The sequence below is a fragment of the Peribacillus deserti genome, from assembly GCF_002863585.1.
GTDB lineage: Bacteria > Bacillota > Bacilli > Bacillales > DSM-1321 > Paraperibacillus > Paraperibacillus deserti_A.
On the sequence record NZ_PGUY01000038.1, the window covers coordinates 1 to 57,671 of the forward strand.

Genomic DNA, 57,671 nt, shown 5'->3' on the forward strand with positions numbered 1-57,671 from the left:
CCAGGATCAAACTCTCCGAAGAATGTTTGATATAGCTCTTAAAAGTTTAAAACTTGTTTTTGTATTTTCTCAGAGAGAAAATACCTGGCGTCTTGTTTCGTTCAGTTTTCAAAGAGCAACGTTAGTCGTAATGACGACCTAAATAATAATAACAGATTTAAAATAAAATGTCAACATCTTTTTATCAAAGCTGCAATAGCCATGATTGCTGCTGCCGACTTTTATTATTATATACAGGTTCAGTCATTAAATCAAGTCTGGATATGGCATTCGTAAAATTCTTTTATTTTACTGCCTTATCCATGCTTTAATTAAGGCTCTTTTCTAAAAGATTGTTGTTTTTTAATAGTTCGGTGAACCTACCCTATTGTTAAACAGGTTGATTGGAACGTAAGGTGCGAGACTCCTGCGGGAGCAGCGGGACAGGTGAGACCCCACAGGCGAAGCCGAGGAGGCTCAGCGCCCGCCCCGCGGAAAGCGAGCATCCTGTAGTGGAAATCAACCCCCTTGTTCAAAAACAACAAAGTTTGCGAAAACAGCCTTAATTAAAATGCTCTATCCCGTTTACAAGGATAGAGCAAAACGCTAATTCAGTACTTCGTCTATGTACCATTGCCTTTTTTGTTCTAAATTTACGATTTCACCTGAGTTTACGAACTGTACCAGTGGGCGTGTGGGCGTCTTCTGTTCAATAAATAAGACCTTTGCTATTGAACCGGTCGAAAGCTTGACCATATTTCCACTAAGATAAGTCGAGATTCCATTCAAAAGAGTTTGTACAACAGCAAGGTCAAATTTACCGAAATGATCCTGCCTGATCATTTCAAGCACTTTAAAAGGGGATTCTTTCTTTCTATATACCCGTTCAGAAGTCATTGCATGAAATACATCGGCAACAGCGACTATTTTTGAAAACGGGTGCAGCTTCTCTTCTTTATTCCGAACTGGATATCCGCTGCCATCTAACCGCTCATGGTGCTGGGCTATGGCAAATTTAACACCGTCCCGTAAAAAAGTGCTTTGCTGAACCATTTTCAAACCATAAGCTGGATGCTTCTTAATCTCTTCGAATTCAGAAGAAGTAAGGCTTGAATTTTTTTCTATGATTGAGGCTGGGATTTTTGCCATGCCACAGTCAATCAAACATCCCGCCAGAGCAATTTGTATGATCTCTCCATCATCATAATGAAGGGCCTTGGCAATATAGCCGCTGATCAATCCTGATGCAATCGCATGATGATATAAATAATCTTCTTTTGAGGAGTAGTGATGAAGGTTGAAGATTTCAGATTTGGACTTCAACATTCTTTCAAGCAATGGCAGAAAAAGTTCCCTTACCTTCATAACGTCAAAGCTTGCTCCTGCCTGCCAGGATTTGAACAATACTTTATAATTTTGCACCACTTTTAAATAATGCTGTGTGAAAGAGGACACATTACCCATATCCTCAAATTCTTCATCAATTCTCTCCATTGGCTCAAAAAGTCTTCCGTTAATCATCGTTTTTTCGATACTGGCTTCTTTGACCAGAAAAGCTTTTAAAATCTCCAGATGATTTTCATTCAAAACAGTCTTGCTTCTTATAATGGGCCGGCCCGTACGTCCTGTTATATCTCTTGCCAGTATACATCCTGTTAGTATTTCATCAACTTTTACTCGCAACGCTGCTCACCCCGCATACCAGCCTATTGGACTAGTTTTTAACTATATAGTAAAGGAAAAGCTGGCCAAAAACTAGAATATATTTCCTTTTTAAAAATAAACTCTGTTAAATTTGCCTGTTGATTGCAGCTAGCAGGCACTCGCTTTCCGCGGGGCGGTCCGGTAGCCTCCTCGGCGTTTACGCCTGTGGGGTCTCCCTTAATAGAAAAGCGGAGGACGGTGACTTTCAAAGTACTTCTTTTAAGAGACTGTGATGAACAAACTCCTTTAAAAAACTATTTTATTAAAGTCAGACACCTGACAGACATAAGCCAAGCGGCAGCGAAAGGCGCTTTTTGCCTTTTGAGGGCGATTGGCTTATGACCGAAGGTGTCAGTCCGGAGCTGGACAATAGCCGCTTTTCCCGCAGGAGTCTCGCACCTTACGCTCCAATCAGCTTAGTTCCAAAATCAACAATGAACTTTAACATAGCCTAAAAAAAAAGGAAGCGGTCAATAGCTCCGCTTCCCTCATATTTATTCAGATTCTTCTTCTGAGTCTTCTTTCGAAGCCTTTTCATCAATATCTTCCGATAGTGCTTCCTCATTCGGAACTTCCGACTCAGAACCTTCTCCGATTAGTTCTTCATCATCATCTTTTTCTTCTTCCCGTTCTACAATTGCAACCGTCGATACAAATTCTTCATCCGTACCATCCAGACGGATGAGTTTAACGCCTTGAGTGATGCGGCCAGTCTCAGAGATACTATCAATGGACATTCTGATCAGGACGCCTCCTGCTGTAATAAGCATTAAATCTTCCTCGCCGGTAACTGGCTTAACCGCAATGACGGGACCATTCCGGTCTGTGACATTACACGTTTTGATACCTTTTCCGCCTCGGCTCTGGACTCTATATTCATGTTCATCTGTTCGTTTACCATAGCCATATTTTGTGACTGTTAGGATCTTATTGTTTTCTTCAAGCAATTCCATGCCGATTACTTCATCATCTTCATCCAGGCTAATCCCTTTCACTCCAGTAGCATTACGTCCCATAGAACGTACATCTGTTTCTAGGAAGCGAATCAGCATTCCTTTACTTGTACCAATGATGATGTGTTTGGTTCCATCAGTCAGCTTTACAGAAATTAATTCATCATGTTCACGAAGGCCCAAAGCAATCAGCCCATTATTTCTAATATGTGCAAAAGAGGATAGTGGTGATCGTTTTGAAATACCATACTTTGTCGTAAAGAATAAAAACGAATCCTCTTCAAATTGCTCTACCGGAATAATGGCATTAATCCATTCTCCCTTTTCGATTCCAAGCAGGTTAATGATTGGCAGGCCTTTTGCCGTACGGCCGTACTCAGGAATCTCATAGCCCTTGGCACGGTATACTTTTCCTTTATTTGTGAAAAATAGGATCGTGTCATGAGTGGATGTTGTAAGCAGATGTTCAACAAAATCATTTTCATTTGTCCCCATCCCTTGAATACCCTTGCCGCCCCTGCGCTGGCTTCGGTAGGTATTGATCGGAAGACGCTTAATGTATCCGTTATGAGTCAGCGTAATTACGATATTCTCCTGTGGAATTAAATCTTCATCTTCAATATTTTCAAATCCTGCAGTCAGAATTTCAGTTCTTCGTTTATCGTTGAAACGCTCTTTGATCTCAAGCAGCTCTTCACGGATAATTTCAAGCACTTTTTCTTCATCAGCAAGGATTGCTCTTAGTTCGGCAATCAGGCGGACAAGCTCTTGATACTCATCTTCAATTTTCTCCCGCTCTAAACCGGTTAAACGCTGCAATCGCATATCCAGAATAGCCTGCGCCTGCTTCTCAGATAGAGAGAATCGTTCCATCAGGCCGTTTTTGGCTGCCTCAGTAGTTGGGGAGTTCCGAATCAGAGTAATGACTTCATCCAGATGATCAAGTGCAATTCGCAGACCCTCTAAAATATGAGCTCTGGCTTCTGCCTTTCTTAATTCGAATTCAGTTCTCCGGGTGATTACTACTTTCTGATGGTTCAGATAGTGAACCAAACACTGCTTCAGATTCAGAACCTTCGGCTGGCCCTCGGCAAGGGCAAGCAGATTGATTCCAAAGCTTGTTTGGAGAGCAGTCTGCTTGTAGAGGTTATTTAAGAGCACATTTGCATTTGCATCTCTTCGGACCTCTATGACAATTCTCATACCATTGCGGTCAGACTCATCTCTTAAGTCTGTAATGCCATCGATTTTTTTATCACGGACAAGCTCCGCAATTTTTTCAATGAGCCTCGCCTTATTTACCTGATATGGAAGCTCGTGGACAAGTATGACTTCCTTGCCGTTCGATTTTTGTTCGATTTCCACTTTCGCACGCAAAGTGATAGAACCTCTGCCGGTTTCATAAGCCTTTCGGATACCGCTTCTGCCGAGGATGAGTCCAGCTGTTGGAAAATCAGGACCAGGAATATACTCCATTAACTCCTGGATGGTAATATCCTGATTACGGCTCACTGCAAGAACTCCATCAATTACTTCACCTAATTGATGCGGCGGAATATTGGTAGCCATTCCTACAGCGATACCTGATGAACCGTTAACTAAAAGGTTCGGAAAGCGTGCAGGCAGAACGACCGGTTCTTTTTCGGAACCATCGTAGTTCTCTTTATAATCGATTGTATCTTTGTTAAGGTCACGGACTAATTCCATTGAAATCTTAGACATTCTGGCTTCCGTATAACGCATGGCTGCAGCTGAATCCCCGTCGACTGACCCGAAGTTCCCATGTCCATCTACGAGCATATAGCGATAGTTGAAATCCTGTGCCATACGTACCATTGTTTCATAAACAGCAGAGTCACCATGGGGATGGTACTTACCAATAACTTCCCCAACGATACGCGCTGATTTTTTATACGCTTTATCAGCCGTCATTCCAAGATCATTCATGGCATAGAGGATTCGGCGGTGAACAGGTTTCAAGCCATCCCGTACATCAGGAAGGGCACGGGACACAATAACACTCATCGCATAATCAAGGAATGAAGTACGCATTTCCTGGCTTATATTTATTTCTCTCACATTCGATCTTTCAGACTCAGACATGGAGTAAACCTCCTTTTAGGACGTATTATTTTCGGATGCATATGTAAAAGACAGGATAGAACATATCTACCCTGCTTTTTGAAGAAACTAAGAAGATTCTCTTGCTGTGTTCCTTAGATATCCAAGTTCTTTACATACAATGCATTTTCTTCTATAAAGTTACGGCGGGGCTCTACTTTGTCACCCATTAATATATCAAATGTTTCGTCAGCTTCGATTGCATCCTCCAGGGTTACCTGAAGAAGAGTGCGGGTTTCGGGATCCATTGTAGTTTCCCACAGCTGCCCTGGATTCATTTCCCCAAGACCCTTGTAACGCTGGATCCCAGGCTTTGGAACACTTGGCATTTCAGCAAGAATAGCGTCTAGCTGCCTGTCATTATAGGCATACTCCACTCTTTTCCCCTGCTGAATTTTATATAAAGGAGGCTGGGCAATATACACGTACCCGCTCTCGATAATATTTCTCATATAACGATAGAAAAAGGTTAATAATAAGGTTCTGATATGCGCACCATCTACATCGGCATCTGTCATGATGATGAGTTTATGATAGCGGGCCTTGGAAATATCAAAATCCCCGCCAATTCCTGTCCCTAGAGCCGTTATCATCGCTCTTACCTCGTTATTGGACAAAATTTTATCAAGCCTTGCTTTTTCAACATTTATGATTTTTCCGCGCAGAGGAAGAATCGCCTGGAAATGACGGTCCCGTCCCTGTTTGGCGGAACCTCCGGCTGAGTCACCCTCAACGATGTAAAGTTCGCTTATCGCTGGATCCTTTGAAGAGCAGTCCGCTAATTTACCCGGCAGAGCAGAGACTTCAAGGGCACTTTTCCTTCTTGTTAATTCCCTTGCTTTCTTCGCAGCCATTCTAGCCCGCGCTGCCATCAAACCTTTTTCGACTATTTTTCTGGCAACGGACGGGTTCTCAAGCATGAAGGAGTCTAATCTTTCTGAAAGCACAGAGTCTGTTACAGTTCTTGCTTCAGAGTTTCCGAGCTTAGTTTTTGTCTGTCCTTCGAATTGAGGATCCGGATGCTTGATGGAAATAATGGCGGTTAAGCCTTCACGTACATCCTCACCGGAAAGATTGGCATCAGCCTCTTTAATCAGTCCGTTTTTACGGGCGTAATCATTTATGATCCGGGTTAATCCTGTCTTAAAACCGGACTCATGTGTTCCGCCTTCATACGTGTGGATGTTGTTTGCAAAGGAGTATATATTACTTGAATAGCTGTCATTATATTGAAGGGCTACCTCAATGGAAATGCCGTCTTTTTCGCCTTCCATGAAAATAGGTTCTTCATGCAGCACTTCTTTCGTTCTATTCAAATGCTCTACGTAGGCTTTTATTCCACCTTCGTAATAATATTCATTTTTACGGTTTTCCGCTCTTTTATCCATTAGAGTTATTCGGATTCCGCGGTTTAAAAAGGCAAGTTCTCTTAAACGTGTAGCAAGAGTCTCATAATCATATTCCAGTGTCTCTGTAAATATCTGAGGATCTGGAGTGAAATGGATCGTGGTGCCCGTATGGTCCGTTTCACCAATAACCTTTAAATCTTCTCCGATTGCCCCTCTTTGGAACTTCTGGTAATAGATATTACCCTCACGGTGTACAAATACTTCGAGCTCCGTTGATAAGGCATTTACAACAGAAGCTCCAACGCCATGAAGACCGCCGGAAACCTTATATCCGCCGCCGCCAAACTTACCGCCGGCATGCAGCACAGTCATGATAACTTCTACTGCAGGACGTCCCATTTTTTCGTGAATCCCAACAGGTATGCCGCGTCCGTTATCCTTAACTGTGATACTGTTGTCTTCTTCAATAATAATATTTATTTCATCGCAATAACCCGCTAGAGCTTCATCGATACTATTATCAACGATTTCCCAGACAAGATGGTGAAGACCTTTTGCCGCAGTGGAGCCAATGTACATCCCCGGGCGTTTTCGAACCGCCTCAAGCCCTTCTAATACTTGTATCTGGTTCTCATCATAGGATTGTCCTTGTATGTCATCTCTTTGTACTTCATCATGTTCCATAGCCAACCCGATCACCTACACTTTTCTATGGCTAAATTTCTTTAGACTATATTTTATACGGAGCTGACCCGTTTATTTTATCAGCGTGTTTAAGAATGTATGATAATTGAAGACCTCTTTTTCAAGATGGATGAAGAAAAAGGCGATAAATACACCTTAGACTCTGTTACAACTATAGATTTGACTTCACCTTTTGTAAGATTCAGGGCCGTATCTTTTCTTTTCTCCATAAATTCCTGAAAAATATCTGAATTCTTAAGGACCTGTCTGTCTAGAATAACTATTATATCATTTGTTTTAACTAGAATGTCTTCGCCAATGTGAAGATACATAGAATCACCTCATTCCACTCGGTCCAAATGCCCCTGTTTCACGTAGTAAGCAGAGGCTTCCTTAAGGGTTTGATGATCAATCCCCTCTACACTGGTCGTTGTAACAAATGTCTGGACTTTGCCCTGGATGGTATTAAGCAGATGAGACTGACGGTAATCATCCAGTTCAGACAATACATCGTCCAATAATAAAATAGGGTATTCCCCAATTTCCGAATGAATCAATTCTATCTCTGCCAATTTTAAGGAAAGAGCCGTTGTTCTTTGCTGCCCCTGCGAACCAAACGTTTGAACATCCCTGCCGTTCACATGGAAAATCAAGTCATCACGATGCGGTCCGATCAGGGTGACTCCTCGTTCTTTTTCTCTAGTATTTATTTTATCAAACTTTTCTTCGAATTCACTCTTCATTTTCGACAATTCCATAGATTCTGATACATTGACTGTACTTATATATTCAATTTTCAGGGTTTCAAGGCCCCTTGATATGCCGGAATGAATCGGATACGCCCAATCCTGCAGCAGGGAAAGGTAATGAAACCTTTTTGCGACTATCTTTACGGCATACTCAATGAGCTGCTCTGTGAGCACATCAAGCATGGCCGTATCAGACGTTTTTTTTATTTGTAGGAGTTTTAAATAATGATTGCGTTGCTGAAGAATCTTTTGGTATTGACTCATATCATGGAGGTATACAGGAGAAACCTGGCCAATCTCCATATCAATAAAACGTCTTCTGACCTGCGGGCTGCCCTTGACTAAATGGAGATCCTCGGGAGCAAACATAACGACGTTCATATTGCCGACGTACTGGCTAAGTTTTTGTTGTTCTATATGGTTAGCCCTGGCTTTCTTTCCTTTTTTGGAAATAGTGAGCTCCAACGGAATGGAAGAATTTCTTTTTTTAACTCTTCCCTCTATTTTAGCATATTCTTCGTCCCAGCGAATGAGATCTTTATCATGTGAGGTGCGGTGTGCTTTTGCCATTGCCAGTACGAAAATGGATTCCATCACATTTGTTTTTCCCTGAGCATTTTCACCTAAAATGAGATTGACCTTATTTTCAAAGGAGACATCCAGATCAGCGTAATTCCGATAATTGGTTAGATGTAATTGTTCAATATGCATAAATGGTTTTTAAATTACCTCTTTATTAAATATTTCCCTTGCCCCGGTATATCAACCTGGTCTCCATCTCTGAGCTTCCTGCCTCGTCTAGTATCCAGTTCATTGTTGATGAATACTTCATGCTCGCTTAGAAACCACTTGGCCATGCCGCCGCTTTGGATAATATCTGCCAGCTTTAAAAATTGGCCAAGAGTAATATATTCTGTATCAATTGAAATTTGCTTCATCGTTCCTCACTCTTTCTTAGCAAGATTTTTGCCGAAAGTTATCCATCACTGCACTTAGTTTTAAGAGTTAGATACCCAATACTTAATTTTACTAAATTTTTTTCATTATTACAAAGAGGACTTGCAAATAAGATGGTTATACAGGAAAAACCTTGCCAGGGTCGTGACAAGGTTTTGTATCTGATTTGCAGGTACAGCTTAGTAGGTTCTGACTGGCAAAATCAGCTGAGTTATATTTTCATCATTCAGTGAGTGTATGACAAATGGTCTCATAGCGCCAGTAAATTTAACTCTAATTTCAGTGCCTTCCAGCGTTTTTAATGCATCCATCATATATTTTGCGCTAAATGAAATTTTTAATTCCTCTCCCTCGATAGAATCAGTCTGAACTTCTTCAATAACCTTTCCTATTTCAGGAGTGTTGGAGGAAATCTCCAGGAAGCCGTTATCCACTGTAGAAAGCTTGACCACATTATTTCTTCCTTCCCTGGCAAGAAGTGATGCACGGTCTATAGCCTGTAGGAATTCTTTCGTATGAACGACTACATCTGTCTTGCTTTCAGTCGGGATTAAACGGGATGTATCAGGATAATTTCCTTCAAGAAGTCTGGAAAAGAATAAAAGATGCTTGGCTTTAAATAAAACCTGGTTTTCAGTAATGACAATATCAATTAAATCTGAGTTATCATCGAGTATTTTGCTTAACTCATTCAAGCTCTTTCCAGGAATGACTACAGTGTATGAACTGTTCTCAGCTCCCTCAATTGGAGCCGTCCTCATAGCAAGACGGTGGCTGTCTGTTGCAATACAGTTAATATGGCCGTTTTCTATCTTCCAGTTTACACCTGTCAAGATAGGGCGTGTTTCTGACGTGGACACAGCGAATACCGTTTGCCTGATAAGAGTTTTTAATAAATCAGCTGGCAGCTTAAGTGTATTCTCTTCTTCAATCTGCGGGAGAAGAGGATACTCGTCTGGATCTAATCCATTAAGGTTAAATTCGGCTTTTCCTGATCGGATTATTGTTTGAAATGAATTGGCAACCTGCATTTCAACGGTTCCAAGCGGTAGTTTTTTTACGATTTCGCTAAAGAACTTCGCTTGAAGTACGATACTTCCAGTTTCTTTGATCTCTACGATTTCGTCTCCAGCTTCCTCAGCAGGTATGAAAGATTCAATAGAAATATCAGAATCACTTCCAGTAAAAGTTACGCCTTCCTCTGTTGCTGTAATTTTAATCCCAGTAAGAATTGGAATAGTTGTTCTGGAAGTGACGGCTTTCATTACATCCTGCACACTTTGAACTAATCGGTCACGCTGAATGATAAATCTCATTTTTTAATCCTCCAAATAAATACGTTTATTATTTATTATTTTTATAAAAAAAATTAGTAGTAATAGTAATAGGCCCTGTAGATATGTGGATAAGTAGAAAAAGTGTAAGGAAAAACAGTCTATCCACATGTGGATAGACTGTGTGTAACTTATGTTGAGTTATTAACATTATTCAGTTATGAATGAACTATACTTTTAGGCGATCATTTATTTCCTGCAGCTGTCGCTGGAATTGAACATCACTTTGAATGAGCTTTGAAATCTTCTCATGCGCATGAATAACAGTGGTATGATCTCTTCCCCCGAATTCTTCCCCGATCTTTGGCAGGGAGAAGTCGGTGAGCTCCCTGGACAGATACATGGCAATCTGTCTAGGAAAAGCGACAGATTTAGTCCGTTTTTTCGCTTTAAAATCTTCTAGCTTCACCTGGAAATGTTCACCTACAGCCTTTTGAATATCCATAATCGTGATCATTTTTGGTTTTGAGCTTGGAATAATATCCTTCAATGCCTCTGCAGCAAGGTCCGCGTTGATATCTTTATTTATAAGCGAAGAATAAGCAACAACTCTTATCAGAGCTCCTTCAAGCTCTCTGATGTTCGTATCAATCTGGTTTGCAATATAAAGCATGACTTCATTCGGAATGTCCAGCCCTTCTGCTTTTGCCTTCTTCCGCAGGATGGCAATACGAGTTTCTAGATCAGGAGGGGTAATATCGGTAATTAATCCCCATTCAAAACGTGATCTAAGCCTGTCCTCAAGAGTGGGGATTTCCTTAGGCGGTCTGTCACTGGAAATGATGATCTGTTTGCTTTCTTCATGAAGGGTGTTAAAAGTATGAAAGAATTCTTCCTGGGTTTGTTCTTTTCCGGCAAGAAACTGAATATCATCAATTAGCAGTACATCCACGCTTCGATATTTATTGCGGAAATCGACAGCCTTGTTGTCACGAATTGAATTAATAAACTCATTCGTGAACTTTTCAGAAGATAAATACAGAACTTTGGCTGCAGGATTATGCTCCAGCACATAATGTCCGATCGCATGCATTAAGTGGGTTTTTCCGAGTCCTACTCCTCCATAAATAAATAAAGGGTTGTAGGCTTTGGCAGGAGCTTCCGCAACCGCAAGCGATGCTGCATGGGCAAAGCGATTCCCTGACCCTATTACAAATGTATCAAACGTGTATTTGGGATTTAACATATTTAGCGGAAACTCAATGGTCTCAGCGTCAGCCTTTTTGATTTTTTTTGCCGGCTGAGGAATATCATAATCCTCTTCTCCCTGATTCTGCGGGATCATAAACTTTACTTCGAGTTCTTCTCCTGTAAGTTCAAGCAGTACTCCGGAGATTAAGTGGGAATATCTTTCTTCAAGCCAATCCCGAGCAAAATCATTCGGGGCTACCACGGTAAGTGTATCTCCTTGCAGAGAGTGAGCCTTGGTAGACTTCAGCCAGGTCTCAAAACTGGGCTTTGAAATCTTTGTTTCTATCTTACCGAGTGCTTTATCCCATAAAGCAGCAATATTCTCCAAAAATTATCCCTCCTAACGAGGATCAGCATTTTTTTATTCGTATAAAGTTGAAGTAGAATAGTTTGATACATATATAGAAATCTTTCCAACAACAATAAACCGCCGATGCTGTATAACCTTTGTACAACTAAAAACACCTGTTTACAGCATGGGGTTTATGTTTATGCAACTCTATGAATGTTGAAAAATATATAATAAAGAAGAAAAAAGACTATTCGACAATATCCACGCCCTGTGGACAAATAAATACACATTCCCTGAATAAACTATCCACAAGTTATACACAATCTGTGGATAATCTTTTATGTGGATAAAGTTATCCAGAGTGAAAACACAAATATAATATCAAATAAAAGAGAGAGATGCAATGGATTTTTAAGTTTATCCACAATCACCCAGAGCTGTGCAAAAAGTTTTTCCACAGGCATCTAAGTTGTGAAAAACTTGTCGATATCACATGTGGATAGTTAGAAATTTGTCGAATTTTATCCACATTGCTTTTTTCATGGAGAGTGTATAATATATGTTTGGTAGATGACCTGGATGGATCAGATAGAGAAAAAAACTCCAGCTAATCTTTTTTTTATTGAAAGGTTGACAAAATTCCATAGTCATCACTATAATTAGAAAGACTGTCTGTAACTGTTATTCCTCAGGGAGGTGTCATATATGAAAAGAACTTACCAACCAAATAAACGTAAACACAGCAAAGTTCACGGTTTCCGCGCTCGCATGAGCTCAAAAAACGGACGTAAAGTTTTAGCTGCTCGTCGTCGTAAAGGCAGAAAAGTATTATCTGCATAGGCCACTGAAATGATCAGTGGTCTTTTTTTCTCATATAGATATTTTTTTCAATAACCTAGCATTCCTAAACGAAGATATTCAGCATAAGGCTGATTTTTTCAGAGGCTTTCTGTAATCCAGGCTGATGCATCTGGTTAATTTTGTTCAATGAAGGTGTAAAGATGAAAAAAAAGTTAAGAATTAAAAAAAATGAAGAGTTTCAAACGGTATTTCAAAAAGGAAAATCCGTAGCGAACCGGCAATTTGTCATATACATTCTTGAAAAAAGCAACCAGGATTACTTTCGCATCGGTTTGTCGATTAGTAAGAAGATAGGAAATGCAGTAGTCCGTAACCAGATCAAGCGATATATAAGGCAGGCTTTTCTTGAAATCAAAGAAGATATCATTCCTGGCAGGGATTATGTGATCATTGCCAGGAAGCCTGCTGCTGATCTGAACTTTTTCGAGGTGAAAAGCAGTTTGATCCACGTATTAAAAGTGGGTAAGTCCATAAATCCGCGGATAAAAAATGAACGGATTAATAAGTAGCATCATAAGTTGGACAAGGCCGAAGCCGCTTCTTCATAAACTGGAAAAATTTTAGAAGCTTTGCCTTTAAAAAGATGGTACAATACTGGTTGATACATAAGGATGTATGTTTAGCGCTGCTTTCTGTGAATGATTATAGTGAGCATGCGGTTTTGCAGTTTTTTTGGCTTCTGCCTTGATATAGATTAAGCCTGAAATGGATTGATAAGGAGTTAAGGAGGAAAAGTCGTTTGAAAAAAAGAATCATACTGTCTATAGGTTTGATTTCAATGATGCTGTTTTTAGCAGGATGTTCGCAAGTTAATAAACCTATAACAGCCGAAAGTACAGGTTTCTGGAATGAATACATTGTCTATCCTTTGTCACTATTTATTATTAAAGTGGCGGAAGCTTTAGGCGGAAGTTACGGGTTTTCCATTATAGTCGTTACCTTAGTCATTCGATTAGCCATTCTGCCGCTAATGATTAAACAAATAAGAAGTTCTAAAGCTATGCAGGCATTGCAGCCGGAAATGCAGGAGTTAAGAAAAAAATATGCTTCAAAAGACGCTGCCACACAGCAGAAGCTTCAGCAGGAGACCATGGCACTTTTCCAGAAGCATGGTGTCAACCCGCTGGCTGGCTGCTTCCCATTGATCGTCCAAATGCCTATTCTGATCGGATTTTATCATGCCATAAGCCGGACTAGAGAAATTGCGAACCATAATTTCCTCTGGTTTGATCTTGGCGAACACGATCCATATTATATTCTTCCGATCGTTGCAGGTATAACGACATTTATTCAGCAGAAAATGTCGATGGCTGGAACAGCACAGCAAAATCCGCAGATGGCCATGATGCTATGGATTATGCCGATTATGATTGTTGTTTTTGCGATTAATTTCCCTGCTGCACTTTCTTTATACTGGGTAGTTGGTAACTTATTTATGATTGTGCAAACGTACTTTATTAAAGGACCGGAATTACGAAATGCCCCAGCCAAAAATACGGGAGGAGCGAAAAAGTGAAACAAGTAACTGCTACCGGACATACGGTCGATGCAGCAGTAGAGTCAGCTTTAGCTCAATTAAGTACAACCCGGGACCGTGTCCAGATCGAGGTCATTGAACAAGGAAAAAAAGGTTTTCTTGGGATTTTCGGAAATAAGGAAGCACAGGTTATAGTAACACTTCCACCGGATCCGGTGGAAGAAACGGAAAGATATATCAGAAACGTAAGCAGAGAAATGGGTGTAGAAGTAACCATTGATGTAAAGCGGTCCGGTAAAAATGTTACATATCTTTTATCCGGGGATAAAATCGCTCTCTTGATTGGAAAACGCGGGCAAACGCTTAACTCATTGCAGTATCTTGCCCAGCTTGCTGCCAACAGCTGTTCAAGACAGTATCTTACAATCATTCTGGATGCAGAAGATTACCGGACACGCAGAAATGAAACGTTGACAGCCCTGGCGAAACGAATGGCTGAAAAAGCGATGAGATCCGGGAGGGAAGTAGCACTTGAACCAATGCCTTCTTACGAGCGGAAAGTCATTCATTCAGCTTTGATGGAATTCAAAAATATTAAAACCTATTCCAACGGTGCAGAGCCTTATAGACATATAGTGATCGCACCTTCCAAATTAAAAAAATAATGCTGAAACTGATCCTCAAGTTTTATAAGGATCAGTTTTTTTATGCGTATCTTTAGGCTGAAGCTTCTCATTGATTGAAACGGATACTTGAGACTCCCGCAGAAGGGGAGGGAATCCGGATGGAATTAATATTCAAGTTTACTAGAGCTAAATAAAAGAAGTCTTCGTAAACGATTACGAGGTAGTAAAAAAATAATTTGCCGATTTGCTTTTATTGTTATTCACATGTGGATAAGTTAAAATAGAGAGACTTATATGTTTTTTTGATTGTGGATAACTACATTTGAATCTGGAACAGATTTTTTATAAAATAGTTTTTTGTTCTAAAATTTTTCATAAGAGAGATGAAGACATGGAATTTGATACAATAACAGCGATATCGACTCCAATGGGTGAAGGTGCAATTGCCATTGTGCGGCTTTCCGGTGACGAAGCGCTGGCTATTGCAGATAAGATATATAAAGGGCGCAGCGCTAAGCGGTTGTCCGAAGTCGCGTCTCATACAATTCATTACGGACACTTAATAGATCCAAAAACCGAAAAGGTTGTAGAGGAAGTAATGATATCCGTAATGAGGGGACCAAAAACGTTTACGAGAGAAGATGTTGTTGAAATTAACTGCCACGGCGGATTAGTTTCTGTGAACCGGGTACTCCAGCTTGTTCTGGCCAATGGTGCAAGACTTGCAGAGCCTGGGGAATTTACAAAAAGAGCCTTCCTGAATGGCCGGATAGACTTATCACAGGCTGAAGCAGTAATGGATTTGATCAGAGCCAAAACAGACCGTGCCATGAATGTGGCGCTTGGACAGATGGAAGGAAGACTATCCAAGCTGATCCGAGCATTAAGGCAAGAAATTTTGGAAACCCTCGCGCATGTAGAGGTAAACATAGATTATCCAGAGTATGATGATGTGGAAGAAATGACACATGGAATATTTATGGAACGGGCTTCCCATGTAAAGAGTGAATTAGAACGGCTCCTCAGGACTTCTGAGCAAGGAAAAATCCTTCGGGAAGGATTATCGACTGTTATCATCGGACGACCGAATGTCGGTAAATCATCGCTCCTTAACAGCCTGGTACACGAAAACAAGGCGATCGTTACAGATATACCGGGAACAACCCGTGACGTAATAGAGGAGTATGTGAATGTAAGAGGAGTACCTTTAAGGCTCCTTGATACAGCCGGAATACGGGAAACGGAAGATATTGTTGAAAGAATTGGTGTGGAACGGTCAAGAGCTGTCTTAAAAGAAGCTGATTTGATTCTGCTAGTATTAAATAATTCCGATGAGCTTACCGTTGAAGACGAACAGCTATTTCAAATCACAGAGGACATGGATGTCATCGTTATCATTAACAAAATGGACTTGCCATCGAAAATTAATATAGATAAAGTGAAAGAACTGGCTAAAGAACGCCCGATCGTAACCACTTCCCTGTTAGAGGATCAGGGAGTGGATGAGCTGGAAGAAGCGATCTCCTCCTTATTCTTTGCAGGCTCCCTAGAAGCCGGGGATATGACATATGTATCAAACTCCCGTCATATTGCCTTAATCAGCCAGGCGCTAAACGCCATTACAGATGCCATGGAAGCAATCGAGGCAGGAACACCGATAGACTTAGTTCAAATCGACTTCACTAGAACCTGGGAGCTGCTGGGAGAAATCATAGGCGACAGTGTACACGAAAGCCTTATAGATCAACTATTTTCACAATTCTGTTTAGGGAAATAAGAAAAGCGGAGAACGGTGCCTTCTGAATAGTATTGGTTTGAAGCTCAGATGAAACAGAGAACGATGTTTTCAAAATATATATTCAGAAGGTTAAGAACATCCAATCAGGAACAAAGCGGCATCCGAAAATGGCCGCCTTTTCCTTTTAGGCTTGCGAATATTTTCGAAACCATGAAGAACATGTAAAGCTGAAAGCAGCTTTTTATATAGAGTTTAGAAGGAGGTAAGGATATGCCTTACGAAGCAGGTACGTATGATGTTATAGTAGTTGGGGCCGGCCATGCTGGCGTGGAAGCTGGTCTTGCAGCTGCACGTCTTGGCGCAAAGACACTGATGCTTACTATAAACCTGGATATGGTCGCATTTATGCCATGTAACCCATCGGTGGGTGGGCCGGCTAAAGGGATTGTGGTCAGGGAAATTGATGCCCTTGGCGGTGAAATGGGTAGAAATATCGATAAAACACATATTCAAATGAGGATGCTCAATACAGGTAAGGGACCGGCTGTGCGGGCATTAAGAGCACAGGCTGATAAGTTCTTATATCAGCAGGAAATGAAAAAAACGATTGAAAATGAAGAGAACCTCGACCTTGTGCAAGGTCTGGTTGAACGATTGATTATCGAAGATGGTGCGTGTAAAGGAGTTATTACACAAACCGGAGCTGCTTACTATTCAAAAACGGTCGTAATCACAACAGGTACATTCCTGCGCGGAGAAATTATTTTAGGAGAATTAAAATACTCCAGCGGACCGAATAACCAGCAGCCTTCCATCAAGCTTTCGGAACACTTGGAAGAGCTTGGCTTCGATTTAGTCCGTTTCAAGACGGGTACTCCTCCGAGAGTACATAGTGAAACGATTGACTACAGCAAGACGGAAATACAGCCTGGTGATGATGTTCCACGGGCATTTTCCTATGAGACAACCAAATTTATCACAGACCAGCTTCCATGCTGGCTTACTTATACAAGTGAAGTGACGCATCAAATCATTGATGATAACTTGCATCGTTCTCCGATGTATTCCGGGATGATAAAAGGAACAGGTCCTAGATATTGCCCTTCGATTGAAGATAAGGTTGTTCGTTTCCATGATAAACCGCGACACCAGATTTTCCTTGAGCCGGAAGGCAGAAATACACACGAGGTGTATGTGCAGGGTTTATCTACAAGTCTTCCTGAGGATGTACAAAAAAAGGTGCTTGCTTCCATTCCTGGTTTGGAAAATGTTCAGATGATGCGTGCAGGTTATGCGATTGAATATGATTCGGTTGTTCCTACACAATTATGGCCGACATTAGAGACGAAGAAGGTTCCGAATTTGTATACGGCGGGACAAATCAATGGTACTTCTGGTTATGAAGAGGCTGCCGGACAAGGTTTGATGGCAGGAATTAATGCCGGCCTTAAAGCACTGGAAAAAGAAGAATTAATTTTAAGCAGATCGGATGCTTATATTGGCGTGTTGATCGATGACCTGGTTACGAAGGGTACGAATGAGCCATACCGCCTGCTTACCTCAAGAGCCGAATACCGCCTGCTGCTAAGACACGATAATGCAGACCTTCGCTTAACAGAAAAAGGCTACGAAATTGGCATGATCAAAGAAGAAAGATATTCTAAGTTCCTTCAGAAAAAGGCTGCAATCGAAAGTGAATTAGAAAGATTGAAATCTATTTTCATTAAGCCGACAGCTGAAGTCCAAGAACTGATTGTCAGCAAAGGTGGGAGCGAGCTGAAGGATGGAATCAGGGCTTCCGATCTGTTAAAGCGGCCAGAGATGGGTTATGAACAAATTCAGCAGCTGGTCCCGTCAGATTCCGAAATAGCTTCCGATGTATCTGAGCAAGTGGAAATTCAAATCAAATACGAAGGATATATTGAAAAATCCTTACAGCAAGTGGAAAAGCTTAAGAAGATGGAAAACAAAAAAATTCCAGAAAACATTGATTATGATGCAATTAATGGACTAGCATCCGAAGCAAGGCAGAAGCTGAAAGAAGTACGTCCTCTTTCCGTTGCCCAGGCTTCCCGCATTTCAGGAGTAAATCCTGCCGATACATCTATTCTTCTGGTATATTTAGAACAAGGTAAAATTGCCCGTTTAAGTCAATAACCCGCATCTGCCTATTTTAGCCAGGCGGGAATAAAGAGGTTGCTTACATGAATATAGAACAATTTCAAACCATGCTGTCCGAAAAAGGGATCACCCTTTCCGGGCAGCAGCTTGATCAATTTGATACTTATTTTCATTTATTGGTTGAATGGAATAATAAGATGAATTTGACGGCTATCACAGATAAAGAAGAGGTATATCTGAAGCATTTCTATGATTCTGTTTCAGCTGCTTTTTACTTTGATTTTACTAAACCATATAAGCTCTGTGATGTAGGAGCGGGGGCAGGATTTCCCAGCATTCCTCTAAAGATCTGTTTTCCAGAGCTTCATGTGTCCATTGTTGATTCACTAAACAAAAGGATTTCTTTTCTTGAACACTTAGCAGCTTCCTTAAAGCTTGAAAATGTCTCTTTTTATCATGACAGAGCCGAAACCTTCGGCCAAAACCCAGTGCATCGTGAAAAGTATGATGTAGTTACAGCCCGAGCTGTAGCAAGAATGTCAGTATTAAGTGAATTATGTATGCCTCTTGTCAAAGTAGGCGGTTTCTTTGTGGCCATGAAAGGTGCTAATGGACAGGGTGAAACAGAGACTGGAGAAAAGGCTGTAAAAGTATTGGGCGGGAAAGTGGAAAGCATTACTCCGTTCCTGCTGCCGATTGAAGAGAGCGAAAGAAATATCATTATTGTCAGCAAAACAAAGCCGACTCCGAAAAAGTATCCACGAAAGCCCGGAACACCAAACAAGCAGCCAATAGAATAATTCATATGTTGGCTGCATTGCTTTGTATTCTATGAACAGACCTTAGCTGCCAAATCACATAGATTTTCAGGTTTTGGTTTAAATGGGAGCTCTAATCTGTTTTAATAATTTTGCCGATAATAAAAGCAGGAACCTGTCGTTTAAAAGAAGAATATGTAATGTGGGAGTTTCTTAAAGGTGGTGTATGGAAATGAAGCATCCTTTTTCACGTTTCTTTGGATTAGGGGAAAAAGGTGAACAGCAAGGGGAACAACAGGGGCTGAATGAAGAAGTGGAGAAGACAGTCCGAGAAGAAATACAAAATATTCCTATTTCAGATATTATTCCAAACCGGTACCAGCCTCGAACTATATTTGATGATAGCAAGATTTCTGAACTGGCGCAGACGATCCGTACTCATGGAATTATCCAGCCGATTGTCGTCCGTAAGTATCAGGATGATAAGTATGAAATTATAGCTGGTGAACGCCGATATAGAGCAATGCTTAAACTGGAATGGGAAGACGTTCCGGTTATAGTCAAAGATTTTAATGATAAAGAAACAGCATCGGTTGCATTAATTGAGAACCTTCAGAGAGAAGAACTTTCTCCGATTGAAGAAGCATTAGCTTATGCGCGGCTGCTTGAACTGCATGAACTAACTCAGGAAGCGCTCGCCCAGAGGCTTGGAATCGGCCAATCGACTGTTGCGAATAAGCTGAGATTGTTAAAACTTCCGCAGGAAGTCCAGGATGCAGTCCTGAGCAAACAAATAACAGAACGCCATGCCCGTTCTCTTATTCCCTTAAAAGATCCAGCGAAGCAGGTTCAGCTGCTTGCAGAGATAATTGAAAAAAACCTTAATGTTAAACAGACCGAAGAAAGAATCATTAAGATTCTTACTCCTCCGGAAACTAAGCCAAAACCAAAGAGAAAAGCTTTTAGCAAAGACATGCGAATTGCTGTGAATACAATCCGGCAATCGCTCTCCATGGTGACGGACAACGGGATAAATTTAGATTCTTCAGAAGAAGAATTTGAAGAATATTACCAATTTACTATTAAAATTCCAAAAAAGAAGTAATTGCCATTTTTCTATATTCATATAAATCTATCAATCTATCAATCGATTATCCGGGCTGGCTCATGAGTCAGCCTTTTTTGTGCATGGACGAAAACATCATGATCCGGCCTTTCCTCTGTTCATACTTGATTTTGATATCGACCTACCCTATTGTTAATCAGGTTGATTGGAGCGTAAGGTGCGAGACTCCTGCGGGAGCAGCGGGACAGGTGAGACCCCGCAGGCGAAGCCGAGGAGGCTCAGCGCCCGCCCCGCGGAAAGCGAGCATCCTGAAGTGGAAATCAACTCCCTTATTCATTAACAACAAAAGTTTGCGAAAACAGTCTTTTTAAAAGAAGATTTGTCTTAGTTTTTAACCTTCCTGTTTGTTTCCTGCAGGCACTGGTTCTCATAGGGAGGGTGAGCTGCAGAGAAGATCATCACGACAATCTTTTAGAAAAGAGCCTTTAAAAAACTTATCCAAGCTGAAAAATTGAATGTCAGAAATAAATTTAATAAATGCATATTCATGATAAAATAGATTAGTAATCTAAAATTATAAGTTTTTTTAAAATATAGTAATTTAAAATATAGTAAGAAGTATAGATTTTGAAGGCAGGTGACACCATGGGGAAAATTATTGCCATCGCTAATCAAAAAGGCGGAGTAGGGAAAACGACTACTTCAGTGAATCTTGGAGCTTGTTTGGCATACATAGGTAAAAAAGTATTATTAGTTGATATAGATCCGCAGGGAAATGCTACGAGCGGGATCGGGATCGAAAAAGCCGATGTCGATCAATGTATATATGACGTATTAGTAGATGATGTCGAAGTGAATGATGTTATCAAAGGTACCAAGGTTGAAAATTTATATACGATTCCTGCAACCATCCAGCTTGCAGGGGCAGAAATTGAACTGGTGCCGACTATTTCAAGGGAAGTCCGGTTAAAAAGGGCTCTGGAGCAAGTAAAGAGCAAATTTGATTATATCATCATTGACTGCCCTCCATCACTTGGCCTGTTAACCATTAATAGTTTAACAGCTTCCGACGCAGTGCTTATTCCCGTGCAGTGTGAATATTATGCACTCGAAGGCTTGAGCCAGCTGCTTAATACTGTCCGGCTTGTCCAAAAGCATCTTAATCAGGATCTGAAAATAGAAGGCGTACTGCTGACCATGCTCGATGCACGTACAAATCTGGGTATACAGGTAATAGAAGAAGTGAAGAAATACTTCCAGGACAAGGTTTATAAAACAATCATTCCTAGAAATGTCAGGTTAAGTGAAGCACCAAGCCACGGGGAACCCATCATTATATATGATCCGAAATCAAGGGGAGCTGAAGTTTATTTAGACTTGGCAAAGGAAGTGGTGTCACATGGCTAAAGGACTCGGAAAAGGGATTAATGCTTTATTTCAAAATCTGGAGGCAGGCAAGGAAGATACCATCCAGGAAGTTAAGATTAAGGATTTAAGGGCGAATCCTTATCAGCCAAGAAAAGTATTTCAGCCTGAAGCCATTCAGGAACTTAAGCAATCCATTCAACAGCATGGAATTCTTCAGCCGCTGATTGTAAGAAAAAGTATCAAAGGATATGAGATTGTCGCTGGTGAAAGACGATTCAGGGCATCTAAAGAAGCGGGCCTGGATATTGTTCCAGTAGTTGTCCGGGACCTGAATGAACAGCAGATGATGGAGCTTGCTCTTTTGGAAAATTTACAGCGCGAGGATCTGAATCCACTCGAAGAGGGAGCGGCGTACCAGGCATTAATGGAAAAGCTTGGCCTTACACAGGAAGAGCTGGCCAAACGTCTGGGAAAAAGCAGACCCTACATCGCGAATCATATTCGGCTGCTGTCCCTGCCGACTGATATTCAGGATTTAATTTCTGAAGGAAAGATCTCAATGGGACACGGCAGAGCACTTTTGGGTTTGAAAAAGAAAACGCAATTGCCGCAGGTTGTGGAAAAAATATCGAAAGAGGGACTCAATGTCCGCCAGCTGGAAGCATTGATCAGCAATTTGAATAATAATGTTCCACGTGAAACACAAAAGCCAAAACCGAAAAAAGATTTATTCCTGCAGGAGCGGGAGAATTCTCTTAGAGAGCGGTTTGGCACTACGGTTACGATTAAACAATCAAAGAAAAAAGGGAAAATTGAAATTGAATTTTTCTCAAGTGATGATCTGGAACGGATTTTAGAATTGCTTGATCACTCGGATCTTTCATCTTGATGTTTAAGGGACACGGAAAACTCATGTCGTTGGATTGGTAAGGGTTAGATTCAGCAATTAGCCTGGGTCAGCCCTTTATTTCGTAGGCTATGTTAAAGTTCATTGTTGATTTTGGCACTGTGTTGATTGTAGCGAAAGGTGCGAGACTCCTGCGGGTAAAGCGGGTCAAGGGAGACCCCACAGGCGTAAACGCCGAGGAGGCTCCCGGACCGCCCCGCGGAAAGCGAGTGCCTGCAGTGGAAATCAACAGGCCATTTTAACAGAGCTATTTCGCACAACTAAAAATTCGTAAAAGGTGATTGTAATGGTTTTATTGGGAACCCTAGTGAATGCAGCATGCATAATTATTGGAACCTTGCTCGGAAAAATATTTCATAGGATTCCTGAGAGAATAAAAGAAACGGTTATGTTTGGCATAGGTCTGGCTGTAATCGTTCTGGGCCTGCAGATGGGATTTAAAAGCAAGGAATTTTTAATTGTGATCCTAAGCCTGGTATTTGGGGGTGTCCTCGGTGAATGGTGGGACTTGGACGCAAAGCTGAATAGTGCTGGAGATTGGCTGGAAGGAAAAATTGGGGGGAAGGCATCCAATGAACAATCTATCTCTCAAGGTTTTGTTACAGCCACACTAATATTCTTAATTGGTGCAATGTCAATTATAGGTGCACTGGACAGCGGTATCCGCGGTGATCACGATGTTCTATTTACAAAGGCAGTCATCGATGGTTTCACTGCGCTTGTACTCGCAACTACACTTGGAATCGGCGTTATTTTTTCCGCCATACCAGTTCTCCTATATCAAGGGTTGATTGCTATATTTGCAAATCAAATCAATGAAGTGGTGCCTAAGGAATTAATGGACAGCTTCATTATGGAAATGACCTCTGCAGGTGGGATAATGATTTTTGCTATTGGGCTGAATTTGATTGGATTGACCAAGATCCGGGTAGCCAATCTGCTGCCGGGCATTTTAATTACAGCCGTCCTGGTTACAATCCTTTACTTTATTCCAGCAGCAAATTAATATTTAATCATGAAGAGCCTTGTCAGTGAAAGACGAGGTTTTTTCATAAAAAAAACAGGATCCTTTGCCGCCAATTAAGGGGTCTGCTCCTGTTCAAACGACCAATTTAAATGTGGAAGACTGGTTTTTCTCTGGGATATAAGACTAGCCGTGAAAATACCGTCTGCAATTGCTTTTGCCATTTTTAACACAAGGCTGAGCCTAGTATTCTGAAGGACGAAGAATTCCATAAAGCCGCTTACGTTGACAATGCCTGTAATATGCATATTTCCGACAGCAGGCAGTTCTTTGTTAACACCAGCTCCAGGTTTTATCGGACCAGAACCTATTTGGATGAAGCCGACACTTTTCAATCTTCCAAGACAGGCATCGATTCCGATGATGAAAGGATTTACATGCTTTAATTTTATTTCCCTAAGTTTCTCCTCCAGGTTGACTGCATGAATGGGATCCTCTAACGTACCATAAATATGAAAGTTTGGAGTGGATTTTTCTTCAAGTAGAGTGCCGACAAGCGGTCCCAGGGAATCACCGGTGGAACGATCGGTTCCAATACATACTACAACGATAGGCTGATCATGTTCAGGGGAAATATAAGAAAGCAGCTCCTGTGAGATTTGCTTGGATACATCCAGCTCTTCATAAAGAATACGAACCGTTCGATTAGGATTCTCAAAAAAATTTGGTTTAAAGACCATGATCCCACTCCTCAGTAAAAGTATTATCAGTATACGGAAAATTTAGGGAATCTATACGCGCGAATTGGAGAAACTACAAATTTAGGATGATTATTCAGTTTCGGCACATAAGGAAATCGTTCTTCCTATATACCCAAAGTCTATTTATACAAAAACTTGTAGTTTCTTGATAAAATATAATCGGCTGATTTTAAGTTTTCTTAGAGTTGCTGTTAACGTAAATGTACAGGCAGGATCAGGATAATTTAAATGAAAAGGTCTGCGAAAGAAAGCGGTGGTGACAGCATTGAATTACACTGAAAAAGTATACAACCGGTTCATTGGCTTGATGACGAAGGAAGAAATGTGGATTGCTCTCGGTCTTGGTACGCTGAAAATTATTGGGATTTTACTTGTATCGCACCTGATTATTCGGTATGGACGAACGGCCATCCATAAATTTTTCTTTGCACGGGCCCATGGACCTCTAAGGATTTCCGAGCGTAGAGAAGCTACCTTGTTAAAACTATTGGATAATGTGATTAGATATATTGTATTTTTTGTAGCAGTAATGGCCATTCTTCAGGTATTTTCAATTGATGTGAAGGCGCTCTTAGCCGGAGCGGGGATTGTAGGGCTTGCAGTAGGTTTTGGTGCACAAAGCTTAGTGAAAGATATCATCACTGGATTCTTTATCATATTGGAAGATCAATTCTCAGTGGGTGATTATATCCGCATTGGACAGTTTGAAGGAACTGTGGAAGAGATAGGTCTCAGGACAACCAAAATCAAAAACTTCACAGGGGAACTGCTGATTGTTCCTAATGGGAATATTACGGAAGTAACCAACTTTTCCATTCATAACAGCGTAGCGGTCGTTGATATAGGTATCAGCTATGATGAAGATATAGAAAAAGCAGAGACATATATTCAGGAACTTCTTGTAACAATGAAAGACCGATATGAAGATCTGGTAGACGAGCCTAAGCTTCTCGGTATTCAAAATGTAAAGCAGAATGAAATTGTTCTAAGGGTAGTAGCGGAAACGACTCCGATGAATCATTTCTATATTGCCCGGGCTATAAGAAAAGAAATAAAGGTGCTCCTGGATGAACAGGGAATTAAAATACCATATCCACGTATGGTTATGTACAATCAAGCGGAAGAAAAGGTTAGTAAAAACAGAAGTCATTAAGGTGAGGAGGGATTGACCTTGGAAGAAAAACAGTTTGGACTTAATGATGTAGTAGAAATGAAGAAATCTCATCCATGTGGAGCAAATGCTTGGAAGGTCATCCGCATGGGAATGGATATCCGGATTAAATGCGAAGGTTGCGGACACAGTGTACTTATTCCAAGAAAAGAATTTTCCCGCAAAATCAAAAAAATCCTTGTGAAGCATGAAGCTGAAACGGAATGAGGGTGGATTTGATGAAAACAGAAAAAGAGAAAATGCTGGCAGGAGAGTATTATATGGCCTGGGATGAACAGCTTACCGCAGAAAGAAAACTGGCGCGCCAAAAGACAAGGATGTTTAATGAAGCAGCCGATAATCAATCGGAAGACCGTGCAGAATTGCTGAAGGATCTGTTCGGCAGTACAGGAGAAAATATTTATATTGAACCTGATTTCAGATGTGATTATGGTTCAAACATTCATACAGGAGAAAATTTTTACGCTAACTTTAATTGTGTGATATTAGATGTTTGTGAGGTCAGGTTTGGCGATAACTGCCTATTAGGCCCGGGGGTGCATATATACACAGCTGCTCATCCATTAAACGCAACTGAACGTACAGCTGGACTGGAATTTGGGAAGTCTGTACACATAGGAGATAATGTGTGGATAGGCGGAGGTGCGATCATCAATCCAGGGATTACAATTGGAAACAATGCGGTAATAGCATCTGGAGCAGTTGTGACAAAGGATGTACAGGAGAATACGGTAGTGGGCGGTAACCCTGCACGCGTGATTAAACAGATTGATTAAGTGATAGCTTTCCTGTTGTTCAGGGAAGCTTTTTATAATGAAAGAAGAATCAGCCGGTTCTATCAGAGCAGAGGCATTCGTATTTTATAGCACTTGTCTTTTTTTTCGACAATCTCTATAATTGGATAGGGTTTAAGTAATGAAAAATGATAATTATTTGATTGAATTTATAGATGCATAATCCTAAAGGGAGTGAAGTTGAAAATGGCTTTAACAGCTGGAATAGTCGGTTTGCCGAATGTTGGGAAATCCACTTTATTTAATGCTATTACGCAGGCAGGAATCGAGTCTGCCAATTATCCATTCTGTACAATCGAACCAAACGTAGGAATTGTTGAGGTACCAGACCACCGTCTGCAGAAGCTCACTGAACTTGTCCAACCTAAGAAAACAGTACCCACTACTTTTGAATTCACAGATATAGCCGGGATTGTTAAGGGAGCAAGCAAGGGAGAAGGACTAGGCAATAAGTTCCTGTCCCATATCCGTGAAGTGGATGCAATCTGCCATGTAGTCCGCTGCTTCGAGGATGAAAACATTACGCATGTATCCGGTAAAGTAGATCCGGTAGATGACATTGAAACCATTAACCTGGAGCTTATTTTAGCAGATCTTGAATCTGTCGATAAGCGGATTGACCGCGTCGGGAAAATGGCTAAACAAAAAGATAAAGAAGCAATGGCTGAACATGAAGTATTAGTGATGCTGAAAGAGGCTTTAGAGGCAGAAAACCCAGCTCGTACCGTCGAATTTACAGACGAGCAGCAGAAATATGCCAAACGTATGCACCTGCTTACAGCTAAACCTGTTCTTTATGTAGCAAATGTAAGCGAAGATGATGTAGCTGATCCGTCCGGCAATGAATATGTAAAGCGTGTAAAAGAATATGCAGCTAAAGATAATGCTGAAGTTATCGTCGTTTGTGCGAGAATAGAAGAAGAGATTTCTGAGCTTGAGGGCGAAGAAAAACAAGAATTTCTATCTGAGCTTGGAATCGAAGAATCCGGCCTGGATCAATTAATCCGTGCAGCCTACAGCCTGATTGGACTTGCTACCTACTTCACTGCAGGGGTTCAGGAAGTTCGTGCGTGGACATTCCGTAAAGGCATGAAAGCCCCTCAATGTGCCGGTGTCATCCATACGGACTTCGAAAGAGGCTTTATCCGTGCTGAAACCGTATCCTACGAAGACCTGGTCGCAGGAGGCTCCATGAATGCCGCTAAAGAAGCAGGGAAAGTAAGACTAGAAGGAAAAGAATATGTAGTACAAGACGGGGATGTTATTCACTTTAGGTTTAATGTATAAAAGCGAAAAAGCGTTGCTTTTCGAATTGAATAGATATAAAGCACAATGATCTTTATTTATTAGGTAAAATGGTAAAAAGCGGCCGCAAAAGGCCGCTTTTGCTTTTGATGGGGATTTCCTATGACTGTAAATCCTGAGATGGTATTATAAAAGCGGAGCATGATGCCCTTGGCAATTGTACCGGTCCAATATCATGTTTAAGGTGTGCATCTTATTGAAATCAAAGATTTTGAAATCTAGAAATCCATAAAATTCCTTCTAAATTGTGAAAAGCCCCATAAATGTCTGTTACCCCTCATAAAAACTGGTTTACCCCTCTTAAACTTTAATTTACCCCTCATAAAATTACATTTACCCCTCATATATATCCCAAATCGGCTGTCGGGGTTAACTTACCTAGTGAATCTGTATTCGATAAATAAAATGATCAATGGAAAACTAGGGCCGCATTTTGTTTTAAATACCCACGTACTCTATTGCAAACCGATATTCCCTATGCTATAATTTCTTATTGTGAGTAATTAATGAATAATTGCTCCTTGCCCTTTAGTGGGCCGTTTAGACCAAAAGGAGGTGACAGTGATGAGAAAATACGAAATCATGTATATCATCCGTCCAAACATTGAGGAAGATAGCAAAAAAGCTTTAGTTGAACGTTTCAACACAATCCTAACTGATAATGGTGCGGAATTGGCTGAATCTAAAGACTGGGGTAAGCGCCGTCTTGCATACGAAATCAATGATTTCCGCGACGGATACTACCAGCTTCTTAAAGTGAATACTGAAGCAGCTGCAGTAGAAGAATTCGACCGTTTAGCTAAGATCAGCGAAGACATTATCCGTCATATCGTTGTTAAAGAAGAAGAAAAATAATATTTATATATAAATACTAATTTTGTTCCGCGTGGAGCAGAATGAAAGATCGGGAGTTGGTTCTGATGATGAATCGCATCGTTCTGGTAGGGCGTTTAACAAAAGATCCAGAGTTGCGCTATACTCCGAATGGAGTTCCGGTCGCAACATTTACATTGGCTGTTAATCGTACTTTTACTAACCAGCAGGGTGAGCGTGAAGCTGATTTTATTAATTGTGTGATCTGGCGTAAGCCGGCAGAAAACGTAGCGAACTTCTTGAAAAAAGGAAGCTTGGCTGGCGTGGATGGCAGGCTGCAGACTCGTAATTATGAAGGTCAAGATGGAAAAAGAGTGTACGTTACTGAAGTTTTGGCTGAAAGTGTACAATTCCTTGAGCCACGAAACAGCAATGCTGGGGACAGAAATGAAGGCGGCACTTACGGCGGGAATCAAAGACAGGATAATCCGTACGGACAAAATCAGAATCAACGCAGCAACAATAACAACAACTATACACGTGTAGATGAAGATCCATTTGCAAATAACGGACAAACCATCGATATTTCTGATGACGATCTTCCATTCTAATGTGAATGTAGACTATTAATAAAAGTAAAGGAGTGAATAATAAATGGCAATGGGCGGACGTAAAGGTGGACGTGCAAAACGCCGTAAGGTTTGTTACTTTACAGCACACGGAATCACACACATCGACTATAAAGATGTAGATCTTCTTAAGAAATTCATCTCTGAACGCGGTAAGATTTTACCACGTCGTGTAACTGGTACACACGCTAAATACCAACGTAAATTGACTGTAGCAATTAAACGTGCTCGTCATATGGCATTACTTCCATACGTAGTTGGAGAATAATGCACCAAAAAGCAGCAAAGAACCTTCTTTGCTGCTTTTTTTATGTTATAACTGTTCATCCATCCACCGGAGAAGAAGTTCGATCATTGTAAGCGAGATGGTGTGGTTGATGTTGGGAAACATCTCTAGAGTGATATTTTCGTGTCCTGCAGCCAGGGCTTTTTTATGAAAATCCCGCTGTCCGGCAGGTTTAATTATGCAGTCATCCGACCCGTGCATTAATAAAATGGGACGGTTATCGAGTTTCTTAACGTGCAATATAGGGTCCTGCTGTATAAGTTTATCCAAACAGAGTGCCGGACGTGAACCTGCTTTTTGGAACTCCTTCTCGCTCTTAAGCCAGGACCCCGATCCATTTATGTTTACAAGGGCATGAGCACCAGTTTCCTGAACGAAGGCTCCTGTGGCGATAAAACCTCCCATAGAGCTGCCAGCAAGGACTATTTGCTGGTTTTGAATGATTCCTTGATTATTGGCATCTTTCAACATGATAGGAACTTCATTGATGGAATGAAGAATGACTGGCCAAAAATGCCCTTCCATAATGTCACTTTGGAAATGGCTGGACAGCGGGCTTCTGGAGTTATGATAAATGATTTCGGGGATAATGACCTGATAGCCCCACTTAGCTAAAATAGATGCCAGAAAGCCCTGATTCTCGGTACTCGATCCCCATCCATGAAATAAAAATACCGTTGTAGGTTTATGTTTGCCTTCTGGTTTTTGGAGGAGGCAGGGTATGTTATGTAAATAAATAGGTATCATGTGTTTTAGAACCTCACCATTTTCTTTTTAACAGTTTCTCCGCTGCCGGTGGGAGCTCTGTCAAGATTTCTATAACAGTATCATGTGAAAACGTAGGATCCCAGCCCGGATCTTTTTTCCAAATCGCTTTCATTTCGGCATCCAATGCCCCTTTTATATCATTAACAGGGTGATCTCCTACATAAATGCTTTGGCCAGGAGAAATATCTAAGAGGTGTAAGGCTCTATGAAAGATAGCAGGATCAGGTTTTTTTATGCCTTCTTTCTCGGAAATTAGAATCACATCCATCAGGGCGTCGATTCCCAGTGCTTTCATGTTTTTTGATTGAAAGTCTGTTAAGCCATTTGTAATTAAGCCTAGTACATACCCCTCTTCCCTTAATTTCTTTAAAACAGTATCAAGATCATCAAAAGGAAGGCAATGCTCGTGAAAGGATTGCATATAATCAGCTAACAGTTCCTCCCAGCGGATGCTGGTTAGGCCATAGTTATCAAGCATAGTTTGATATACTAGATCCTTCCACACACACCCTCTTTGGTCCAGGGAAATAAACGTTTGCTGAAATTGCTCTTCAGAGATATGTAAAAAGTGATGAGAAAATTTTGCATACTGCCGTTTTATAAACGATGTAATAGAGCGGTCTCTATCTAGTAATGTGCCATCTAAATCAAATATAACTGCTTTTTTCTCTGACATATGTTTCGAGGCCTCCATGGTTATGTATTCTTTCCCTGGGCTCTGTTTTCCTCCTAAAGTCTCCATGAAACCAAAGAAGCCTGGTGCAGTAAGATTGATTGAAAAGGGGATAATAGCTAAAATAGATAGTATGTGTAAACAGCGGTTTATCAGAAGGAAGTGAATGAATGAACAATGGCAGGAAGATTGCTGAAAGTGCAGCCTTGATGGCTGTTTTTTGTATATTAGTGTTTCTATGTGTTCAATTGCCTCTCATAGGGGCTATACTGATGTTTGTTTTGCCTTTGCCTTTTATATTGGTGGCTGCCAAATATAATTTGACCTGGTCTCTATGCTATCTTGTAATCGGCACACTGATTACGGTAATTATAGGTACGCCGCTTTTTGTCCCTGTTGCCTTCCTTTTTGGCGGGACGGGTATAGCCATCGGGTATAATCTCCAAAAAAGGCACTCATTTGGCACCATGTATGTAAGCTCAGTTATAGTGTTTCTTTTTGGATTTGTTGCATTATATGTTTTCTCTATCTATTTTCTTCATGTAAACATATTAGAAACATCCATAGATATGGTACGGGATAGTATAGAGCAGTCCTCTAAGATGCTAGCTGAAATGGGACAGAGCCCTCAGAACCCGGCGTTTGACCGGTTTTCTAAAAGCCTGGACATGCTGATGATCCTTGCACCCAGTCTATTCGCGGTTACATCGATGATCATGGTGATCCTCATATTGCTTGCCGTTACTCCAATTATAAAAAGGCTTCGCAGCAACCGGATTGAATGGCAGCCGATCAGCAAACTGCAAATGCCGAGAAGCATTTTGTGGTATTATCTAATTGGAATGATTCTCTCTTTTTTTATAAAAGCAGAAGAAACAGATGCCATTTACATCGTGATCGTAAATGTATTGTATTTACTTCAAACTTTACTGCTTCTGCAGGGGTATTCTTTCCTGTTCTTCTATAGTAAATTAAAAGGGTGGCCAAAGGCTTTTTCTTGGTTTATAGTGGTTTTATCCTTATTGGTACCTATTTTCCATTATGTCATTCGAATATTAGGTATAATAGATTTAGGCTTTAAATTTAGAGAAGCGCATAATAAGAAATAGCTGAATTAAGCTTTTAGGAGCTGGAAAAATGCCGTCTAACTTAAATAAACAGCACAGACAGTCAATAAGATATTCTATTTACGGACTGATAGCGGCCGTTTATGCTCTCTTGGCTGTTCTGGCTTTTTATCAATGGATGATTGCTGCAGCAGCTGCCATTATAATGGGAGCTTTGTTTTATATCATTCTTAAAATGGAATATAAGACCCGTCAACAGACGGAAGAATATATTTCTACGCTTTCGTACCGCCTCAAAAAAGTCGGCGAGGAAGCGTTATTGGAAATGCCTATCGGTATTATGCTGATTAATGATGACTATTTTATAGAGTGGACAAACCCTTTCATGTCTTCCTGCTTTAATGAAGATACGCTGGTGGGAAGGTCACTGTATGATGTAGCAGATTCATTGGTTCCGTTAATTAAACAGGAAGTAGAGTCAGAAACCATCACATTGGTTGACCGGAAATTCAGAGTCATCCACAAACGTGAGGAACGACTGCTGTATTTCTTTGATGTAACCGAACAGGTAGAAATTGAAAAGCTGTATGAGGATGAAAGGACGGTTATATCGATCATCTTCTTGGACAATTATGATGACCTTACTCAGGGAATGGACGACCACCGGCGGAGCAATATAAACAGCCTGGTGACATCCTTATTGAATAAGTGGTCTCAGGATAATGGAATCTTCTTAAAAAGAATCTCTACGGATCGATTTATCGCTGTATACAATGAACATATTCTTCATCATCTGGAGAAGAGTAAATTCTCCATCCTCGATGAGGTAAGGGAAATGACTGCCAAACAAAATGTTCCGTTGACCCTTAGTATCGGGGTGGGATCCGGTGTATCCTCTCTTCCGGAGCTAGGAACTCTGGCCCAATCGAGCCTGGATTTAGCGCTGGGCCGCGGGGGAGACCAGGTAGCCATCAAGTTAACAAATGGCAAAGTTAAATTTTACGGCGGGAAAACCAATCCTATTGAAAAACGGACCAGAGTACGTGCACGGGTCATCTCTCATGCTTTGCGGGATATTGTAGTAGATAGTGATAAAGTGATTGTGATGGGCCATAAATTCCCGGATCTGGATGCTATAGGCTCTTCCATCGGGATATTAAAAATTGCTGAAATGAATCAGCGGGACGCGTTCATAGTCATAAACTTCAATGAGCTGGATACAGGTGTGCAGCGGCTGATCGAAGAAACGAAGCAGACTCCTGATTTGTTTGAGCGTTTCATAAGTCCTGAAGAAGCGTATGAAATGATCACGGATGAAACTCTGCTGGTGGTTGTCGATACCCATAAACCGTCTATGCTGATCGATGAAAAGCTGCTTAACCGGTTTGATAAGGTAGTTGTCATTGACCATCACAGAAGAGGGGATGAATTTATAGCCAAGTCACTCCTGGTCTATATGGAGCCATATGCTTCCTCCACATCCGAATTGGTTACTGAATTGCTGGAGTATCAGCCGAAACGTGGTAAAATTGAAATGCTTGAAGCTACAGCACTGCTTGCCGGGATTATCGTTGATACAAAAAGCTTTACACTGCGGACAGGCGCCAGGACCTTTGATGCTGCATCTTATTTAAGGGCGCATGGGGCAGATACGGTCCTTGTACAAAAGTTCTTAAAGGAAAATGTAGACACATATATTAAAAGAGCGAAGCTGATTGAGTCGGTTTCCTTTTATAGAGAAGGTATTGCAATCGCAAAAGGCAGCCCGGATCAAATGAATAATCAGGTACTGATTGCTCAGGCAGCCGACACATTACTCACCATGGATGGCGTCATCGCTTCCTTTGTTATTTCCAGAAGGGATGAAGATACCATAGGAATAAGCGCCCGATCATTGGGAGATGTCAATGTACAGATTATTATGGAAGCACTGGATGGCGGAGGCCACCTTACAAATGCTGCAACTCAGATAGCAGATGCAACAATTGATGATGCCGAAGCCAGATTAATTCAGGCTATAGATGAGTATTTAGAAGGAGGACAAAAAGAATGAAAGTAATATTCCTCAAAGATGTTAAGGGAAAAGGAAAAAAAGGCGAAATCAAAAACGTAGCTGATGGTTATGCACATAACTTTTTAATTAAACAAGGTCTTGCAGCAGAAGCATCAAATACAAATATGGCAGCCTTGAATGCCCAAAAGAAAAAAGAAGAAAAAGTAGCGGAAGAAAATCTTCAGGAAGCTCAAAGTCTTAAAGAAAAAATCGAAAAGCTGACTGTGGAGCTTTCGGCTAAGTCCGGTGAAGGCGGAAGATTGTTTGGTTCTATTACGAGTAAGCAGATTGCCCAAGAGCTCCAAAAGACGCATGGCATTAAAATTGACAAGCGTAAAATAGAGTTGGAAGATGCAATCCGTACCCTCGGGCATACCAAGGTTCCAGTGAAGCTTCACAACGAAGTAACGGGCACCTTAACGGTCGCTGTCAAAGAACAGAAATAATTGGTCGTGAAATAGTTGAATAAAAATGATAAAATGTGATGAGGCTTATGTGAAGTCTCATCACTTTTTTATGTCCTTAAATAACTAGATTTTGATAATATAGCCAGATTGTTTATTAATATAATAGATTGTAAGAAAGCCCATTAATCATTGTTGATTTTGGCACTCAGCGGAAGGTGCAGGACTCCGAGGGTCAAGGGAAGGCTCCCGGACTGCCTGCGGAAAGCGTGTGCCTGGTGCGGAAACCAACAGATGTTTAACAGAGCTTATTAGAAATAGGCAAAAGAGGGGGACAACTGATTGAACGAATTGTATACGGACCGCATTCCTCCACAGAATATCGAAGCCGAGCAGGCAGTGCTCGGAGCGATATTTCTTGAGCCCTCATCACTAACACTTGCTTCTGAAGTTTTAATACCAGAAGATTTTTACCGAAACGCCCACCAGAAAATATTTAATGTGATGGTTAAATTAAATGATGAAGGCAAGCCTGTTGATTTAGTGACTGTTACCGAGGAGCTCCAGGCTTCAAAACAGCTTGAAGACGTGGGAGGAGTATCCTATCTTAGTGAGCTGGCCGGCTCTGTTCCGACAGCGGCCAATATTGAATATTACGCAAGAATTGTGGAAGAGAAAGCACTCCTAAGACGGCTGATCAGGACAGCGACAAATATTGCTACAGAAGGGTATTCGCGTGAAGATGAAGTAGCGAGCCTTTTAGGAGAAGCAGAAAAAAGCATTATGGAAGTGGCGCAGCGGAAGAACTCCGGTGCCTTCCAAAACATTAAGGACGTATTGGTCCGGGCTTATGATAATATTGAACTTCTTCATAATAGAGAAGGCGATGTTACTGGAATACCAACAGGGTTTGCGGAACTCGACCGGATGACTGCCGGATTTCAGCGAAATGACTTGATTATTGTGGCTGCACGTCCGTCAGTAGGTAAAACGGCCTTCGCCTTAAATATTGCCCAAAATGTTGCTACCAAAACCAGTGAAAATGTTGCCATCTTTTCTCTTGAAATGGGTGCTGAACAGCTTGTAATGCGTATGATTTGTGCGGAAGGCAATATTAATGCCCAGAACCTGCGTACCGGTTCTTTAACAGATGAAGACTGGCGTAAGCTTACCATGGCTATGGGGAGCCTTTCAAACAGCGGGATCTTCATTGATGATACCCCTGGTGTGAGAATCGGGGATATCCGTTCTAAATGCCGCCGCTTAAAGCAGGAGCACGGCCTTGGAATGATTCTCATTGATTACCTCCAGCTTATTCAAGGGAATGGAAGATCCGGAGAAAACCGACAGCAGGAAGTATCTGAGATTTCCCGGTCATTAAAAGCCCTTGCACGTGAACTTGAAGTTCCTGTTATCGCTCTATCCCAATTATCTCGTGGAGTGGAACAGCGTCAGGATAAGCGACCTATGATGTCAGATATCCGTGAATCAGGAAGTATTGAGCAGGATGCCGATATAGTCGCGTTCTTATATCGTGATGATTATTACGATAAAGAAAGTGAAAACAAAAATATTATCGAAATCATTATTGCTAAGCAGCGTAACGGTCCAGTAGGTACTGTTTCACTGGCCTTTGTTAAAGAATATAATAAATTCGTCAATCTTGAACGAAGATTTGATGATGCATCTGTTCCGCCGGGTGCTTAAATTGAAACCATCAGTATCGACTGGTGGTTTTTTTGCATTAGGAGAGAATGAATATATACATAGAACGGAAATATTAGTTGAAAATAATAAAGATGGAAAAGAACAAGTGATAAATTGGCGAACGAAACTTATAGCATACCAATAATTGTTCGGTTTTTGTTTGACTGTGACTATTTTTATTGATAAAATTATGATGTTTGATAGGCAGCTGATTATAATTCAGCTGGACGTAAAATTTGGAGGTGCAAGGTAAATGTCTTCAGTTGTAGTGGTAGGAACCCAGTGGGGTGACGAAGGAAAAGGCAAAATTACAGATTTCTTATCAGAAAATGCAGAGGCTATTGCACGCTATCAAGGCGGTAACAATGCAGGTCATACTATAAAATTTAACGGTGAAACTTATAAATTACACTTAATTCCATCCGGCATTTTTTACAGCGATAAAATTTGTGTGATCGGCAACGGGATGGTTGTAGACCCTAAGGCGCTTGTACAGGAGCTTGCCTATTTGCATGAACGTGGAATTACAACTGATAATCTGCGCATCAGCAATCGCGCTCACGTAATTCTTCCATATCATTTAAGGCTTGATGAAGTAGAAGAAGAGCGCAAAGGCGCAAATAAGATCGGCACCACTAAAAAAGGCATCGGGCCTGCCTATATGGATAAGGCAGCACGGAACGGTATTCGAATCTGTGATTTATTAGAACGTGAGGTATTCGAGGAAAAACTGTCTAGAAATCTTGAAGAAAAGAATCGTCTCTTAGAGCGCTTCTATGAAACAAAAGGATTTACCATTGAAGAGATATTAGATGAATACTACGAGTACGGACAGCAGTTCAAACAATATGTCTGCGATACATCTGTTGTGTTAAATGATGCTCTTGACGAAGGCCGCAGGGTTCTTTTTGAAGGAGCACAGGGAGTTATGCTTGATATCGATCAAGGCACCTATCCGTTCGTAACATCTTCAAATCCAGTTGCCGGCGGAGTTACCATCGGTTCTGGTGTTGGCCCTACCAAAATCAATCATGTTGTCGGAGTATGTAAAGCCTATACTTCCCGCGTGGGAGACGGCCCATTCCCGACAGAACTTGATAATGAAATAGGCCACCAAATCCGCGAAGTAGGCCGTGAATACGGAACTACAACAGGCCGTCCACGCCGTGTAGGCTGGTTTGACGCAGTTGTTGTACGCCATGCTAGACGTGTCAGCGGATTAACAGACCTTTCTCTTAATTCCATTGATGTCCTAACAGGCATTGAAACCCTGAAAATCTGTGTTGCATACAGCCACAATGGCAAGGTGATGGAAGAATATCCGGCAAGCCTGAAAGTATTGGCTGAAAGCGAGCCTGTCTATGAAGAGCTGCCAGGATGGACGGAAGACATCACAGGCTGCAAATCGCTGGACGAGCTCCCTGCAAATGCGCGCCACTACATTGAGCGTGTATCTCAATTGGTAGGCGTTCCATTATCCATGTTCTCAGTGGGACCAGACCGTACACAGACAAACATCGTAAGAAGTCCTTGGAGACTTGTTTAAAACGTTATATGAGTGAAGGAGCAGTGATAGGTTCACTGCTCCTTTTTTACGTTTCGAGAAAGAAATCGGCAGGAAAAGGATTTTTGGGGCATGGGAGAGGCGGGCAAGGCGGCTTCTGGAAGTATAATTATGATCCTTGCTTCTATATTAAATAAGAGCGGGGCTATATACGGTGAGAGCATTGACAAAAAACTGCGGCAATAAACGGCGAGAGCCTTGAAAAAAAGCAGCAATATAAGTTGAGAGCCCCGCAGAAGTAAAAGTGCGGGGCTTTGATTAGGGGTTATTGCGATGAAATAAATATCATTATTGAGGAAGACAACAGTATTACAGTTAAGGATAACGGACGCGGCATACCTGTCGAGATTTACGAAAAAATGGGACGTCCTGCAGTAGAAGTTATCATGACTGTGCCTCGCTTCCAAGATAAGCATATTCATTATAAGATAAGCATAAAGGCTTTGAGTTAATCATAATAGGATGAACATAAGCATTCGATTTAGTGAGATAAGCATAAACCTTTCACATTCTACTAAACTCTTTGTTTATCACGGTAAAACTCTTAAATCACACTCTATTGTGCATAGCTGGAACCAAAAAAGTATATAAAAGTACTAAAATCTTTAAAATACCTAAATAAATGGTGTTTATTTATTAAAATTCGGTAAGTCCCTTGAGGGTGGAGGGTTCACCTTGCGGCTAGAACTGCCTTCAAAACATTACGAGATCTACAGCGAACCTATTTGGCACCGTCATTGAACTGCACATAGTCAATCGTAACAGCAGCCGGTTCACCATTCCTCATTTAAGCAATCTGACCTTGTCCTCGATCGTCTTTTGATGCTCTTCATCCCAAACGATAGATATTTCAAATGTTCCTTCTTTAAAAAATAATGGCAGTCGTCTCTTAAACCAGGACTGCATGGGAAGATTTGCTGCTTCATTGACATCCACCCAGATCAGGTCGCCTTCTGGTGGATCAGCCAGCAGCTCCCCCTTAAATTCACAGGCCAGATAGTTAAAGACCATATATCGAAAGTTATTCTGTGGATCCACATATTCATCCAGGCCTTTATAGATCAAATCCTCAGGCTTAATTATCAGCCCGGTTTCTTCTCTTACTTCACGTACTGCTCCTTCTGTTAAGCTCTCTGGAAATTCTAATTTTCCACCTGGGGCAATGAATCCCGGGAAGCCTCGTTCGCCGGGTCGTTTTTGTAAAAGAATCTTATTTCCTTCTTGAATCATACACATCGTGTACATTCCATATTCAATTGTTTCCATACCTGCACTCCTTGCTAATTTAACTACATTACTAAAGTAATATTTTGATTATTCAGCCTTTAATTACTTTAATTATAACAAAAAAATAATTAATAATATTTTTTTAGAAAAGTAGTTGCCATAGAATATATTTCTATGCTACTATTAAAAACGTCGCTGAGATACGAAATGAACAGCCTGATGTTAATCAGCATTGAGAGCCATTAGCTCATCCGGTAGAGCACGATCCAATATGCTTCGAAGCTCCATCATCAGCGCTCAAGTCGAGCTGCTGCTTGTGAAACGGTCTGAGACTTGAGTGTCGTCTAGAGGTTGTTTCCTCGGATAGCTATTCATTATTTGATAATACTCATCAGCGGAATTAACATTTTTATAAAGAGCCATTAGCTCAGCCGGTAGAGCATCTGACTTTTAATCAGAGGGTCGAAGGTTCGAATCCTTCATGGCTCACCATTACTGGCCCCTTGGCCAAGCGGTTAAGACACCGCCCTTTCACGGCGGTAACACGGGTTCGAATCCCGTAGGGGTCATTTCCTTTTTGGAAAAAATTATAATAGTAAGGTCCCGTGGTGTAGCGGTTAACATGCCTGCCTGTCACGCAGGAGATCGCGGGTTCGATTCCCGTCGGGACCGCCATTTATACATAAGAGTAAGTTGTAATGGCTCAGTCGGTAGATCACGTTCGAGTAAGCTGCTAAGGATCATCTTCAGCACATAAATCGAGCGGCTGCTTGCATCGTCTGTCTGAGATTTAGGTGAAGGTAATTAGATCCGTATAAGTATAGATAAACCATATCATATATGGCTCAGTAGTTCAGTCGGTAGAGCAAAGGACTGAAAATCCTTGTGTCGGCGGTTCGATTCCGTCCTGAGCCATCCTTTGAAAAAGCCCTGTCAGGGCTTTTTTTTATGCCTCTTTTTAACCTATCTTATGCCTCTTTCTGGATGAACTACCAAGTTAAGATTTGTTAATTAAAATGGAAAATATAACACCTATTGAACTATAACTGCCAGTAAAATGTCGCAGGCTATACAGTTATGTTACAAAACTATTACTTTTTACCTATTTAGAATAAAAGTATGCTAGATTTTATAGTGCTTTAGAAGATTATATACATAGAAAATCTTATTGTAGAGAACTCCTTTAAGGAGCTATGCAGGGGGAAATTTGTTTATGTTTAACTTTAATCCATATATAAGTGAAGCTTTGCTTAAGAGAGCATTGTTTATTGTTATCATCCTTTCTTTCGTATCTCTTCATGCAGCCGCTGTCTTTGGCCAGATCCTTCCTATGGAATACAAGGTCTATTACAAAGGAAAACATATCGGAACTGTTTCCGATTCCGGGGCAGTGCACAAGATTATAAACGAAAAATTGAAGCGGGCCCAAAAGGAATATCCTGATTATTCATTTACATTAAAGAAAGATGTTTCCGTCGTACCCGAACAGGTTTTAATTCCGGAAACAGAAAATAAGAAGGTTATAAGTCATTTAAAGGAGCTACCTGTAGCAGCGAAATCCTATGCAATAGAAGTGGATGGAAAAGAAGTTGCCTTCCTTCCTGAAAAAAAGGAAGCATCAAATACTGTGAAAGCTTTAACTGATCAATATCTTACTGAACCGGAAAAAGAAGCGGTGGAAAAGGGCAAAGCAGACGGTAATATAAAAATTAATGATATTCGGCTTTCAGAAGAAGTAAGCATTACGAAAAGTGCTGTTCAGCCTTCTCGGATTCTTAGTTCAAAAGAGGCGCTGAATGTCTTAAATAATGGCAGCGAGAAAGAAAAAATATATCAAGTAAAACATGATGAGAAGATAAATACATTCGCTTCAGAGTATGGAATAGATACAACGAAACTTGTACAGTTGAATCCCGCCCTAAAAGAAAAAACAAAGCTGGAAAAGGGGGAAACTGTAAAAGTTAAAGAAGAGAAACCGTTTGTGGATGTTATGATTAATAAAGAAGTGATTGAAAACCAGACGATCCCAAGTGCTAAAAAAGTCATAACAAATACCAGCCTGCCAAAAGGACAGACCCGTATTAAGCAGGAAGGCAAAGACGGAAAAAAAGTAATTCATTCGGTTGTTTCTGTGGAAAATGGCGTAGAAGTTAAAAAGAATATTAAGTCACAGGAAGTCGTGGCTGAACCAGTCGCTACCATCGTTGAAAAAGGGACTAAAATGATTCCATCACAGGGAACAGGGACCTTTGAATGGCCGGCTGTTGGCGGCATTATCACCAGCAAGCTGGGCTACCGCTGGGGTAAACTTCATAAAGGTATAGATATCGCAGGCCCATCCGACCCTACGATCAAAGCGAGTGACAATGGAGTCGTTATATTTGCTGGAATGAGCAATGGCTATGGAAATAAGGTAATCATTGATCATAAAAATGGCTATCAAACGCTGTACGGCCACTTGAATTCTATTTCAGTACATGAAGGAGATATCGTTTCCGCCGGTTCTAAAATAGGTATTATGGGGTCTACAGGAGACTCAACCGGAGTTCATCTCCACTTTGAAGTATATAAAAACGGCAAGCTTCAAAACCCTCTAAACTATATACACCAATAGTCTTCGGTAATCCGGAGGCTATTTTTTATAGGCTGAGTCAGACAAAATATGTTATAATTAAGGATAAGAAAGCCTTCATAGACAATGGAAAACAATAAATTCCATTCACCTCTTGCAACCATTATTTTGCCCCAGAAAGTTAAAATGCCCTGCAGAATATATTCATCCCCCATAAAATAAGGGGGTGTTTCGAATATCTATAAATAACATGAATCTGATTAATGCTTAATGGTTTACTGCAAAAATTACCCCACACCCATATTATAATTATCCCAGCATAACCTTTTAACGGCAAAAATACATCATTTCTGCCTGCTTCAATCATTTCCACGTTATTGCCATTTTTATAGTAAACCCTTTCCAATCTAGTTTTAAAAGATGCTTTAGTCTTTATATCATGATAAATTATAATAGAGAACATATGTCTTACCATATGTTAGATCCATTTATAAACTGATAAATTCTACAATAACAATTAACGTTCAATCTTTTACGAGATTAGGATAAAGGAGCATTATCATGGATAAAAGAATCCTAGTAGTTGATGATGAAAAACCAATTGCAGACATCCTGCAGTTTAACTTGAAAAAAGAGGGCTTCGATGTTCATTGTGCATACGATGGAAATGAAGCAGTAAAAATGGTGGAAGAAATTACACCGGACCTTATTTTGCTGGATATCATGCTGCCAGGCCGGGATGGCATGGAAGTTTGCCGTGAAGTGAGAAAGAAGTATGACATTCCGATTATTATGCTCACAGCTAAAGATTCAGAAATTGATAAGGTATTAGGCCTTGAGCTGGGTGCGGATGATTATGTGACTAAGCCCTTTAGTACAAGGGAAATTATTGCCCGGGTAAAGGCAAACCTGCGCAGACAGCAGACTGTCGCCAGCCAGGGATCTGAAGATGATGATTCTAAGGAAATTACAGTCGGTTCCCTTGTGATCCATCCAGATGCGTATATTGCATCTAAACGAGGCGATACAATCGAACTTACACACAGAGAATTCGAGCTTCTCCACTATCTCGCTAAACATATCGGACAGGTCATGACAAGGGAGCATTTGCTGCAGACCGTCTGGGGCTATGATTACTATGGAGATGTTAGAACGGTAGATGTTACGGTAAGACGTCTAAGAGAAAAAATAGAAGACAATCCAAGCCACCCAGCCTGGATTGTAACTAGACGCGGTGTGGGCTACTACCTGCGCAACCCTGAACAGGAGTAATTTGGATGAAGAAGGTAGGCTTTTTCCGATCTATTCATCTTAAGTTTGTTTTAATCTATGTATTGCTGATCCTTGTAGCAATGCAAATTATTGGTGTTTATTTTGTAGATGGATTGGAAGACAAACTAAAAGCAAATTTTGAAAACTCACTGAGCCAGCAGGTGAATATACTATCTTTCAGTATTGAAGAAGAGATGGTTAAAGAACGAGATAAAAATTCTTCGACCTTAGAAGAAGATGTTAATGATATTTTAAAGGATAAAAGAGCAGGGGATATCCAGGAAATCCGCGTTATTGACAGCGGCGGCAAGATTATCGGAACATCCAACTCGGATGATGCCGGCATTATCGGTAAGAGAACAACGGATAATATCATAAAAATGTCTCTGCAGGGTACGGAACAAAAAAATATCAAGGTGAAGAACGGCAAGAGAATCTGGATATTATCATCTCCGATAAAATCGAAAAATGAAACAATCGGGGCTATCTATTTACAAGCGAATATTGAAACGGTCTTTTCACAGATTAAAGAGATCAATAAGATCTTTGCCACAGGGACGGCCATTGCATTAGGAATCACAGCAATATTAGGTATTTTGCTTGCTCAAACCATCACGCGGCCTATGTCAGATATGAGGAGACAGGCGCTTGCAATGGCGAAAGGGAACTTTTCTCGCAAGGTTAAAGTGTACGGCTATGACGAAATTGGACAGCTGGCTATCACCTTTAACAACCTTACAAAAAAGCTGCAGGATGCCCAGTCTTCAACTGAAGGCGAGCGGAGAAAATTATCTTCCGTCCTTTCTTATATGACGGATGGGGTCATTGCGACCGATAGGAAAGGCCGGGTTATTTTAATCAACGAACAGGCTGCTAAAATGCTGGATGTTTCACGTGAAACAGTCATTACGCAGGAAATCGTCCCACTGCTTGGCTTAGAAGATAAATATACCTTTGAGGAATTAATGGAGGAAACGGAATCCGTTATTCTTGATAACAGCACTTCGGCTAAAGACCTGATTCTAAGGGCAAACTTCTCTGTCATTCAGCGTGAAACTGGCTTTGTGAACGGACTCATCGCCGTACTGCATGATATTACCGAGCAGGAAAAAGTAGAAGAGGAACGAAGAGAGTTTGTGGCTAACGTATCCCATGAGCTTCGGACGCCGCTTACTACCATGAGGAGCTATTTAGAAGCATTATCAGAAGGTGCATGGAGAGACGAAAACATTGCCCCTAATTTCTTAAAGGTTACCCAAAAAGAGACAGAGCGTATGATCCGTCTGGTCAATGACCTCCTGCAGCTATCTAAATTAGACAGCAAGGACTATAAAATCACAAAGGATTGGGTTGATTTTACAGAGTTCTTCCACCATATTATCGACCGTTTTGAAATGTCCAAAGATCAGAATGTCTTCTTCGTCCGTGAATTACCGAAGAAGTCGATCTTTGTTGAAATCGATGAAGATAAAATTACACAGATCATTGATAATATCATTTCGAATGCTCTTAAATATTCACCTGAAGGCGGGAAGATCAGATTCCGTGTCCGGGAATTAGATAACGAAATTGAAGTAAGCATTAAAGACCAGGGTATGGGAATACCAAAGGATAATGTAGTTAAAGTGTTTGAACGGTTTTACAGAGTGGACCGGGCACGTTCCAGGAAGCTTGGAGGTACAGGCTTAGGTCTTGCGATAGCGAAAGAAATGGTCACCGCCCATAACGGGAGAATTTGGGCAGAAAGTGAAGAAGGAAAAGGAACCGCGATATTCTTTACCCTTCCTTTCGACCCTGAACAAGAGGATGAATGGTCATGAGGTTTGAAACCTATAAGAGTATGATCTTGTGCCTTCTTGTGTTAATAAGTGTCGGATTGACCTATAGTATCTGGGCCTATCAGCCAAACTTAAAACCAGTTGACCAGAGTGAGTTTATACAGGTATCTATTAAAAATAAACAGCCCTTGGGCAGTATTGTTAAACCCATGGAAATCATCTTTCATAAGAATAAGCAGCATTTTGTAACTTCAAATGAAGCAGAGCTTGAAAAGGTGATGAAGGAAATTACAAACTGGTCCTTTACGCAGTTCAGCGACGTTTCTGATCGTGTTTCAGAACAAGAATACCTGAATTTTGTCCATGGTGAAGGAAAAACAGAAATTATTTTTCCTGAAAGAGTTCCTCTTCACCTCTATAATTCAGTATTGGCCATTGAAGAACAAAACCTGCCGAGGGGCAGTTTTGACAGGATTGTGTTTAACTCTAAAAATGTACATGACAAAACCATGCCTGTATATTTTATTTCATATGCGGATCGCAAAATCTATCAATCCCGTGTGAACTCTTCTTCACTGGATAATTTCAGCCGGAATTTTTACCGCTTTGCCTCAGCTCTATATGAGGACAAAACGTATAAAAAACATGTAATATCAAAAAATCGCGCTGTTTTTCTTCCGGATGAAAAGATCGAGGTTCCTAGATATAATTATAAGACTTCTGTACTGGATATCGATAAATTTAAGGATGCCCTTTTTAGTGATCCAAATTATGTCGAACATGATCCGGTAACAACAGGAGAAGTTTATATGGACGGATACAGTGTATTGAGTATTTACTGGGACACAATGACTCTTAATTATGTAAATCACACAAATGAAACAAATTTTGCAGGCAGTACTGCAGAACTTTTACGAAAAAGCATTGATTTTGTGAATCAGCATGCAGGATGGGAAGATAAATACCGGTTTGCTGGATTTAATTCATTAGACGAGAAAATTACATTTCGTTTATTTGTGGACGGACTGCCAGTCTTTAATGAATCTGGGATGTCTGAAATTGTTCAATACTGGGGAAAAGATGATGTCTATCAATATAGCAGACCATTTTATACCTTAGATTTTCTTATGCCGAGCGAACTCACCAAGGCTAAGATGGCAAGTGGAGAAGAAGTTCTTCAGGAGCTGAATGCAATCAAGAACATTAAGATGGATTTAGTGCAGGATATCAGGATAGGGTATGAGTTAAAGCGTGATACTGAGGTTCTCGTCAGCTTAGAGCCAGCCTGGTATTACCGTTATGCCGGAGTTTGGAAGCGAGTACCTTCCGGCAAGCCGGGAGGCGATATCATTGGATTGGAATAAAACAAAGACCATCTTTATCCTCGTTTTTTTGGTATTGGATTTATTTCTGGTCTATCAGTTTATACAAAAGAAAAATTCTTCGAAGCTCGAATTTCAAACTGAAGCAAGCTTCGAAGATCGTTTAAAAGAGAATAATATTAAGTATGACAATGTGCCGCGGGAACAAGAATTAAGTGAGAAATATATTCTTGCAAAAAGCAAGATCTTTAAAGATGATGATATAAAAACGATCAAAGATCAGAAAGTAATCAATAACCGTTCGTCCATATATTCTACCCTTAAAGTGCCATACCAGCTGAATGATCCCGAAGATAAAGAGGAAGTTGAAAAATTTGTCCGGGAATATATTTTGTATGCGACTGAATACAGATACTGGCAATATAACAAAGAAGGTAGTACTATTAATTTGTCCCAGACTTACAAGGGCAAAACGCTATTCATGAACCAAAATGGAGAAATTAAGCTGTTTTTGAATAAACAAAAGCAGGTTTATGCGTATAATCAAACCTTCCTTAATAATATTGAGGAATTTAAGGAAAAGGAAGAAGTCATCCCTGCGATTAGAGCGGTTGAGACACTTTTTGATAAAGGAAAGCTTGAAGAAAAGACGGAGATTAAAAAAGCTTATCTGGGCTACTACACGGTAGTGCCTGCAAAAACGACCCAGGTGCTTACACCTACCTGGCATATTGTTCTGGATAATAAAAAAGACTTCTTCGTCAACGCCTTAGAAGGACAGATCTTTCAAGTGACACCAGATAAAAAGAAAATGGAGTGAATAGATATGGCAATGCATTTTAGTGTTCTCGCCAGCGGGAGTACGGGAAATGCGATTTATGTAGAAGCGGATGGACAGTCTTTTTTGGTTGATGCTGGTTTAAGCGGCAAACAGATGGATCTTTTATTTAAGCAGATCGGCCGTGATGCTTCAAAGCTTACAGGGCTGCTTGTAACTCATGAGCATAGTGATCATATTAAGGGGCTTGGAATCCTGGCAAGAAAGTACAAGCTTCCCGTTTATGCAAATGCAAAAACATGGCAGGCCATGGAACGGAATATTGGCGAGATCCCGCTTGATCAGAAATTTACGTTTGACATGGAAACAGTAAAAACATTTGGCAGCCTGGATATTGAATCTTTTGGGGTATCCCATGATGCTGCCGAACCAATGTTTTATGTGTTCCACCATGAAGGAAAGAAACTAGTCCTGATAACAGATACCGGTTACGTAAGCGACCGTATGAAGGGGACTATTTCAAATGCGGATATGTATGTATTTGAAAGCAACCACGACGTCCAGATGCTGCGGATGGGCCGATATCCTTGGAATACCAAGCGAAGAATATTAAGCGACGTTGGCCACGTCTCCAATGAAGATGCTGCGATTGCAATGAGTGAAGTAGCTGGAGATCATACGAAGCGTTTTTACTTAGCTCACTTGAGCCTTGATAACAACATGAAGGACCTGGCAAGAATGTCGGTTGCACAGACCCTTGAAACAAGAGGAATCCGGGTTGGAGAACAATTCGAAATATATGACACAGACTGTAAAATTCCGACAGATCTTGTTTGTGTCTGATTATAGCAGGGAAAGAATGAAGGAGCAGCTTCATTCTTTTTTTGTATTCAAAAGTTTGTACAGGCAGCAGCCTTAAAGTTAGAATTTTGAAATAAAATGAGTATAATTAGGATTACAGCGTACCCAGACCTTGGGTAAAAAAGCATATTTAAAGAAGAGAGGTTGGACGATGGGGTACTATGACCAGGATTATCAAAGAAGTTCATCTAGAAGAGGCAGCCGAAAGGGTTATTTCTTTTCGGGATTAATTGGCGCCATCATTGGGGCACTGATCATTTCCTTTGCTCTTCCCTACTTGAGATCAGAGGAAAGCGATGTTGCTGGTACGAACAATGATGACCAGCCTAAATTAAAACAAAATGTTTCATTAAACGTTAATACCGCAGTGACGGAAGCGGTTGAAAAAGCCGGAGATGCTGTGGTGGGCATTACTAATATTCAGGAATCCGGATTCTGGGATAATAGCAGCGGAGAAGCGGGAACCGGCTCTGGGGTAGTGTACAAAAAGGCAGGGGACAAAGCTTACATCGTAACAAATCACCACGTCGTAGAAAATGCAAACAAATTAGAAGTATCTCTAGCTGATGGCACTAAAATACCTGCGAAATTGCAGGGAAGCGACATTTGGACCGATCTTGCTGTGGTATCAGTAGATGCCAAACAAGTCAAAACGGTAGCTGATTTTGGTGATTCGGAAGCCTTAAAGGCAGGAGAACCAGTTTTGGCCATCGGTAACCCGCTAGGCCTGCAGTTCTCAGGCTCAGTTACGCAGGGTGTCATTTCCGGCCTTGAGCGTACGATTGAAATCGACGTGGACCAGGATGGAACAGTCGATTGGAATTCAGAGGTCCTTCAGACGGATGCAGCGATTAACCCGGGGAACAGCGGCGGTGCATTAGTGAATCTTGCCGGCCAGGTAATCGGTATCAATTCCATGAAAATTGCCCAGAATGCAGTAGAGGGAATCGGATTATCCATTCCGATCAATACCGCAATTCCAGTTATCGAAGACCTTGAACGTTACGGAGAAGTACGCAGGCCATATATGGGTGTAGAGCTTCGTTCAGTTGAAGAAATCTCCCAATATCATCAGCAGAATACATTAAAGCTTCCTAATGATGTCACATCTGGTGTAGCCATTGTCCAGGTGGAACAGGGGACGCCAGCCGATAAAGCAGGCATCAAGGAGTTTGATGTGATTGTCGAGATGGATGGCGAGAAAATCAAGGATGTAGCAGCATTGCGTAAGCATCTATTTAATAAAAAGAAAATCGGTGAGTCCATGAAGATTACACTATATCGCCAGGGCAAAAAGCAGGAAGTCACCATGACTCTGAGCAGCAATGACACGTTCTAATAAATCAGGCAGGAAGGCATACGCTTTCCTGCTTTTTCTTTTCATGGTACTATTCACTTTGTGGATAAATGGGTATAACAGCCAAACTGCATATTATTTGTGGATAAATGCAAATACAAAGAATTTAGGGGAAGTATAAAAGAAAACCCATGGAAAAGGAGAGTTAATATGATTTATTGCTGTAAAGAACATGTAGATATCGCCCTGGATACTGTAGTGGATGAGCATGAGGTAGCACCTTTTTTAAAGGAAGTATCCTCTACCGAAGAGATATCAACAACCTGTGAATACTGCGAAAATCCCGCTGTATATATAGTGGCGAACTAATATTCTCATACAACATGTGGATAGAAAATGTGGATATGTGGATAACCTCTGTGGATATCTTGTTTGTAATCTGTTTGTAAAGTGGGTGTAAAGTGTGAATATCTCTATAGTGACGGTTGGAAAACTTAAAGAGAAGTATTTGAAACAGGGAATCGAGGAATACGTAAAGAGAATGTCACCCTACGCAAAAATTGACTTAATAGAAGTTCCCGATGAAAAAGCTCCCGAAACCTTAAGTGAAATCGAAATGGAGCAGATCAAGGACAAAGAAGGCGAGCGCATCCTCAGCAAAATCAACCCGGATGCGCATGTCATCGCCCTTGCCATCCAGGGGAAGCAGAAATCGTCGGAAGAACTAGCTGAAAGTTTAGACAAGCTGGCCACCTATGGCAAAAGCAAAGTGGCCTTTGTTATTGGCGGATCGCTGGGACTCAGTAAAGCTGTCATGCAGCGTGCGGACGAAGCATTATCGTTCTCGAAGATGACATTTCCGCATCAGCTAATGAAGTTGATACTAGTGGAACAAATTTATCGGGCTTTTCGGATTAATCGGGGGGAACCGTACCACAAATAGTGGGAAAGCAGAGGGTAGAAGTAACTCTGGAAAGATTTATTAAAAAGGCTAATTTAAATTGAAGGAGACCGTTGGTTATTTAGACGGTCTCCTTTTGATTTCTTAAACTTGTACTTCACTCATAAATGCATGAGTATTACCTTCTGTATCTTTAAAAAATACCATCCATGTTTCTGTTTGTCCCATTTTCGCTACAACATGTGGTTCATCGATAAAGATAACTTCTTTACCTACTAAGCGCTCATAGGTATCTTTAATATTAGCGACTTGAAAATAAATAACCGAACTTGAATGGGCAAATTCCTCTTTTTCTGGAAGTGTTAACATGAGCCGCAGGCCATCGCATTCAAAAAATGCCATAATATCCGTGTTAAATAATAGAGAGAGTCCTAGTTTATCTTTATAAAAATCCAGTGCCCTATTTATATCTTTTACAGGTATTCCAATTTGCCCAACATTCTTAATCATTGTAGTATCCATAAAAATTTTCTCCCTTCAAATTTCTTACTCCTAATAAGAATAAAGAATCTCATCTATAATTTCTTATCCAATATCACTTTTTTTCGATATTCTTTAGGAGAAAAACCAACATGTTGCTTAAACATTTTGCTAAAGGATACAGGGTTTTGAAATCCAAGTAAAAAGGTTATATCAGTCATATTTTTTTCTGTGTTTGATAATAGTTGCTTTGCTTTTTGTATTCTAAATTCTGAAATATGCTGATGAGGTGTTCTACCATATATTTGATAGTAAGTTCTTAATAAATGGTTAGGTGATAAACAAGCAACTCTAGCAACTTCATCTAGTTTTATAGGTTGATTAAAATATGATCTAATATAATCATGTGCAATACTCACCCTTCTATATAGTTCTTCACGAGTAGTATTACGAATTGCATGTATTGATTCAATTTTTTTATATGTATTAAAGTGTTCATTTAAAATAGAAAACATTATCTTATGAAATTGTTCCTCATAGCCAACGGAATCTATATCAAGAGTAGGTAATCTATGTTTAAAAGTTTCCAGTTGAGAGGATAAAGTTTTATTTTTATAATAGGTTTTTTCAAAAAAACCAATAGAACTTGTATCCTTAAATGGATCGGTTAAAAGACTATCCTGTGTTTCATTTAATGAGTAATAGACTTCTTCTGCAAATCCATTTTTAAAGAAAACACAAAAGGATTCTACAATTTTAGTTTCATCAATGGATATTGTGTATGCGCCTTCATTAAGGAGTAGGTATCTACTCTCTTCAACAGCAAAAAAGCCTTTATTAGTCTTATAATGGGCTTTACCATTGAAGAATGTTTTAATGGATAGTTGACCAATACCCTCCCAGTAAAACCCGTCACTTTTTGCATGTAACACGAAATTGGTAGAATCATTTTTTGTCATAATATAATCTCCATAGGTAACTTATTTTTCTATAGTAATATTATACATAATAATGGGATTTTAAGTATGTTCATATATATTACCAATGAATTTGGGTCATAAGTAAATGAGGTTTTTATTCTATACAAAGAAATAAATGACACCTAGACTGCACTATGTCTAGGTGTCATTTATTTTGTCATGAGATGTATCCGAGGTCTAAAGAAACGGTGTTAGGAAATTTTGTCCTTGCAAAGAGCTTCACTCAAGTTAGTTTCATTGTTTTGGTCACTTGATTCGGATTTATAAAAATCTTGTTTATCCAAGAACACGGTGGCCAAGGTACCCCCAACCAGACCCCAGAATGGCGCTCCGATATGGAGAATAGAGATCCCAGAGATTGTGATTATAAAGGAAAAGAGGGCCCCTGATTTGAATGGACCAGAGAAACTCATTTTCAAAGAGTCAACCAGCACACTAATCATGGCGACGCCACCTAGTAATTGAATTAATGAGGCAGGAATGACATGTGGAATTTGCGAAGCTATTGGAGAGAATAGAGCTAATAGACAGGATAATACTCCTAATACAATAGCAGCGACATACCTATGTTCAAGTTTGCCTGATTCTTTGTTAACAAGTAAGCCCGTCATGGGACCTGCAATACAGGCTGGGTGGCCCCCCAAAAAAGCATTTATAATGGTACCAATTCCGCTCCAATTGGTCATGGCATTGATCGGTGGACGATAGCCATGGGTCTCTAACATAGCAATCCCTTGGGCATTTTGAATGGCAATAACCGTTAAGAGTAATGGAATGACAAGTTCCCCTACAACGGAAAAACTAAATGATGGGATGATAAAATGGGGAATGCCCATTGTTATATGGAGAGGCTGTACAGAAACATTCGGCAAAAATTTAAGACAAAGAATTGCCGCAATGATCGCCCCTAATATAGGCGGAAACTTTTTTGAAAATCGTAAGAAAAAAGAAAGAGCAAGAAAGACAAGTAACGGGATTCCGTTGAGTAAAGGATTTTTTACAACCGAGCCGATCATTTCAGTTCCGAAAGGGAGTAAGACGCCTGACACCATCCCCATCATAACTGGCATAGGCAAAACCTTCATCCATTTTGTAACAAGGCCAGATAATCCTAAAAGAAAAATAAGGATCCCGGTTATAATATAGGCTCCTACCACTTGGTTGAAAGAATAATGGGTTAAGCTTGAGCCGACAAGAATGGCTCCAGGTATTGAAAAGGCATAGCCTATGGGTTGTCCATAATATAAGGAGACGATGAGCGTTAGGAGTCCCCCCGTTCCATAAATGGCGAAAATCCATGAGCTGGTTATGCTACCAGACAAATGACCTTTTGCAGCAGCTTGTAAAACAATTAATAATGGTCCTGCTGAACCAAATAGCCAGGCCACAAATCCATTCGATATATTCCCAACCGATAAAAGCTTTGGAAATTGTATGGTATTTTTTTGAACAACAAAGTCACACTCCTTCAACTAATGAATTACACTACATCTTAGTGTATACTCAATTTATCAATACTTAAAATATCTGTTTTGTCTTTTTGCTATATCTTTTGAGTATGATGGAGGTTTCATATTGGATATTCGACAGTTAAAATACTTTGTCACTATAGCAGAAGAAGGTAAGATCACGACCGCTGCAAAGAAATTAAATATTGCTCAACCCCCTTTGAGCAGACAACTCAAACAAATGGAAGAAGAGCTAGGCGTCATTTTATTTGATCGAGATAACAAAAGTCTTAATTTAACCTTGGAGGGGGAAAGATTACTTCTTCGAGCAAAAGAACTTTTAAATAAACTTGATGAAACAATGGTTGAAGTTCAAGAATTGAGGAAAGACGCCAGTGGGATTTTATCTGTTGGATCCAATCTTTATTGTGCATCTTTAATTCTTTCTAAGGTGGTAGATATTCGTGAGAAAAATCCTGGCCTTACTTTCAAAGTATGGGAAGGTGAAACGATTCATCTCATAAAAATGTTATCTAAACGTCAGATTGAGATTGCGATAACAAATAGTCCAATAACAGAAAAAAGTATCTCTCAAATGACATTGAAAAGTGACCCATATGTGCTTGTTTTACCTGAAAAATGGATGTGGAATGGATCAGAACAATGCAGGTTAGAGGAAATTATCGATTTGCCATTGATTCTTCTACGACCAAACTATGGTTTAGGTGCGTATGGACAAATTGTCAATGAATTTCAACGGTTAGATTTAGAACCAAATATACTGTGCGAATGTCAGGATTTAATTATGTTACTTGGCCTCGTTTCATCGGGGTTTGGTGCAACGATCTTACCACTGTCGTTATTATCCCTCCATTCATTGGGAGGATTGAGAGTCATTCAGCTAAAGGATCAGACCTTAATATCTGAACCTAAAGTAATTTGGAGGAAGAATAGTTACTTATCAAAAGCAGCAAAAGAATTTTTAAATCTTTTTTAGACACTAAAATTATTTACTCAAAAGTAAAAGACTTCAACGTTGAAAAATGGCAAATAAAATGAAACAGGTATTAGTTTTGACTGTGGTAAAGTAGATCATTAAATGAAAAATAAAATATATTCATGGTTTTATAACATCATTTAGATTCGTTACGGAGAACCGTACCATAAGTAAATGAGGTTTTTTCGATAAATTTTATGGAGAGGTGCCGTTTTGTTATCTGATTAGCTGTATGAACATTCATTGGGTGAATAGTTGTTTTTACTCCTGCAATGAATTTGCTTTTTTGTTCAATCAGGATATCTTATCAAGCTGAAGAAAATCTTGATTGAACAAATATAAAAAATGATTGGAGTCCTCTTATATGCATAGTTTTACTTACTTTTAATATTCTCCTTTAATCACAAAAAACGAGCCGCGAATTGTTCCAGCTAGTTTAGTTCTGCCTGGCAAACTTAAACTTTCCTTCTAATTCCTTTGGTATCTCCATACCCTTGAGAAAGCTTAAAACCAACGGCCCGCTTCTTAGTGTCATCAACCGTATACATGAGAAAGACCATCCTCATAAAAGACTTTGGCCATATTGATATTTTCCACCTGAAAACGCGACGTTTCTAATGGTTTGGCCGCAAACTCAATATCACGTTCTTCTTTCAAAAATCGGTTCACATAATCAAGTGTCTCGCAGGACGCTAGCTGGTACAACCGTAAAGTCATGCTTGTATTTGTTCATATAGCAGCGGGCATCATTAGCACGTAAACCAGCAAGAGTTTCTGTGACAGGTGAAGACTCTAAATCAACCGTAGACACATTTTTAAAATCTACAATATAGGACAATTCCATCCCTCCAGTTATCTCTTTATTTCCTAACAACAAGTATCCACATTTCTCCAAATACTAAGCCGTTACGCTGCCCCATCACAACCCTTGCATTTGGCCCGCCAACATAGGCAAAATTCTTTGCTTCTGGCAAGACTTGACCAAAAGCAATACCAGTAAGCATATTACTCAATGTATCAGCGGTCACTGCTTCCCCTTTTACAACGAGGTATTCTCCACACTTGGTGACATAACAGAGAAAGTTACATTTAATAAATAAAATTCTTGAGGTCAGTTTTCTTTATAGGAAACTGACCTTTTTAATTGGCACAACTACTTCTATTTTTACATTGACCGGCCATAAATAGAGGCGGCTGGTTTTAACAATACAGACACGAACTTACGTACACTGACCAATAACCCCAGCATAAGGAACTTTAATCCTTTTTTTGTAAAAGCTCTAATTTATGGACAAACATTGAAGTATGTAAAGTCTCTAGACTGTTTTCAACCACAGATGATTTTTTCTTCCATCATTGTATTTCGGACAGAATGAGAATTTTTTTTTTCGGAATAATACTATTGATTGAATTTTAATACATGGAGGGTGAAATGAATGGATAATCAAAAATTAGCTGCCCATGAGTCCTTGGACTTACATGAAGTCATTAATTTTAAGACGCTTTGTGTAGGGAAATCGAAATTAATGCAAGGATTGGTTTTTGATGATGATTTGAGAAATTTAATGAAAAAAGATGTTGAACAATCGATACAAGCGCTTGGACAGTTACAGGAAGTCTATAAACGAGCACCATTCGAAGCTCCTGTTCCTGAAAACCGCCCAACACCAACAGTAAACTTGAAAGGAGTGCATATGCATTGAACAATGACTATTTAGACCCAATAAACTCCATACATGTACCTGAGCTTGCAGACACCACTTTTGCTATGGACTTCCTTCTTCGTGCAAAAGAAGGGGTTCGGAATATTGCTGTGGCATTAACAGAATCCGCGTCACCGGATGTTAGGGCCCTTTTACGGGATCAGCTAATGCAGGGGATTGCGATGCATCAGGAAATTACAGAACTTATGATTAATAAAAAGTGGTTCCATCCATACGAACTAAGTGAACAGTATAAACTAGATCAGCTCTCTGCCAATAATACGGTCATGATTGGCAAAATGAATCTATTCCCTGTGGAGACTAATAGAAAAGGTTTGTTTGCCCAGACACCTGATGAACATTCTGATAAACAATAACAAAGGAGGCTGTATAGAATGAAGGCTGTAACGTATCAAGGCATTAAAAACGTTGAAGTGAAGGAAGTTGAAGACCCGAAGATTCAAAAGCCTGATGATATGATCATTAGAGTAACCAGTTCAGCTATCTGTGGTTCCGATCTACATCTAATACATGGGATGATTCCTAATCTGCAGGAAAACTATGTCATTGGTCATGAGCCAATGGGAATCGTTGAAGAGGTGGGACCAGAGGTTACGAAGCTGAAAAAAGGTGACCGTGTAATTATTCCATTTAACATTGCATGTGGTGAATGCTTTTACTGCCAAAACCATTTGGAAAGCCAATGTGATAATTCCAATGAAAACGGAGATATGGGAGGATTTTTCGGTTATGCAGGAATAACTGGCGGTCACCCAGGAGGGCAGGCAGAATATTTGCGGGTGCCTTTTGCTAACTTTACTCATTTCAAAATCCCTGAGTCGGTTGAAGAACCTGATGAAAAGCTTGCAGTTATTGCGGATGCGATGACTACTGCATTTTGGACTGTTGACAATGCGGGGGTAAAGAAGGGAGATACAGTTATTGTTCTGGGCTGCGGTCCGGTAGGACTTTTTGCACAAAAATTTTGCTGGTTAAAAGGTGCAAAACGTGTGATCGCCGTTGATTATGTGGACTATCGTTTACAGCATGCGAAACGTACGAACAACGTGGAAATCGTAAATTTTGAACAATATGAGAATACAGGCATGCATCTGAAAGAAATCACTAAGGGTGGAGCAGATGTTGTCATTGATGCGGTAGGCATGGATGGAAAAATGACTGATATGGAATTCCTTGCAAGCGGCCTCAAACTGCATGCCGGAGCATTTAGTGCGTTTATCATTGCTTCACAGGCCGTTCGAAAAGGCGGGACAATCCAAGTTACAGGTGTTTATGGCGGAAAATATAATGGATTCCCAATGGGTGATATTATGAACCGCAATGTTACCATCAAGACGGGACAAGCCCCTGTCATCCACTATATGCCATATATGTTTGAATTAGTCCAAACAGGCAAAATTGATCCGGGAGATGTAGTGACTCATGTTCTACCGCTCAGTGAAGCCAAGCATGCTTACGAAATCTTTGACACCAAAATGGATAATTGTATAAAAGTCATATTGAAACCATAAGAAGGAGGTTTATCATGAATTACGCCTTACATGAAGTTCTTGAGGTCCATGAAATGGCTGTATTTAAGACCACTTGTTTAACTAAGTCCAAAACTATGAAAGCCCTGGTTACGGATGAAAGGCTACAAGGTATTATGCAGCAGGACATTGATGTGTCCAGTAGACAGTTACAGGAATATGCTTCTATTTTATCTAACGCAAAGCAGCAGTGAGGAGATGAATAATATGAATCCAATTATTGAAAATTTAACTGGCATGAATGCACTCTCTGACCAAGTAATTGCCATGGATTTATTGATTTCAGCAAAAAGCGGAGTCAGGAATTATGCAATGGCAGTTACCGAATCAGGCACACCTGAAGTGAAAGAAATCCTAACCCGCCATTTAGTGGAGGCGATTGATATGCATGAGCAAATCTCTGCTTATTTGACAGAAAAAGGATACTACCACGCTTGGAATCCGAATGAACAATTCAATTTAGATGTTCAAAATATCAATACAGCATTAAATTTACCAACTCTATAAACAATGAAAGGAGGCTGACCCTTAGCCTCCTTTCATTTTGACTTACATTCGATTTTCACTGTCAGTTATATATGCCATGGTTCATCGCACAAATAAACTGGCATACTCAAAGTATGTGCCGCAAGGGGAACTGTTACGACAACGGTTATAGAGAATTTCTTGGGTATCCTGAAATCCGAACTGCTCTATCTTAAGAAATTTGAAAGTGTAGAACACTGCTTTAAGTTCGAACTTGAAAAATATATAGAATCCTATAATCACAAACGTATCAAGGCAAAACTAAAAGGCCTGAGCCCGGTTCAGTACCGAGTTTAGACCTTGCAAGCTGCCTAACCTGAGTTAACCTGTCTAACTTTATGGGGTCACTTCAGATCAGCAGCCGGCTTTATATTTAAATCCAATTGCAATTATCGAGTAACCCGTTTATCGGGAAACCTCATTGTTTTTATACTCTCTACAAACAGGTTTTTAAGCAAAACCTTCTAGTACAATTTTACCAATCGCTGTATTGCTCTCCAAAAATTTGTGGGCTTGACGGAGATTTTCTGCTGAGATCGGTCCAAGGACTTCGGCCAGTGTTGTCTTTAATTTTTGATGGTCCACAGCATCAGCAATACGATTAAGCAATAGATGCTGCTCAATCATATCATCTGTTTCGTAAACAGGGCGAGTAAACATAAACTCCCACACGAAGGTGACGCTTTTTTGCTTAAGCAATTTGAGGTCCAGCGGAGAAGTTGGATCATCAATTGCGCACACAACCCCTTGCGGAGAAATAGCTTCGCTAATACCGGCCCAGTGTTT

54 protein-coding genes, 4 tRNA genes and 3 pseudogenes (1 of these 61 running past the window's edge) are annotated in these 57,671 nt (G+C 40.4%); 43 read left to right on the forward strand and 18 right to left on the reverse strand.

The features are described 5' to 3' along the window. Positions 1 to 585 precede the first annotated feature (585 nt). The 8 genes from CUU66_RS12240 to dnaA all read right to left on the reverse strand — a co-directional run bounded on the left by CUU66_RS12240 (position 586) and on the right by dnaA (position 11,349). A complete protein-coding gene (locus tag CUU66_RS12240; RefSeq protein WP_101642552.1) occupies positions 586 to 1,662 on the reverse strand; it encodes an HD-GYP domain-containing protein in 1,077 nt (358 codons plus the stop codon). A 515-nt stretch (positions 1,663 to 2,177) separates the two neighbouring features. Next, positions 2,178 to 4,739 carry a DNA gyrase subunit A gene (gene gyrA, locus CUU66_RS12245; RefSeq protein WP_101642554.1) on the reverse strand — a complete coding sequence of 854 codons (2,562 nt, stop codon included), beginning with the start codon at positions 4,737 to 4,739 and terminating at the stop codon, positions 2,178 to 2,180. Positions 4,740 to 4,852: 113 nt separating this feature from the next. After that, positions 4,853 to 6,790, reverse strand: a complete 1,938-nt coding sequence (gene gyrB, locus CUU66_RS12250) for a DNA topoisomerase (ATP-hydrolyzing) subunit B (RefSeq protein WP_101642557.1) — start codon at positions 6,788 to 6,790, stop codon at positions 4,853 to 4,855. 89 nt (positions 6,791 to 6,879) lie between these two features. After that, positions 6,880 to 7,122: an extracellular matrix regulator RemB gene (gene remB / locus CUU66_RS12255; RefSeq protein ID WP_101642560.1), complete on the reverse strand. Its 243-nt coding sequence runs from the start codon at positions 7,120 to 7,122 to the stop codon at positions 6,880 to 6,882. Positions 7,123 to 7,131: 9 nt separating this feature from the next. Beyond that, positions 7,132 to 8,250: a DNA replication/repair protein RecF gene (gene recF, locus CUU66_RS12260; protein WP_101642562.1), complete on the reverse strand. Its 1,119-nt coding sequence runs from the start codon at positions 8,248 to 8,250 to the stop codon at positions 7,132 to 7,134. A 14-nt stretch (positions 8,251 to 8,264) separates the two neighbouring features. Next, positions 8,265 to 8,477, reverse strand: a complete 213-nt coding sequence (gene yaaA / locus CUU66_RS12265; RefSeq protein WP_101642564.1) for a S4 domain-containing protein YaaA — start codon at positions 8,475 to 8,477, stop codon at positions 8,265 to 8,267. A gap of 198 nt (positions 8,478 to 8,675) precedes the next feature. After that, positions 8,676 to 9,812, reverse strand: a complete 1,137-nt coding sequence (gene dnaN, locus CUU66_RS12270) for a DNA polymerase III subunit beta (protein WP_101642567.1) — start codon at positions 9,810 to 9,812, stop codon at positions 8,676 to 8,678. Positions 9,813 to 9,999: 187 nt separating this feature from the next. After that, positions 10,000 to 11,349 carry a chromosomal replication initiator protein DnaA gene (dnaA, locus tag CUU66_RS12275; RefSeq protein WP_101642569.1) on the reverse strand — a complete coding sequence of 450 codons (1,350 nt, stop codon included), beginning with the start codon at positions 11,347 to 11,349 and terminating at the stop codon, positions 10,000 to 10,002. A 669-nt stretch (positions 11,350 to 12,018) separates the two neighbouring features. Here dnaA and rpmH point away from each other — a divergent pair. From rpmH to CUU66_RS12330, 11 genes are all read left to right on the forward strand, one after another. After that, positions 12,019 to 12,153 (forward strand): 50S ribosomal protein L34, encoded by a 135-nt coding sequence (rpmH, locus tag CUU66_RS12280; RefSeq protein ID WP_082883743.1) that lies wholly within the window; start codon positions 12,019 to 12,021, stop codon positions 12,151 to 12,153. A 161-nt stretch (positions 12,154 to 12,314) separates the two neighbouring features. Next, positions 12,315 to 12,683: a ribonuclease P protein component gene (gene rnpA / locus CUU66_RS12285; RefSeq protein ID WP_101642571.1), complete on the forward strand. Its 369-nt coding sequence runs from the start codon at positions 12,315 to 12,317 to the stop codon at positions 12,681 to 12,683. 230 nt (positions 12,684 to 12,913) lie between these two features. Further along, positions 12,914 to 13,690, forward strand: a complete 777-nt coding sequence (spoIIIJ, locus tag CUU66_RS12290) for a YidC family membrane integrase SpoIIIJ (RefSeq protein WP_101642572.1) — start codon at positions 12,914 to 12,916, stop codon at positions 13,688 to 13,690. Continuing rightward, positions 13,687 to 14,316: an RNA-binding cell elongation regulator Jag/EloR gene (jag, locus tag CUU66_RS12295; protein WP_101642574.1), complete on the forward strand. Its 630-nt coding sequence runs from the start codon at positions 13,687 to 13,689 to the stop codon at positions 14,314 to 14,316. The genes spoIIIJ and jag overlap by 4 nt, the downstream gene beginning before the upstream one ends. A 352-nt stretch (positions 14,317 to 14,668) precedes the next feature. After that, entirely contained in the window at positions 14,669 to 16,054 is a 1,386-nt protein-coding gene (gene mnmE, locus CUU66_RS12300) for a tRNA uridine-5-carboxymethylaminomethyl(34) synthesis GTPase MnmE (protein ID WP_101642576.1), read from the forward strand. A gap of 231 nt (positions 16,055 to 16,285) precedes the next feature. Then, positions 16,286 to 18,172, forward strand: coding sequence for a tRNA uridine-5-carboxymethylaminomethyl(34) synthesis enzyme MnmG (gene mnmG / locus CUU66_RS12305; RefSeq protein WP_101642578.1), 1,887 nt, complete (start codon positions 16,286 to 16,288; stop codon positions 18,170 to 18,172). A gap of 47 nt (positions 18,173 to 18,219) precedes the next feature. After that, positions 18,220 to 18,936 (forward strand): 16S rRNA (guanine(527)-N(7))-methyltransferase RsmG, encoded by a 717-nt coding sequence (rsmG, locus tag CUU66_RS12310; protein WP_101642581.1) that lies wholly within the window; start codon positions 18,220 to 18,222, stop codon positions 18,934 to 18,936. Between the two features lie 190 nt (positions 18,937 to 19,126). Further along, positions 19,127 to 19,999, forward strand: a complete 873-nt coding sequence (gene noc / locus CUU66_RS12315) for a nucleoid occlusion protein (RefSeq protein ID WP_101642583.1) — start codon at positions 19,127 to 19,129, stop codon at positions 19,997 to 19,999. Between the two features lie 606 nt (positions 20,000 to 20,605). Beyond that, on the forward strand, positions 20,606 to 21,367 hold the full coding sequence (locus tag CUU66_RS12320) for a ParA family protein (protein ID WP_101642584.1): 762 nt from the start codon (positions 20,606 to 20,608) through the stop codon (positions 21,365 to 21,367). Next, on the forward strand, positions 21,360 to 22,217 hold the full coding sequence (locus CUU66_RS12325) for a ParB/RepB/Spo0J family partition protein (protein WP_101642586.1): 858 nt from the start codon (positions 21,360 to 21,362) through the stop codon (positions 22,215 to 22,217). The genes CUU66_RS12320 and CUU66_RS12325 overlap by 8 nt, the downstream gene beginning before the upstream one ends. A 304-nt stretch (positions 22,218 to 22,521) precedes the next feature. Then, positions 22,522 to 23,241 carry a DUF554 domain-containing protein gene (locus tag CUU66_RS12330; RefSeq protein WP_101642588.1) on the forward strand — a complete coding sequence of 240 codons (720 nt, stop codon included), beginning with the start codon at positions 22,522 to 22,524 and terminating at the stop codon, positions 23,239 to 23,241. 74 nt (positions 23,242 to 23,315) lie between these two features. On the opposite strand, the gene yyaC is transcribed toward CUU66_RS12330, so the two are convergent. Then, a complete protein-coding gene (gene yyaC / locus CUU66_RS12335) occupies positions 23,316 to 23,939 on the reverse strand; it encodes a spore protease YyaC (RefSeq protein WP_101642590.1) in 624 nt (207 codons plus the stop codon). A 286-nt stretch (positions 23,940 to 24,225) separates the two neighbouring features. On the opposite strand from yyaC, the gene CUU66_RS12340 reads away from it, so the two are divergent. From CUU66_RS12340 to rpsR, 7 genes are all read left to right on the forward strand, one after another. Further along, positions 24,226 to 25,113: a mechanosensitive ion channel family protein gene (locus tag CUU66_RS12340; protein ID WP_101642591.1), complete on the forward strand. Its 888-nt coding sequence runs from the start codon at positions 24,226 to 24,228 to the stop codon at positions 25,111 to 25,113. A gap of 18 nt (positions 25,114 to 25,131) precedes the next feature. Beyond that, a complete protein-coding gene (locus CUU66_RS12345) occupies positions 25,132 to 25,338 on the forward strand; it encodes a DUF951 domain-containing protein (protein WP_101642593.1) in 207 nt (68 codons plus the stop codon). A gap of 11 nt (positions 25,339 to 25,349) precedes the next feature. Next, on the forward strand, positions 25,350 to 25,907 hold the full coding sequence (locus CUU66_RS12350; RefSeq protein ID WP_101642594.1) for a sugar O-acetyltransferase: 558 nt from the start codon (positions 25,350 to 25,352) through the stop codon (positions 25,905 to 25,907). A 204-nt stretch (positions 25,908 to 26,111) separates the two neighbouring features. Further along, positions 26,112 to 27,212 carry a redox-regulated ATPase YchF gene (ychF, locus tag CUU66_RS12355; RefSeq protein WP_101642596.1) on the forward strand — a complete coding sequence of 367 codons (1,101 nt, stop codon included), beginning with the start codon at positions 26,112 to 26,114 and terminating at the stop codon, positions 27,210 to 27,212. 582 nt (positions 27,213 to 27,794) lie between these two features. After that, entirely contained in the window at positions 27,795 to 28,085 is a 291-nt protein-coding gene (gene rpsF / locus CUU66_RS12360; RefSeq protein WP_101642599.1) for a 30S ribosomal protein S6, read from the forward strand. A 65-nt stretch (positions 28,086 to 28,150) separates the two neighbouring features. Beyond that, the gene (gene ssb, locus CUU66_RS12365) at positions 28,151 to 28,654 is read left to right on the forward strand and encodes a single-stranded DNA-binding protein (RefSeq protein WP_101642601.1); all 504 of its coding nucleotides are present in this window, start codon (positions 28,151 to 28,153) and stop codon (positions 28,652 to 28,654) included. 49 nt (positions 28,655 to 28,703) lie between these two features. After that, positions 28,704 to 28,940 (forward strand): 30S ribosomal protein S18, encoded by a 237-nt coding sequence (rpsR, locus tag CUU66_RS12370; protein ID WP_026695833.1) that lies wholly within the window; start codon positions 28,704 to 28,706, stop codon positions 28,938 to 28,940. A gap of 45 nt (positions 28,941 to 28,985) precedes the next feature. Here rpsR and CUU66_RS12375 read toward each other — a convergent pair whose 3' ends face one another. Then, entirely contained in the window at positions 28,986 to 29,705 is a 720-nt protein-coding gene (locus tag CUU66_RS12375) for a dienelactone hydrolase family protein (RefSeq protein WP_101642602.1), read from the reverse strand. Between the two features lie 13 nt (positions 29,706 to 29,718). Further along, positions 29,719 to 30,402 (reverse strand): HAD family hydrolase, encoded by a 684-nt coding sequence (locus CUU66_RS12380; RefSeq protein WP_101642604.1) that lies wholly within the window; start codon positions 30,400 to 30,402, stop codon positions 29,719 to 29,721. Positions 30,403 to 30,569: 167 nt separating this feature from the next. Here CUU66_RS12380 and CUU66_RS12385 point away from each other — a divergent pair, with 167 nt between their 5' ends. The 5 genes from CUU66_RS12385 to CUU66_RS12405 all read left to right on the forward strand — a co-directional run bounded on the left by CUU66_RS12385 (position 30,570) and on the right by CUU66_RS12405 (position 37,176). Beyond that, positions 30,570 to 31,508 (forward strand): YybS family protein, encoded by a 939-nt coding sequence (locus CUU66_RS12385; protein WP_101642606.1) that lies wholly within the window; start codon positions 30,570 to 30,572, stop codon positions 31,506 to 31,508. Positions 31,509 to 31,536: 28 nt separating this feature from the next. Then, positions 31,537 to 33,519 carry a DHH family phosphoesterase gene (locus CUU66_RS12390; RefSeq protein WP_101642608.1) on the forward strand — a complete coding sequence of 661 codons (1,983 nt, stop codon included), beginning with the start codon at positions 31,537 to 31,539 and terminating at the stop codon, positions 33,517 to 33,519. Then, on the forward strand, positions 33,516 to 33,965 hold the full coding sequence (gene rplI, locus CUU66_RS12395; RefSeq protein WP_101642610.1) for a 50S ribosomal protein L9: 450 nt from the start codon (positions 33,516 to 33,518) through the stop codon (positions 33,963 to 33,965). The genes CUU66_RS12390 and rplI overlap by 4 nt, the downstream gene beginning before the upstream one ends. A 300-nt stretch (positions 33,966 to 34,265) precedes the next feature. Further along, positions 34,266 to 35,630, forward strand: a complete 1,365-nt coding sequence (gene dnaB, locus CUU66_RS12400; protein ID WP_101642612.1) for a replicative DNA helicase — start codon at positions 34,266 to 34,268, stop codon at positions 35,628 to 35,630. A gap of 253 nt (positions 35,631 to 35,883) precedes the next feature. After that, a complete protein-coding gene (locus CUU66_RS12405; protein WP_101642614.1) occupies positions 35,884 to 37,176 on the forward strand; it encodes an adenylosuccinate synthase in 1,293 nt (430 codons plus the stop codon). An 801-nt stretch (positions 37,177 to 37,977) separates the two neighbouring features. Here CUU66_RS12405 and CUU66_RS12415 read toward each other — a convergent pair. Beyond that, positions 37,978 to 38,460 carry an 8-oxo-dGTP diphosphatase gene (locus tag CUU66_RS12415; protein WP_101642616.1) on the reverse strand — a complete coding sequence of 161 codons (483 nt, stop codon included), beginning with the start codon at positions 38,458 to 38,460 and terminating at the stop codon, positions 37,978 to 37,980. Between the two features lie 377 nt (positions 38,461 to 38,837). On the opposite strand from CUU66_RS12415, the gene CUU66_RS12420 reads away from it, so the two are divergent. The 13 genes from CUU66_RS12420 to rlmH all read left to right on the forward strand — a co-directional run bounded on the left by CUU66_RS12420 (position 38,838) and on the right by rlmH (position 49,244). Then, positions 38,838 to 38,913, forward strand: a tRNA-Lys gene (locus tag CUU66_RS12420). A gap of 5 nt (positions 38,914 to 38,918) precedes the next feature. Further along, a tRNA-Glu gene (locus CUU66_RS12425) sits at positions 38,919 to 38,990 on the forward strand. A gap of 30 nt (positions 38,991 to 39,020) precedes the next feature. Next, positions 39,021 to 39,096 (forward strand) — tRNA-Asp (locus tag CUU66_RS12430). 167 nt (positions 39,097 to 39,263) lie between these two features. Next, positions 39,264 to 39,336 (forward strand) — tRNA-Phe (locus CUU66_RS12435). 298 nt (positions 39,337 to 39,634) lie between these two features. After that, entirely contained in the window at positions 39,635 to 41,035 is a 1,401-nt protein-coding gene (locus CUU66_RS12440; protein WP_101642618.1) for a peptidoglycan DD-metalloendopeptidase family protein, read from the forward strand. A 516-nt stretch (positions 41,036 to 41,551) separates the two neighbouring features. Next, positions 41,552 to 42,265: a response regulator YycF gene (gene yycF, locus CUU66_RS12450; RefSeq protein ID WP_180955271.1), complete on the forward strand. Its 714-nt coding sequence runs from the start codon at positions 41,552 to 41,554 to the stop codon at positions 42,263 to 42,265. A 5-nt stretch (positions 42,266 to 42,270) separates the two neighbouring features. Next, positions 42,271 to 44,085: a cell wall metabolism sensor histidine kinase WalK gene (gene walK, locus CUU66_RS12455; protein ID WP_101642627.1), complete on the forward strand. Its 1,815-nt coding sequence runs from the start codon at positions 42,271 to 42,273 to the stop codon at positions 44,083 to 44,085. Further along, the gene (locus CUU66_RS12460; RefSeq protein ID WP_180955267.1) at positions 44,082 to 45,407 is read left to right on the forward strand and encodes a YycH family regulatory protein; all 1,326 of its coding nucleotides are present in this window, start codon (positions 44,082 to 44,084) and stop codon (positions 45,405 to 45,407) included. Before walK ends, CUU66_RS12460 begins: the two co-directional genes overlap by 4 nt. Next, positions 45,394 to 46,185, forward strand: coding sequence for a two-component system regulatory protein YycI (locus tag CUU66_RS12465; RefSeq protein ID WP_180955268.1), 792 nt, complete (start codon positions 45,394 to 45,396; stop codon positions 46,183 to 46,185). Before CUU66_RS12460 ends, CUU66_RS12465 begins: the two co-directional genes overlap by 14 nt. A 6-nt stretch (positions 46,186 to 46,191) precedes the next feature. After that, the gene (locus CUU66_RS12470) at positions 46,192 to 46,986 is read left to right on the forward strand and encodes an MBL fold metallo-hydrolase (RefSeq protein WP_101642638.1); all 795 of its coding nucleotides are present in this window, start codon (positions 46,192 to 46,194) and stop codon (positions 46,984 to 46,986) included. Between the two features lie 169 nt (positions 46,987 to 47,155). Continuing rightward, positions 47,156 to 48,343, forward strand: a complete 1,188-nt coding sequence (locus CUU66_RS12475; protein WP_101642640.1) for a S1C family serine protease — start codon at positions 47,156 to 47,158, stop codon at positions 48,341 to 48,343. Positions 48,344 to 48,511: 168 nt separating this feature from the next. After that, the gene (locus tag CUU66_RS12480; protein WP_101642643.1) at positions 48,512 to 48,670 is read left to right on the forward strand and encodes a CxxH/CxxC protein; all 159 of its coding nucleotides are present in this window, start codon (positions 48,512 to 48,514) and stop codon (positions 48,668 to 48,670) included. Positions 48,671 to 48,764: 94 nt separating this feature from the next. Then, positions 48,765 to 49,244, forward strand: coding sequence for a 23S rRNA (pseudouridine(1915)-N(3))-methyltransferase RlmH (gene rlmH, locus CUU66_RS12485; RefSeq protein ID WP_101642646.1), 480 nt, complete (start codon positions 48,765 to 48,767; stop codon positions 49,242 to 49,244). A 102-nt stretch (positions 49,245 to 49,346) separates the two neighbouring features. On the opposite strand, the gene CUU66_RS12490 is transcribed toward rlmH, so the two are convergent. From CUU66_RS12490 to CUU66_RS12500, 3 genes are all read right to left on the reverse strand, one after another. Beyond that, the gene (locus CUU66_RS12490) at positions 49,347 to 49,724 is read right to left on the reverse strand and encodes a VOC family protein (protein WP_101642649.1); all 378 of its coding nucleotides are present in this window, start codon (positions 49,722 to 49,724) and stop codon (positions 49,347 to 49,349) included. A gap of 53 nt (positions 49,725 to 49,777) precedes the next feature. Next, positions 49,778 to 50,641, reverse strand: coding sequence for a helix-turn-helix transcriptional regulator (locus CUU66_RS12495; protein WP_101642651.1), 864 nt, complete (start codon positions 50,639 to 50,641; stop codon positions 49,778 to 49,780). Positions 50,642 to 50,853: 212 nt separating this feature from the next. Then, positions 50,854 to 52,134: a benzoate/H(+) symporter BenE family transporter gene (locus tag CUU66_RS12500; protein ID WP_101642653.1), complete on the reverse strand. Its 1,281-nt coding sequence runs from the start codon at positions 52,132 to 52,134 to the stop codon at positions 50,854 to 50,856. A gap of 103 nt (positions 52,135 to 52,237) precedes the next feature. Here CUU66_RS12500 and CUU66_RS12505 point away from each other — a divergent pair, with 103 nt between their 5' ends. After that, the gene (locus CUU66_RS12505; protein ID WP_101642656.1) at positions 52,238 to 53,107 is read left to right on the forward strand and encodes a LysR family transcriptional regulator; all 870 of its coding nucleotides are present in this window, start codon (positions 52,238 to 52,240) and stop codon (positions 53,105 to 53,107) included. Between the two features lie 384 nt (positions 53,108 to 53,491). On the opposite strand, the pseudogene CUU66_RS12510 reads toward CUU66_RS12505, so the two are convergent. Both CUU66_RS12510 and CUU66_RS12515 read right to left on the reverse strand, forming a co-directional pair. Next, positions 53,492 to 53,951 (reverse strand): annotated as a pseudogene (locus CUU66_RS12510) (phage tail protein). Between the two features lie 16 nt (positions 53,952 to 53,967). After that, positions 53,968 to 54,165, reverse strand: a pseudogene (locus tag CUU66_RS12515) (transcriptional regulator); the annotation flags it as partial. A 378-nt stretch (positions 54,166 to 54,543) separates the two neighbouring features. Here CUU66_RS12515 and CUU66_RS12520 point away from each other — a divergent pair. The 6 genes and pseudogenes from CUU66_RS12520 to CUU66_RS12545 form a co-directional block, all read left to right on the forward strand. Further along, positions 54,544 to 54,810, forward strand: coding sequence for a hypothetical protein (locus tag CUU66_RS12520; RefSeq protein WP_026692012.1), 267 nt, complete (start codon positions 54,544 to 54,546; stop codon positions 54,808 to 54,810). Next, positions 54,807 to 55,187: a spore coat protein gene (locus CUU66_RS12525; RefSeq protein ID WP_101642658.1), complete on the forward strand. Its 381-nt coding sequence runs from the start codon at positions 54,807 to 54,809 to the stop codon at positions 55,185 to 55,187. Before CUU66_RS12520 ends, CUU66_RS12525 begins: the two co-directional genes overlap by 4 nt. A gap of 18 nt (positions 55,188 to 55,205) precedes the next feature. Next, positions 55,206 to 56,342 (forward strand): zinc-dependent alcohol dehydrogenase, encoded by a 1,137-nt coding sequence (locus CUU66_RS12530; protein ID WP_101642660.1) that lies wholly within the window; start codon positions 55,206 to 55,208, stop codon positions 56,340 to 56,342. Between the two features lie 14 nt (positions 56,343 to 56,356). Next, positions 56,357 to 56,554 (forward strand): hypothetical protein, encoded by a 198-nt coding sequence (locus CUU66_RS12535; protein ID WP_101642662.1) that lies wholly within the window; start codon positions 56,357 to 56,359, stop codon positions 56,552 to 56,554. A gap of 13 nt (positions 56,555 to 56,567) precedes the next feature. Then, positions 56,568 to 56,867, forward strand: coding sequence for a spore coat protein (locus CUU66_RS12540; RefSeq protein ID WP_026692008.1), 300 nt, complete (start codon positions 56,568 to 56,570; stop codon positions 56,865 to 56,867). Between the two features lie 107 nt (positions 56,868 to 56,974). Next, positions 56,975 to 57,182 (forward strand): annotated as a pseudogene (locus CUU66_RS12545) (IS3 family transposase); the annotation flags it as partial. A 153-nt stretch (positions 57,183 to 57,335) separates the two neighbouring features. On the opposite strand, the gene CUU66_RS12550 reads toward CUU66_RS12545, so the two are convergent. Continuing rightward, positions 57,336 to 57,671, reverse strand: the end of a protein-coding gene (locus tag CUU66_RS12550) for a zinc-binding alcohol dehydrogenase family protein (RefSeq protein ID WP_257967983.1). It continues 693 nt past the right edge of the window; only the last 336 of its 1,029 coding nucleotides appear in the window; its start codon lies beyond the right edge, outside the window; it ends in the stop codon at positions 57,336 to 57,338.

Coding starts and splice junctions, on each gene's coding strand:
- gyrA (WP_101642554.1), bottom strand. CDS start 4,739: ATGTCTGAGTCTGAAAGATCGAATGTGAGAGAAATAAATATAAGCCAG.
- gyrB (WP_101642557.1), bottom strand. CDS start 6,790: ATGGAACATGATGAAGTACAAAGAGATGACATACAAGGACAATCCTAT.
- remB (WP_101642560.1), bottom strand. CDS start 7,122: ATGTATCTTCACATTGGCGAAGACATTCTAGTTAAAACAAATGATATA.
- recF (WP_101642562.1), bottom strand. CDS start 8,250: ATGCATATTGAACAATTACATCTAACCAATTATCGGAATTACGCTGAT.
- yaaA (WP_101642564.1), bottom strand. CDS start 8,477: ATGAAGCAAATTTCAATTGATACAGAATATATTACTCTTGGCCAATTT.
- dnaN (WP_101642567.1), bottom strand. CDS start 9,812: ATGAGATTTATCATTCAGCGTGACCGATTAGTTCAAAGTGTGCAGGAT.
- rpmH (WP_082883743.1), top strand. CDS start 12,019: ATGAAAAGAACTTACCAACCAAATAAACGTAAACACAGCAAAGTTCAC.
- rnpA (WP_101642571.1), top strand. CDS start 12,315: ATGAAAAAAAAGTTAAGAATTAAAAAAAATGAAGAGTTTCAAACGGTA.
- mnmE (WP_101642576.1), top strand. CDS start 14,669: ATGGAATTTGATACAATAACAGCGATATCGACTCCAATGGGTGAAGGT.
- mnmG (WP_101642578.1), top strand. CDS start 16,286: ATGCCTTACGAAGCAGGTACGTATGATGTTATAGTAGTTGGGGCCGGC.
- rsmG (WP_101642581.1), top strand. CDS start 18,220: ATGAATATAGAACAATTTCAAACCATGCTGTCCGAAAAAGGGATCACC.
- noc (WP_101642583.1), top strand. CDS start 19,127: ATGAAGCATCCTTTTTCACGTTTCTTTGGATTAGGGGAAAAAGGTGAA.
- CUU66_RS12320 (WP_101642584.1), top strand. CDS start 20,606: ATGGGGAAAATTATTGCCATCGCTAATCAAAAAGGCGGAGTAGGGAAA.
- CUU66_RS12325 (WP_101642586.1), top strand. CDS start 21,360: ATGGCTAAAGGACTCGGAAAAGGGATTAATGCTTTATTTCAAAATCTG.
- CUU66_RS12330 (WP_101642588.1), top strand. CDS start 22,522: ATGGTTTTATTGGGAACCCTAGTGAATGCAGCATGCATAATTATTGGA.
- yyaC (WP_101642590.1), bottom strand. CDS start 23,939: ATGGTCTTTAAACCAAATTTTTTTGAGAATCCTAATCGAACGGTTCGT.
- CUU66_RS12350 (WP_101642594.1), top strand. CDS start 25,350: ATGAAAACAGAAAAAGAGAAAATGCTGGCAGGAGAGTATTATATGGCC.
- ychF (WP_101642596.1), top strand. CDS start 26,112: ATGGCTTTAACAGCTGGAATAGTCGGTTTGCCGAATGTTGGGAAATCC.
- rpsF (WP_101642599.1), top strand. CDS start 27,795: ATGAGAAAATACGAAATCATGTATATCATCCGTCCAAACATTGAGGAA.
- ssb (WP_101642601.1), top strand. CDS start 28,151: ATGATGAATCGCATCGTTCTGGTAGGGCGTTTAACAAAAGATCCAGAG.
- rpsR (WP_026695833.1), top strand. CDS start 28,704: ATGGGCGGACGTAAAGGTGGACGTGCAAAACGCCGTAAGGTTTGTTAC.
- CUU66_RS12375 (WP_101642602.1), bottom strand. CDS start 29,705: ATGATACCTATTTATTTACATAACATACCCTGCCTCCTCCAAAAACCA.
- CUU66_RS12380 (WP_101642604.1), bottom strand. CDS start 30,402: ATGTCAGAGAAAAAAGCAGTTATATTTGATTTAGATGGCACATTACTA.
- CUU66_RS12385 (WP_101642606.1), top strand. CDS start 30,570: ATGAACAATGGCAGGAAGATTGCTGAAAGTGCAGCCTTGATGGCTGTT.
- CUU66_RS12390 (WP_101642608.1), top strand. CDS start 31,537: ATGCCGTCTAACTTAAATAAACAGCACAGACAGTCAATAAGATATTCT.
- rplI (WP_101642610.1), top strand. CDS start 33,516: ATGAAAGTAATATTCCTCAAAGATGTTAAGGGAAAAGGAAAAAAAGGC.
- CUU66_RS12405 (WP_101642614.1), top strand. CDS start 35,884: ATGTCTTCAGTTGTAGTGGTAGGAACCCAGTGGGGTGACGAAGGAAAA.
- CUU66_RS12415 (WP_101642616.1), bottom strand. CDS start 38,460: ATGGAAACAATTGAATATGGAATGTACACGATGTGTATGATTCAAGAA.
- CUU66_RS12440 (WP_101642618.1), top strand. CDS start 39,635: ATGTTTAACTTTAATCCATATATAAGTGAAGCTTTGCTTAAGAGAGCA.
- walK (WP_101642627.1), top strand. CDS start 42,271: ATGAAGAAGGTAGGCTTTTTCCGATCTATTCATCTTAAGTTTGTTTTA.
- CUU66_RS12460 (WP_180955267.1), top strand. CDS start 44,082: ATGAGGTTTGAAACCTATAAGAGTATGATCTTGTGCCTTCTTGTGTTA.
- CUU66_RS12470 (WP_101642638.1), top strand. CDS start 46,192: ATGGCAATGCATTTTAGTGTTCTCGCCAGCGGGAGTACGGGAAATGCG.
- CUU66_RS12475 (WP_101642640.1), top strand. CDS start 47,156: ATGGGGTACTATGACCAGGATTATCAAAGAAGTTCATCTAGAAGAGGC.
- CUU66_RS12480 (WP_101642643.1), top strand. CDS start 48,512: ATGATTTATTGCTGTAAAGAACATGTAGATATCGCCCTGGATACTGTA.
- CUU66_RS12490 (WP_101642649.1), bottom strand. CDS start 49,724: ATGGATACTACAATGATTAAGAATGTTGGGCAAATTGGAATACCTGTA.
- CUU66_RS12495 (WP_101642651.1), bottom strand. CDS start 50,641: ATGACAAAAAATGATTCTACCAATTTCGTGTTACATGCAAAAAGTGAC.
- CUU66_RS12520 (WP_026692012.1), top strand. CDS start 54,544: ATGGATAATCAAAAATTAGCTGCCCATGAGTCCTTGGACTTACATGAA.
- CUU66_RS12530 (WP_101642660.1), top strand. CDS start 55,206: ATGAAGGCTGTAACGTATCAAGGCATTAAAAACGTTGAAGTGAAGGAA.
- CUU66_RS12535 (WP_101642662.1), top strand. CDS start 56,357: ATGAATTACGCCTTACATGAAGTTCTTGAGGTCCATGAAATGGCTGTA.
- CUU66_RS12540 (WP_026692008.1), top strand. CDS start 56,568: ATGAATCCAATTATTGAAAATTTAACTGGCATGAATGCACTCTCTGAC.